This is a genomic window from uncultured Microbulbifer sp. (assembly GCF_913055755.1).
In the GTDB taxonomy this organism is placed as follows: Bacteria; Pseudomonadota; Gammaproteobacteria; order Pseudomonadales; family Cellvibrionaceae; genus Microbulbifer.
In genome coordinates this window covers 1-49,025 of the sequence record NZ_CAJXKH010000015.1, presented here as the reverse complement: position 1 = coordinate 49,025, position 49,025 = coordinate 1, and the positions used below count along the sequence as shown (strand labels likewise).

The 49,025-nt window shown below is 58.1% G+C and carries 39 protein-coding genes; 19 read left to right on the top strand and 20 right to left on the bottom strand.

The genetic code is table 11. The features are described from left to right. Positions 1 to 28: 28 nt before the first annotated feature. From rpmJ to QZ511_RS04765, 7 genes are all read left to right on the top strand, one after another. On the top strand, positions 29 to 145 hold the full coding sequence (gene rpmJ, locus QZ511_RS04795) for a 50S ribosomal protein L36 (RefSeq protein ID WP_010133825.1): 117 nt from the start codon (positions 29 to 31) through the stop codon (positions 143 to 145). Positions 146 to 566: 421 nt separating this feature from the next. Next, a complete protein-coding gene (gene rpsM / locus QZ511_RS04790) occupies positions 567 to 923 on the top strand; it encodes a 30S ribosomal protein S13 (protein ID WP_010133823.1) in 357 nt (118 codons plus the stop codon). A 49-nt stretch (positions 924 to 972) separates the two neighbouring features. Next, positions 973 to 1,362 carry a 30S ribosomal protein S11 gene (rpsK, locus tag QZ511_RS04785; RefSeq protein WP_043320820.1) on the top strand — a complete coding sequence of 130 codons (390 nt, stop codon included), beginning with the start codon at positions 973 to 975 and terminating at the stop codon, positions 1,360 to 1,362. Positions 1,363 to 1,377: 15 nt separating this feature from the next. Then, complete coding sequence (gene rpsD / locus QZ511_RS04780) at positions 1,378 to 1,998, top strand: 30S ribosomal protein S4 (RefSeq protein ID WP_295799731.1); 621 nt, start codon at positions 1,378 to 1,380, stop codon at positions 1,996 to 1,998. Between the two features lie 45 nt (positions 1,999 to 2,043). Then, positions 2,044 to 3,048 (top strand): DNA-directed RNA polymerase subunit alpha, encoded by a 1,005-nt coding sequence (gene rpoA, locus QZ511_RS04775; protein WP_226701962.1) that lies wholly within the window; start codon positions 2,044 to 2,046, stop codon positions 3,046 to 3,048. A 122-nt stretch (positions 3,049 to 3,170) separates the two neighbouring features. Further along, the gene (gene rplQ, locus QZ511_RS04770) at positions 3,171 to 3,563 is read left to right on the top strand and encodes a 50S ribosomal protein L17 (RefSeq protein ID WP_010133817.1); all 393 of its coding nucleotides are present in this window, start codon (positions 3,171 to 3,173) and stop codon (positions 3,561 to 3,563) included. Between the two features lie 108 nt (positions 3,564 to 3,671). Then, complete coding sequence (locus tag QZ511_RS04765; protein WP_295799713.1) at positions 3,672 to 3,929, top strand: DUF1315 family protein; 258 nt, start codon at positions 3,672 to 3,674, stop codon at positions 3,927 to 3,929. Between the two features lie 12 nt (positions 3,930 to 3,941). On the opposite strand, the gene QZ511_RS04760 is transcribed toward QZ511_RS04765, so the two are convergent. The 12 genes from QZ511_RS04760 to QZ511_RS04705 all read right to left on the bottom strand — a co-directional run bounded on the left by QZ511_RS04760 (position 3,942) and on the right by QZ511_RS04705 (position 17,531). Continuing rightward, positions 3,942 to 4,907 carry a biotin-dependent carboxyltransferase family protein gene (locus QZ511_RS04760; RefSeq protein WP_295799710.1) on the bottom strand — a complete coding sequence of 322 codons (966 nt, stop codon included), beginning with the start codon at positions 4,905 to 4,907 and terminating at the stop codon, positions 3,942 to 3,944. After that, on the bottom strand, positions 4,904 to 5,653 hold the full coding sequence (gene pxpB, locus QZ511_RS04755; RefSeq protein WP_295799706.1) for a 5-oxoprolinase subunit PxpB: 750 nt from the start codon (positions 5,651 to 5,653) through the stop codon (positions 4,904 to 4,906). The genes QZ511_RS04760 and pxpB overlap by 4 nt, the downstream gene beginning before the upstream one ends. Next, entirely contained in the window at positions 5,653 to 6,432 is a 780-nt protein-coding gene (pxpA, locus tag QZ511_RS04750) for a 5-oxoprolinase subunit PxpA (protein ID WP_295799703.1), read from the bottom strand. Before pxpA ends, pxpB begins: the two co-directional genes overlap by 1 nt. Before the next feature lie 193 nt (positions 6,433 to 6,625). After that, positions 6,626 to 7,474, bottom strand: coding sequence for a WecB/TagA/CpsF family glycosyltransferase (locus QZ511_RS04745; RefSeq protein ID WP_295799701.1), 849 nt, complete (start codon positions 7,472 to 7,474; stop codon positions 6,626 to 6,628). A gap of 85 nt (positions 7,475 to 7,559) precedes the next feature. Next, a complete protein-coding gene (locus QZ511_RS04740) occupies positions 7,560 to 8,585 on the bottom strand; it encodes a polysaccharide deacetylase family protein (protein ID WP_295799697.1) in 1,026 nt (341 codons plus the stop codon). A gap of 2 nt (positions 8,586 to 8,587) precedes the next feature. Next, positions 8,588 to 9,928, bottom strand: coding sequence for a UDP-N-acetyl-D-mannosamine dehydrogenase (gene wecC, locus QZ511_RS04735; RefSeq protein ID WP_295799695.1), 1,341 nt, complete (start codon positions 9,926 to 9,928; stop codon positions 8,588 to 8,590). Next, entirely contained in the window at positions 9,903 to 11,036 is a 1,134-nt protein-coding gene (gene wecB, locus QZ511_RS04730) for a non-hydrolyzing UDP-N-acetylglucosamine 2-epimerase (protein ID WP_295799692.1), read from the bottom strand. Before wecB ends, wecC begins: the two co-directional genes overlap by 26 nt. Before the next feature lie 330 nt (positions 11,037 to 11,366). Beyond that, on the bottom strand, positions 11,367 to 13,616 hold the full coding sequence (locus tag QZ511_RS04725; protein ID WP_295799689.1) for a polysaccharide biosynthesis tyrosine autokinase: 2,250 nt from the start codon (positions 13,614 to 13,616) through the stop codon (positions 11,367 to 11,369). A gap of 11 nt (positions 13,617 to 13,627) precedes the next feature. Then, the gene (locus QZ511_RS04720; protein ID WP_295799688.1) at positions 13,628 to 14,191 is read right to left on the bottom strand and encodes a polysaccharide biosynthesis/export family protein; all 564 of its coding nucleotides are present in this window, start codon (positions 14,189 to 14,191) and stop codon (positions 13,628 to 13,630) included. An 18-nt stretch (positions 14,192 to 14,209) separates the two neighbouring features. Then, positions 14,210 to 15,400 carry an outer membrane beta-barrel protein gene (locus QZ511_RS04715; RefSeq protein ID WP_295799685.1) on the bottom strand — a complete coding sequence of 397 codons (1,191 nt, stop codon included), beginning with the start codon at positions 15,398 to 15,400 and terminating at the stop codon, positions 14,210 to 14,212. A 154-nt stretch (positions 15,401 to 15,554) separates the two neighbouring features. Next, positions 15,555 to 16,961 carry an undecaprenyl-phosphate glucose phosphotransferase gene (locus QZ511_RS04710; RefSeq protein ID WP_295799756.1) on the bottom strand — a complete coding sequence of 469 codons (1,407 nt, stop codon included), beginning with the start codon at positions 16,959 to 16,961 and terminating at the stop codon, positions 15,555 to 15,557. Positions 16,962 to 17,102: 141 nt separating this feature from the next. Continuing rightward, positions 17,103 to 17,531 (bottom strand): hypothetical protein, encoded by a 429-nt coding sequence (locus tag QZ511_RS04705; RefSeq protein WP_295799683.1) that lies wholly within the window; start codon positions 17,529 to 17,531, stop codon positions 17,103 to 17,105. A 344-nt stretch (positions 17,532 to 17,875) separates the two neighbouring features. Here QZ511_RS04705 and QZ511_RS04700 point away from each other — a divergent pair, with 344 nt between their 5' ends. After that, on the top strand, positions 17,876 to 19,330 hold the full coding sequence (locus QZ511_RS04700) for a right-handed parallel beta-helix repeat-containing protein (RefSeq protein ID WP_295799682.1): 1,455 nt from the start codon (positions 17,876 to 17,878) through the stop codon (positions 19,328 to 19,330). Between the two features lie 74 nt (positions 19,331 to 19,404). Here QZ511_RS04700 and QZ511_RS04695 read toward each other — a convergent pair whose 3' ends face one another. Next, a complete protein-coding gene (locus QZ511_RS04695; RefSeq protein ID WP_295799679.1) occupies positions 19,405 to 20,904 on the bottom strand; it encodes a hypothetical protein in 1,500 nt (499 codons plus the stop codon). A gap of 99 nt (positions 20,905 to 21,003) precedes the next feature. Beyond that, the gene (locus QZ511_RS04690) at positions 21,004 to 22,491 is read right to left on the bottom strand and encodes an oligosaccharide flippase family protein (RefSeq protein WP_295799677.1); all 1,488 of its coding nucleotides are present in this window, start codon (positions 22,489 to 22,491) and stop codon (positions 21,004 to 21,006) included. Positions 22,492 to 22,760: 269 nt separating this feature from the next. Between QZ511_RS04690 and QZ511_RS04685 the strand changes: the two genes are divergently transcribed. From QZ511_RS04685 to QZ511_RS04665, 5 genes are all read left to right on the top strand, one after another. Then, entirely contained in the window at positions 22,761 to 24,074 is a 1,314-nt protein-coding gene (locus tag QZ511_RS04685; RefSeq protein WP_295799674.1) for a polysaccharide pyruvyl transferase family protein, read from the top strand. Between the two features lie 71 nt (positions 24,075 to 24,145). After that, on the top strand, positions 24,146 to 25,399 hold the full coding sequence (locus QZ511_RS04680; protein ID WP_295799671.1) for a Coenzyme F420 hydrogenase/dehydrogenase, beta subunit C-terminal domain: 1,254 nt from the start codon (positions 24,146 to 24,148) through the stop codon (positions 25,397 to 25,399). 60 nt (positions 25,400 to 25,459) lie between these two features. Next, positions 25,460 to 26,815: a hypothetical protein gene (locus tag QZ511_RS04675; protein ID WP_295799669.1), complete on the top strand. Its 1,356-nt coding sequence runs from the start codon at positions 25,460 to 25,462 to the stop codon at positions 26,813 to 26,815. Positions 26,816 to 26,846: 31 nt separating this feature from the next. After that, on the top strand, positions 26,847 to 27,785 hold the full coding sequence (locus QZ511_RS04670; RefSeq protein ID WP_295799666.1) for a glycosyltransferase family 2 protein: 939 nt from the start codon (positions 26,847 to 26,849) through the stop codon (positions 27,783 to 27,785). A 1-nt stretch (position 27,786) separates the two neighbouring features. Continuing rightward, the gene (locus QZ511_RS04665) at positions 27,787 to 28,632 is read left to right on the top strand and encodes a glycosyltransferase (RefSeq protein ID WP_295799664.1); all 846 of its coding nucleotides are present in this window, start codon (positions 27,787 to 27,789) and stop codon (positions 28,630 to 28,632) included. An 11-nt stretch (positions 28,633 to 28,643) separates the two neighbouring features. On the opposite strand, the gene QZ511_RS04660 is transcribed toward QZ511_RS04665, so the two are convergent. From QZ511_RS04660 to uvrA, 4 genes are all read right to left on the bottom strand, one after another. After that, positions 28,644 to 29,873, bottom strand: coding sequence for a GNAT family N-acetyltransferase (locus QZ511_RS04660; protein ID WP_295799662.1), 1,230 nt, complete (start codon positions 29,871 to 29,873; stop codon positions 28,644 to 28,646). A gap of 18 nt (positions 29,874 to 29,891) precedes the next feature. Continuing rightward, on the bottom strand, positions 29,892 to 35,804 hold the full coding sequence (locus QZ511_RS04655; RefSeq protein ID WP_295799659.1) for a non-ribosomal peptide synthetase: 5,913 nt from the start codon (positions 35,802 to 35,804) through the stop codon (positions 29,892 to 29,894). After that, positions 35,801 to 36,610, bottom strand: coding sequence for a CheR family methyltransferase (locus tag QZ511_RS04650; protein WP_295799657.1), 810 nt, complete (start codon positions 36,608 to 36,610; stop codon positions 35,801 to 35,803). Before QZ511_RS04650 ends, QZ511_RS04655 begins: the two co-directional genes overlap by 4 nt. 458 nt (positions 36,611 to 37,068) lie before the next feature. Next, entirely contained in the window at positions 37,069 to 39,903 is a 2,835-nt protein-coding gene (gene uvrA, locus QZ511_RS04645; RefSeq protein ID WP_295799655.1) for an excinuclease ABC subunit UvrA, read from the bottom strand. Between the two features lie 177 nt (positions 39,904 to 40,080). On the opposite strand from uvrA, the gene QZ511_RS04640 reads away from it, so the two are divergent. The 4 genes from QZ511_RS04640 to QZ511_RS04625 all read left to right on the top strand — a co-directional run bounded on the left by QZ511_RS04640 (position 40,081) and on the right by QZ511_RS04625 (position 44,381). Then, positions 40,081 to 41,484 carry a mannose-1-phosphate guanylyltransferase/mannose-6-phosphate isomerase gene (locus QZ511_RS04640; protein WP_295799653.1) on the top strand — a complete coding sequence of 468 codons (1,404 nt, stop codon included), beginning with the start codon at positions 40,081 to 40,083 and terminating at the stop codon, positions 41,482 to 41,484. 127 nt (positions 41,485 to 41,611) lie between these two features. Then, positions 41,612 to 42,784 (top strand): MFS transporter, encoded by a 1,173-nt coding sequence (locus QZ511_RS04635; RefSeq protein ID WP_295799651.1) that lies wholly within the window; start codon positions 41,612 to 41,614, stop codon positions 42,782 to 42,784. A 168-nt stretch (positions 42,785 to 42,952) separates the two neighbouring features. After that, positions 42,953 to 43,513: a single-stranded DNA-binding protein gene (gene ssb, locus QZ511_RS04630; RefSeq protein ID WP_295799648.1), complete on the top strand. Its 561-nt coding sequence runs from the start codon at positions 42,953 to 42,955 to the stop codon at positions 43,511 to 43,513. A 13-nt stretch (positions 43,514 to 43,526) separates the two neighbouring features. After that, positions 43,527 to 44,381, top strand: a complete 855-nt coding sequence (locus tag QZ511_RS04625; protein ID WP_295799645.1) for a sugar nucleotide-binding protein — start codon at positions 43,527 to 43,529, stop codon at positions 44,379 to 44,381. A 95-nt stretch (positions 44,382 to 44,476) separates the two neighbouring features. On the opposite strand, the gene fabB is transcribed toward QZ511_RS04625, so the two are convergent. Beyond that, positions 44,477 to 45,700 (bottom strand): beta-ketoacyl-ACP synthase I, encoded by a 1,224-nt coding sequence (gene fabB / locus QZ511_RS04620; protein ID WP_295799643.1) that lies wholly within the window; start codon positions 45,698 to 45,700, stop codon positions 44,477 to 44,479. Between the two features lie 71 nt (positions 45,701 to 45,771). Next, on the bottom strand, positions 45,772 to 46,296 hold the full coding sequence (gene fabA / locus QZ511_RS04615; RefSeq protein ID WP_295799640.1) for a 3-hydroxyacyl-[acyl-carrier-protein] dehydratase FabA: 525 nt from the start codon (positions 46,294 to 46,296) through the stop codon (positions 45,772 to 45,774). A gap of 260 nt (positions 46,297 to 46,556) precedes the next feature. Here fabA and galU point away from each other — a divergent pair, with 260 nt between their 5' ends. Continuing rightward, the gene (gene galU, locus QZ511_RS04610) at positions 46,557 to 47,393 is read left to right on the top strand and encodes a UTP--glucose-1-phosphate uridylyltransferase GalU (RefSeq protein WP_295799639.1); all 837 of its coding nucleotides are present in this window, start codon (positions 46,557 to 46,559) and stop codon (positions 47,391 to 47,393) included. Between the two features lies 1 nt (position 47,394). Beyond that, positions 47,395 to 48,744 carry a phosphomannomutase gene (locus QZ511_RS04605; protein ID WP_295799637.1) on the top strand — a complete coding sequence of 450 codons (1,350 nt, stop codon included), beginning with the start codon at positions 47,395 to 47,397 and terminating at the stop codon, positions 48,742 to 48,744. The last annotated feature ends 281 nt before the right edge of the window (positions 48,745 to 49,025 follow it).

Below are 49,025 nucleotides of genomic sequence, written 5' to 3'. Positions count from 1 at the left end.
AGCAGCAGGATTGAATTGAGGTAAGGTCATGAAAGTACGCGCTTCTGTTAAAAAGATCTGCCGTAACTGCAAAATCGTACGTCGTAAGGGTGTTCTGCGGGTTATCTGCAGCGCCGAACCGCGTCACAAGCAGCGGCAGGGTTAATCGGCGCGCTAGCACAGCTTAGCTGTGTGCGCCGATTAGCGACCGGTCAGGGATGGCCGGGCTGGCGTCCGCCCCGGGAAGGGCTTGTAGTGACGCCATTTGTTCGTGAAAGAATTTGCCTTTTGGCGCAGCCCCGTGCTAAAAGGCAGCACCGCAAAGCCCTTCGGGCTGGCGGGAGAGACCAGCGAGTCGCCTGATGGTCGATTTGCAGGTCTCAAAAGGGGGCGTTGACTGTCGTCCACATTCTCCTGGGTTCAGGCCCCGGAGACGGTGGGCTATTGCAATTTGGTGTCTGAAGAGCTATTCTTGCGCGCCTTTTTGGTGGCGTTGTTGGCTTTTTAGTCGCTGTCAGCGCCGAATTGAGAATTGAACCGAGCCCGTTACCAAGCTAGCCGGTTCACAATACGTGGAGTATGCCTCTATGGCACGTATTGCTGGTGTAAACGTACCAGACCACAAGCACGCCGTGATCTCCCTGACCCATATTTACGGGGTTGGTCGCACCACGGCTAAGTCTATTCTGGCAGCGGTAGGTATCGCTGAATCCACCAAACTTCGTGATCTGTCCGAAGACCAGATCGAAACCATCCGCGGTGAAGTTGCGAAACTGACCGTTGAAGGTGATCTGCGTCGTGAAGTATCCATGAACATCAAACGCCTGATGGACCTGGGTTGCTTCCGCGGTCTGCGTCACCGTCGCAGCCTGCCGCTTCGCGGTCAGCGCACCAAGACTAACGCCCGTACCCGTAAGGGTCCGCGCAAGCCGATCCGTAAGTAATCACTTACGTCGCGCAAGTCTTCACAAGTACAGGATTTAGGATACAGGTATGGCTAAGCCAAAAACTACTGTTCGCAAAAAGGTCAAAAAGACCGTTGTCGACGGTGTTGCCCACATCCACGCATCGTTCAACAACACGATCGTGACGATCACTGACCGTCAGGGCAACACTCTGAGCTGGGCTACCGCTGGTGGCTCCGGTTTCCGCGGCTCTCGTAAGAGCACGCCTTTCGCAGCCCAGGTTGCCGCCGAGCGCGCAGGTACTGCCGCTCAGGAATACGGCCTGAAAAACCTTGATGTCGAAGTTAAGGGCCCCGGCCCCGGTCGCGAATCTGCTGTTCGCGCCCTGAACAACTGCGGCTACAAGATCACCAACATCACCGACGTGACGCCGATCCCGCATAACGGTTGTCGTCCGCCCAAGAAACGTCGCGTGTAAGAGGGGGTTGACGAAATGGCACGATATATTGGACCAAAATGTAAGCTTTCCCGTCGGGAAGGTACCGATCTTCAGCTGAAAAGTGGCGTTCGCCCGCACGAGTCAAAGTGCCGCGCGGAAGCCAAGCCGGGTGTACACGGCGCCGGTCGCGGCCGCCTGTCCGACTACGGTGTTCAGCTGCGTGAAAAACAGAAAGTTCGTCGTATCTACGGCGTGCTGGAAAAGCAGTTCCGCAACTACTATAAGGAAGCGGCGCGCCTGAAGGGTGCAACTGGTGAAAACCTGCTGCAACTGCTGGAAAAGCGTCTCGACAACGTGGTTTACCGCATGGGCTTCGGCTCCACGCGTGCAGAAGCACGCCAGCTGGTTTCCCACAAGGCGATTCTGGTAAACGGCAGCGCCGTTAACATCCCTTCCTACCAGGTTAAGGAAGGCGACGTGATCGCTATCCGCGAGAAGTCCAAGAAGCAGATGCGTATCCAGAACTCCGTTGCCCTCGCTGCACAGCGTGGCGATGTTGAGTGGGTGGACGTGAACGCGAGCAAGCTGGAAGGTACCTTCAAGCGTGTTCCGGATCGCGTGGATCTGCCGGCAGAGATCAATGAAAACCTTATCGTGGAACTCTACTCCAAGTAAGGCTCTGTTCCATTTAAGGAATAAAACTGTAATACAGGTATGGCTATGCAGACTGCTGTCAACGAGTTTTTGACACCTCGTCGTATTGACGTCACCGAGTACAACCAGAACCACGCTAAAGTGGTTCTGGAACCGCTGGAGCGTGGTTTCGGCCACACTCTCGGCAATGCGCTGCGCCGCATCCTGCTGTCCTCCATGCCAGGCTGCGCCGTCACTGAAGTTGAGATCGACGGTGTTGAGCACGAGTACAGCGCAATTGAAGGTGTGCAGGAAGACGTTATCGAAATCCTGCTCAACCTGAAGGAAATTGCGGTGGTGATGCACGGCAAGGACCAGGCAGTGCTGAGCCTGAGCAAGAAGGGCCCGGGCGCGGTAACCGCCGGGGACATCCAGGTGGATCACGACATCGAAATCGTGAACCCGGAGCACGTTATCGCCAACATTACTGGCGATGTGGAACTCAACCTGCGCCTGACCGTTGCGCGTGGCCGTGGCTACCAGCCCGCAGACGCGCGTCGTGAAGACGAGGAAGAGACCCGTGCGATCGGCCGCCTGCAGCTGGACGCCTCTTTCGGCCCGGTTCGTCGCGTTTCCTACAGTGTGGAATCCGCACGTGTAGAACAGCGTACCGACCTGGACAAGCTGGTTCTGGACCTGGAGACCAACGGTACTCTGGATCCGGAAGAAGCTATCCGTCGCGCCGCCACTATCCTGCAGCAGCAGCTGGCAGTGTTCGTGGACCTGGAAGGCGAGAAGGATGCCCAGCCGGAAGCGAAGGAAGAGGAAGTCGATCCGGTGCTGTTGCGCCCGGTAGACGACCTGGAGCTGACCGTGCGTTCGGCCAACTGTCTGAAGGCAGAGAACATCTACTACATCGGCGACCTGATTCAGCGTACCGAAGTAGAGCTGCTGAAGACCCCGAACCTGGGCAAGAAGTCCCTGACCGAGATCAAGGACGTTCTGGCTTCCCGTGGTCTGTCCCTGGGCATGCGTCTCGAGAACTGGCCGCCGGCCAGCCTCAAGGGCGACAGCAAGCTGAGCTCCCTGTAAAGCGTTTGTGGCGCGGGCGTTTGCCCGCCCGCGTGAAGAAAACCGAGTGGTGTGCGCCACCTGCAAGCACCGCTCTCAGACGACTTGCTGAGAAAGCAATCGAAGTCGTGAGGAATTGAGTTATGCGTCATCGTTATAGTGGCCGTAAATTCAGTCGTACCAGCTCTCATCGTAAAGCCATGTTCAAGAACATGACTGCTTCTCTGGTAGAGCACGAACTGATCAAAACCACACTGCCGAAAGCCAAGGAGCTGCGTCGCGTCGCCGAGCCGCTGATCACCCTGGCCAAGAAGGACAGTGTTGCCAACCGCCGTCTGGCTTTCGCCCGTATCCGTGACAAGGATGCAGTGCGCAAGCTGTTCGACGAGCTGGGTCCCCGTTACGAAGCCCGTCCGGGCGGTTATATCCGCATTCTGAAATGCGGCTTCCGCGCAGGCGACAAGGCTCCGATGGCTTACGTAGAGCTGGTGGATCGTCCGGTAGCGGACGAGACTGCTGAAGCTGCAGAAGCCTGAGGCGTCCCGCTTTAGGGTTATCGGTACACAACGCTGTGCCGAGCAAGGGAAAGCCGGTCTTTGACCGGCTTTTCTTGTATCTGAACTGTGTAATTGGCGGAAACACCGATGTTCCAGACTCTGGATGAATTGTTACAGATCCTGAATCCGCAGATTGTGGGTAGTCTGAAGCGCGCGATCGAACTCGGTAAGTGGCCGAATGGTGTGGCGCTTACGGACAGTCAGAAATCTCTGTGCGGCGAAGCCATAGCCCACTGGGAGCAGCGCAATACGGCGCCCGAGTCGCGGATGGGCTATGTACCGCCGAAGGCGACTCCCTGTGGTGACAAGCACGAAGACGAGCTGGTGAGCTGGGTGAAGTCCTGACGTCCCACCACTTCAATTTGTGTCCCCGGGTGAAGGATGGGGATGCTGCAGTGCGTCCTCCAGTTCCGCTAACAGTCGTAGCTTGTGTTGCAGGATGCGATGGGCGGTGGCGGTGTCTATCCGTTCGAAGTTCAGGCGATCATTAGCTTGCAGCTGTCCCAGTCGATGCTGGTCCGCGGAAATTACGTGCGCGATGCGCGGGTAACCGCCAATGGTTTGCCCCTCGATGAAACTCACGATGGGCTGGCCGCCGGGGGGCACCTGAATGGTTCCGGGGCAGAGCGCTGAAGAAACGACCTGCGGTAGCCCTTCCGTCGCCAGCAGCGCTCCGCTCAGCCGAATTCCCATGCGGTTGCTCTGGGACGAGACGCTGAATTCGCCACGGTAAAAGGCGTTCAGCACTTCCGCAGGGAAGAGCTCCGCGTCCGCTCCGGAAACCACCCGGATCAGTGGCCGCGCGCGGTAGTCGAGACAATAACGCTGCGGTAGTGCGCGCACCTGTACCCGGCGACAAGCGCGCAGAGGAAGCGTATCCCCGGCCCGCAGTGCCCGCCCCTCCAATCCCCCAAACCCTGCCAGTAGATGCGTTGCGAGGCTTCCCTGTGACCTCGGCAGGTCTATTTCCGCCGCCAGCGCGAGATAGCCCCGTGCGCCAGACTTCAGCGCGCCGAATTCAAGCACGTCGCCACTGCGTACCTGGATCACCGTGTTATTGGCGACCGGCTTGTCATTGAGTCGCAAATCGAAATAGGCGCCGCACACCGCGATGGAAAGCGTTGCGGTGAACTCAATGGCGGGGCCGGTTAGTGTCACCTCTATACACGGATGGTCCGAGGGATTTCCCAGCAGCCGGTTTGCCATTGCCATGGCCAGGGTATCGGCTGCGCCACCACGACATAGCCCCCAGCGCATCATTCCCGGGCGGCCGCCATCCTGGATACTGGTCTGCAGACCGGGTCTGAGAAAGCGCAAACTCAAGGTACTTCCCCGATAAGTGTTCTTTCTATTTCGGCTCCCGGCACATAGCGCGCAAACACGTCGGCAGAGATGGGCACAAACTGAATGTAATCCAGTGGGCGGGCGACAAAGGCGAAGGTTTTCTCGGGGCGAAACAGGGCCAGGGGCGTCCGCCCGATAATTTGCCAGCCGCCCGGTGTCGCCTGGGGATAAATGCCGGTCTGTGCTCCGCCAATGCCTACCGAGCCCGCGGGTACCCGGAGTTCGGGGCGACTTTTGCGAGGGCAGTGCAGCCGTTCGTCCAGGCCGCCCAGATAGAGAAACCCGGGGGTGAAGCCGAGCATATGCACCAGGTAATGGCGATTTGTGTGCCGCTGGATGATTTCTTCGGTTGCCAGCCCAGTGTGTTGGCGCAGCGCGCTCATGTCCGGTGCAAAGTCCTTTTCGTAACACACCGGGATTCTGATCAGGAAGCGTTCCCCGGGCAGTGTCCGAGACGATGAGAGTGCTCTCTCGGTCAGTTGGGCTAATTGTCTGCGCAGATGCGCGGTGCCGTGCGATCCCACTGGGGCAAGTTGCAGTGGGTCAAAGCAGACGGTGAGGCACTGGTACGCGGGCACAAGTTCGCTAACCGCCGGGATAGACGCCGCTTCTATGGCCTGTGCCAGCAACATGATGGTTTCGCTGAGGGCTGCACTCGGCGGTGCGCTGAAGCAGATATCCAGCGCGGCATCGCCATTGGGCTTGAGGGTAAAGTCGGCTTTCATCAGCTACTCTTGCCCGCTGGTGGTTTGCCGGGCGCAACCACCAGTCCGCTCTGTTGCAATTGCCGGTGCAGTTCCCGGGCAATTTTCTCCGCTCCCGGTGTGTCCCCGTGCAGGCAAATACTGTCGACTGAAAATTTCAGAGGTTCGCCTCGCACGGAAACAAACGGTGTACCCCGGGCGAGGGCGAGTACCTGCTCCAGGCAATCACCGAATTGTTCGATCACAGACCCCTGCATGGTGCGCGGAGCCAGCCGGTAATGGCTGAGGTAGCGGCGGTCCATAAAGCCTTCCCGCAGGAAAGGTTGCCCGAACTTGATGGCTGCCCTCTCCATGGCGGCGTTGGCCAGACCGAGAATTTTCAGGTGGGGAAATTCTTCATGGATAAATCGGGTAATGATTTCCGCCAGCTCGTCACTGGCTTCGACATCGTTGTACAGCGCTCCGTGCAGTTTCAGGTGCTCGAGGCGGACCTCTTGCTCGGCTGCGATACTGTGCAGCTCGCTCACCTGCCGGTGCAGTGATGCGACCAATTCGTCGTGGCTGATCACCAGTGAAGTGCGGCCGAAATTACTCCGATCCGGATATCCGGGGTGGGCCCCGGCGATGATCTGGTGCGTGCGGGCGTTTTCCAGGGACAGCGCCATGGTCGTTGCATTGCCCGCATGACCACCGCACGCAATATTGCAGCGACTGATAAAGGGCATCAGGCGGGCATCCCGCAAGCAGTCCGCGCGGCTGCATCCTTCCCCCAGGTCGCAATTGATATCTATCCTGTTCACTCCCGGTAGCCCCTTGGTCGACGGCGGCAGCAACGGAAGCCGCGCGAGTGCCGTGCGAGTGTGCGTTATCTCGGTGCCAGTTTAACCGAATCTGCCGTCAGGAGTTAAACCTGTGCACAGCGCAACGGAAGCAGGTATTCAGGAGTGGGGCGAGAGCTGGCTATATACTTGCACTGCCAGGCCCGTTCTGCCTTTATGGGGACGATACCGAGTGTGCCGACTTTGATCGACGGGTGGCACCGGGACGACCGTGCTTTACATACGCAGGCTGAGCGTTTTTGTCCGTTGCCCGGGAGTCCCTGTGTATCAACCAGTGGGAACACTTTACTTTCAGCAATAGCCATGCAAATGCCGCGTTGGTGAACAGGTATCTCCGCCACATCCGTCCCGGCTCCTGAAACAGGCGAAACAGCCATTCCAGTCCGGCGCGCTGAATCCACGCCGGCGCGCGTTTGACTTTACCCGCTACCACATCAAAGGTCCCACCCACGCCCATGACGAAATCGACACCGAGAGAGTCGCGCCATTTGTGGATAAAATTTTCCTTGCGTGGAGAGGTGATGGCGACGAACAGTAAACGTGCACCGGAGCGGCGGATCTTATCCACCATTGCTTTCTCATCATCCCAGAAATAGCCGTGATGCCAGCCTGCAACAGGTAAGTCGGGGAATTGTCGCTGCAACTTGGCTACTGCCTCGTCGACCACTTCCCGCCGCGCTCCGAGAAAGTACACCGGAAATTTTTTCTCTGAACTCATGGCGAGCAGAGCATAGAAAAGATCGATCCCCGCGACTCGCTCGGGGACATCGTGCCCCAGTAGCCGCGCGCCCCATACGATACCCATACCATCAATGTTGATAAGGTCACAGGATTTCACCGATGCGGACAGCTCCGTATCCCGTTGCATGTGAATGAGTTTCGCAACGTTCACCACCACATGTTGGGTGAAACGGTGGTCGTCCACCCGTTTGGCGATTGCCGTAACGGATTCGGACATGGTCGCCACATCCAGTGGCACATTCATTAGCTCGATTCTGTGCATTCCTTTGCTTCCCCTGGCTAATTTTCTGGCAGAAATTCCAAGTAACCCGACTTGGCTGTGATACTTTTGGATGCGAGCGAGCGCTTCAGGCGTCTACAGGCTCGCTCTTCAATACTGGCTGCCTGGAGCGCTGGTAGCCTTCAAGCTGTCCGCCACTGGCGTAGATATCGCCAAGCCATGCGCGAAGGTTTTCCAGAGAGCATGGTGTTAGTGATTTGGGATGGCCCATGGCGACGAAGTGTGAGAGATGCTTTCGCTGTGCCTGCTGGTAGGCGTGTCGCAGCAACGTCGATTTATAGCCATCAACGGATACCGCCATGTGTGAATAGTGTGTAAGCAGGTGCAACAGGTGGCTGTGCCCATTTTCGATGGCCCGGCCATCCCCGAAGCTGCGGTGTCGGTGTTTTGCCCCGAACAGGCGGGAAAGGGCGAAGCGCCAGTAAAAAAATGGCGAAACTCTCAGGGAGCTAATCGCCAGCTCTGTAAAAGCGCCCTGGCGGTCGGGTTGACAGGGATCTGTATTGAATTGCCAGCTCGCATGCTGCGGCGCGGACCTGAAGTCGAACTGGTGTGTTGCGGAAGCTGCCTGGCCGCCATGGTAAACAGAACTGTCAGCGGTAATACCATTGCTGAGCAATGCCCGAGCAATAGGTGAGAATGGCTGTACACACCAACCACCGGCACGGAATACAAAGGCCTTATGCTTCAGGTGCGCGTTCAATTCCTGCGCGCAGCGTGATACGAGTTTTGTGATCTCCTGGCTGGACCACTGTGTCAGGCGATAGCGATCGGTGACCATGTTCCAGCTGTGGCCATCGTAACTGGAGTCGAACCAGTGCGGGTGTACATGCAGCTGGATCTGGTGGCCACAGGATTCGAGCCAGCGCACATGGTCTATGACATCCGCATAATCCCGCTCCAATCGTACCGACCGCCCGGAGTAATCCCGCAGTCGCACCAGATAGCTGGCGTCAACGAAAAAAACCGCTTTCGCAGCATACGCGTCCAGTACCTGCAGCAATCTGTCACAGGCGTGGATCATGCACGCTTGGGGAGTACCTGTCTGCCGCCCGAAAAACAGCTCGTAGTCAAAAGTTAGCAGTACCCGCATGACTACACAGAGTCTTCAACCGGTTGCTTGTCGTCGACATGCTGCGCAGTCACGAGCGGTGCTCTCAGTCTGGGCAACAGTCCCCTGGTATCGATGATCGACTTGCCCGATAGCGCATCCGGATCAATCTGCAGAAATTCTCTGTGATCGACCAGTACCACCACTACATTGGCCTCTTTCAGGGCCGCATCGAGAGGCACCAGTTCCACGTCTGCTGCCGCCAGTGGCGCTGGCAGGGCGCCGATATTGGGCTCTACTGCCAGCACCCGGCACTTGCTCTGCTGCGCCAGCCGGGTGGCGACTTGCAGGGCTGGGCTCTCGCGCAGGTCATCAATATCGGGCTTGAAAGCCAGCCCCAGGCATGCGATGACCGGATTTTCGCGGCTACCTGCGGCATGCAGAGCCTGTTCGACGACATAGCCGGGGCGAGCATCGTTTACCCTGCGAGCCTGGGTGATAAGGCGTGCCTGATCCGGTGCCCCATGTGCGATAAACCAGGGGTCAACCGCAATACAGTGACCGCCCACCCCGGGCCCTGGATTCAGAATGTTTACTCGCGGGTGCCGGTTAGCCAGGCGGATCAGCTCCCATACATCGATGCCGAGCTGGTCGCAGACCAGTGCCATCTCGTTCGCAAACGCGATATTGACATCGCGAAAGGCATTTTCGGTCAGCTTGGTAAGCTCGGCGGTACGAGCATCGGTGACGATACAGGCTCCGCTGACAAAGCGCTGATAGAGCGCCCCGGCGGCAGCACTGCATTCCGGGGTGCAGCCGCCAATGATACGGTCATTTCTCACCAGCTCCTTGAGCACGTGGCCGGGTAATACGCGCTCCGGGCAATAGGCAATGTGTATGTCGGGGCGGGCATCGTCTCCGCAACCCGGAAAGCTGAGGTCAGGGCGCGCGCTCTTGAGCCAGCGAGCCAGCTGCTCGGTAGTGCCGACGGGGGAGGTCGATTCGAGAATGATCAGATTGCCCGCTTTCAGTACCGGCGCTATGGCGTCAGCGGCAGCCTGAATGTAGCTGGCGTCTGGCTCCGGGATAAGGCCCGGTTCGGATTCGGTCAGCGGTGTCGGGACCGTAATAATGAACGCATCCGCAGGCTCCGGGGACAACACTGCACGCAGCCGGCCGCTATCTACTTCACTTTTGACCAGGGGTTCCAGCCCCGGCTCAACAATGTGGATGCGACCTGCATTGACCGCGTTGACCGCGCGCTCACTGATATCGACACCAACAACTTCCGCTCCGCTTGCCGCCAGTATCGCAGCGGTGGGCAGGCCGATGTAGCCAAGCCCAATCACGGATACCCGATTAAACGGCGATCTCCTGAGTAGCATGTAATATTCCCTTTACGATTTTTTCACAGGCGAATCCGTCGCCATAAGGATTGCGGGCACAGCTCATCGCCTCATAGGCAAACTTGTCGTCGAGCAGTTCATTGACCCCGGCGATAATCCTCTTCCTGTCCGTTCCTACGAGTTTGACGGTGCCAGCACGTACGCCCTCCGGACGCTCGGTGGTGTCGCGCATGACCAGCACTGGTTTGCCAAGAGACGGTGCTTCCTCCTGGATGCCGCCGGAATCCGTCAAAATCAAATGGCAGCGGTGCATCAGGTATACGAATGGCAGGTAGGTGAGGGGGTCTATCAGGTGTACGTTATTGAGCCCCGAGAGCATTGCGGTGACGGGCTCGCGTACTCTGGGGTTGAGGTGCACGGGGTATATGAACTGCACATCATTCCGGGCCGCCAGATCGCGAATGGCCAGGCAAATATTTTCCAGGCCTGTACCAAAGTTCTCGCGGCGATGGCCAGTGATTAGAATTATCTTCTTGTCTGGGTCGAGAAAGGGGAACTGATGTTCCAGGTTGGCGCTGAGTACGTCATCGGTTTCGATTTTTCGTACTACATCAATGAGCGCATCAATAATGGTGTTGCCCGTTACCGTGATCTGCTCTTCCGGCACGGACTCGTTGAGCAGGTTCTGCCTGGACAGGGAGGTTGGTGCAAAGTGCACTTCCGCGATGGATGAGGTAAGCCTGCGATTCATCTCCTCGGGCCAGGGGCTATAGATATCGCCGGTACGCAATCCGGCTTCCACATGGGCCACTGGAATCTTGCAGTAATGCGCCGACAGAGCAGCAGCCAATGTGGTTGTGGTGTCACCGTGTACGAAAACCTGGTCAGGCCGGTACTCATTCAAGACGTCACGCATTCCCATAATAATCCGAGCCGTAACCTGGAACAGGTCCTGGTTGGGTTCCATGATGTCGAGATCGTAATCAGGAACTATATCGAAAAGCGCCAGTACCTGATCGAGCATTTCACGATGCTGGCCGGTGACGCAGACCTTGACCTCAAATCTGGAATCCTTGCGCAAAACGCGCACCAGGGGGGCCATCTTGATCGCTTCGGGACGGGTCCCGAAAACAAGCAACACTCGCATAACTCGTCGCTTCCAATCCGTTGGGTTGACTTGTATATGTGCCGGGTAGAGATCCTGTTGTGAACTCTTCAGGATGCGTTCCAACTCTGACAAAAACGTAATAAGAACACTTAATTTATAGCTTATGGGAACTTTTTAGTGGAAATTTATGCGCAGCTTTTGTGGTAGATTCTGCCCATTTTTTGAGTTTAAAAAACTTGATCGGCACCTTATATCTACATGTATTTAGCTCAAAAAAATTCGGTCCACACTGGGGATTTGCACTGGGTGATAACTGGAGTAGGCGGCGGTCACCACCCATTTTTATTGGATGGTGACGCCGAACTGACGCTAGGAAATTTCCGGCTCTTTTCTTTGTTCCGGTGAGCCGGAGGGCTTGTCATCGCCACTATTGGAGGAGTAACTCGATTGGCGTACGCCCTTGTCGAAGTCGTAACCGTAATACTCATCCTCGTAGACAGCACCTTTTCTGGTGTCGACATGGGTTAGTACTACACCATCGATGGACGCATTTATCTGAGTAAAGCGGTTAATACCCTTCTTGACGATCCGTTTGTTGGTAGAGTCACACTTGACCACGTACAGCAGGGAGTCGGAAGAGCGCGAGATAAGCAGGGCGTCACTGACCGCCTGCACCGGTGGGGTGTCGATGATGATGCGGTCATAGGTCCGCAACAGCTGTGCAATGGTTTCTGAAAAACGGAAAGAGACAAGCACTTTTTGCGGGTCAGAGCAGTAATTACCCGACGGCATTATGTCCAGGCCGCTCACTTTGTCGTGAACTATGCAATCTTCGATCGGGTGCGCCTCGGTAATGGCATCGGTCAGCCCCGGGTGCTCGCGAGGGATTTTGAAGTCGATACCAACAGCGGGTTTGCGCAGGTCGGCATCAATCAGTAGTACCTTTCCCACCTGCGCAAGTGAAAATGCAAGATTTTCTGATGTTGTGGTTTTTCCTTCGGCTGGAACAGATGAGGTAACCATGATTACCCGTTGCGACTGGCCAAGGCTGGAAAGAACCACTCCGGTACGCAAGGTGCGAATAGCCTCGCCAAAGACATGTTGCTCCGGATCGAATATTGTACGCAAACCCAGCGTTGTTCCGGATATCTTGCTTACATCCGGTATCAAGCCGATCAGCCGTTGCCCGAGATAATCCTCTACATCCTCCGGGCCCCGCACTCCCGTGCGCAGGAGGTCGAGAACAAGAGCAATTCCAACTGAAATCGCAAGAGCCAGCGCAAGGGACATGGCGGCTAGCATTTTTTTGTTGGGCTTGACCGGTTTGTTGGGTATGACAGCTGCATCGACGAGTTTTGCCGGTGCAATATCGAATCCGGAAGTCTCACGGGTTTCATTGACGCGGGTAAAGAAGGTGTCGTAGAGCTTGCGGTTTACGTCAACTTCTCTGACCAGTTCCTGGTAGCGAAAATCTTTTTGCGAAACTTCCTGGTAGTTCTCCTTGGCTCGCTCTACTTCATTTTCCTGGTCTCGAACCCGGGAAAGTGCCGTGAGATACTGATTTTCCACCGCATCTGACAGATTGCGCATTTCATTGGCAAGCTGCTCGCGCACCAAACGGACCTCATTGGTAGCTGCGATCATCAGCGGGTGCTTTGCCCCATAGCGACGGGACAAGTCTGCTCTGCGCCTTTCCGCGACAGCTACGTTTCGCTTGATCTCCTGAATCAACGGGTTGCTGATGACCTCAGGCAGGTTGGCGAGTGCCATTTCGTCACCTTCTGCGGTCGTGAATTGGTCGTGTATGCTGGAAATCTGTTTCAGTTCACGGCGCATCTCCTGCAGTTGTGCAGTCATTTCATTGAGGTCACGTTCCGCCAGGCTGCGTACTCCACTCAGGTCGATCAGGTCCTCGCGCTCGCGGAAGTTCTGGAGTTGGTTTTCAGATGCTTCGAGTTTGCTGCGCAGGGTTTCCAGTCGTTCTGTGAGCCAGGATGTGGCGCGGCTGGTGAACTGCACCTTGGCTTCAGACTGCTCGGCGATGAATTCTTCTACCAGCGTGTTGGCAATCTGAGCTGCCAGTACGGGTGACTGCGCTTCAAATTTCACCCGCACTATGTTGGTGTTGCGAACAGGTTCAATGGTAAGGCGCTTGAGAAATGTCGTCGTTATCGCATCGATTTCTCCGGAATCTGTAGCACCTGGATCATCCGCTCCACTGCCGGAAAAGGAGAAGATCATTCCCATTGTGGTTCCGACTTGACCAGGGGAAAATTCGGGATTTTCAGACAGACTGAGCCGTTGGATGACTCTCTCTGCAAGCTGCCGAGATTGCAACATCTGTGTCTGGGTAAGGATGTATTCTCTGCGCTGGTTTCCGAGATCATAGATCTCCTCGACGGATACCAGGTTTGCCTGATCCAGTTCAAAAACCAGGGATGCGACTGCCTGGTAGCGGGATGGGATATTGGCAATTATTGCGATGGCTATTGCCGTGATGACCGCCGTCGTTGCGACGATCATCCAGCGGTGCGTGAACAGAGTTTTGAGGTAGCGACGCAGGTCTGGACCCTTCTCCTGAAGTAGTAGATCGTCGTCTCTGCTTTTATCGATTTCCATGTCAGTACCCTTTAGAATAGACTCTGTTCAACGGTGATGATGTCTCCCGGATATAGCTTTGTATCCATGGTGGCTTTAATCATCTTTTGGTCCTTTCCATGACCTCGCTTGATTATGATCTTGCCGGCTGATGCGCGGGGAGTAAGTCCGCTGGCCATGGCTATGGCCTTGTTGATGGTCAGCCCTGGCAAATACGCATAGCTTCCTGGCGTATTGACCTCACCATTCACAAAAAATGACCGGTATTGCATGATCGCTATTTCTACACTGGGGTTGACCAGGTAGCCGTCGCGTAGTCCTTCGGTAATTTTCTTTTCCAGGTTGGGTGCACTGAGTCCTGCCACTTCTATTTCGCCAAGAAATGGATAGTTGATGACCCCGCTGTCGCCGAGTCGCACTTCAATCGATAGTTCTTCTTCGCCAAATACGCGAATGGATATGACGTCACCTGCCCCGAGTTGATACTGTTCATCGATAACCGAGCTGGGGGTTTGTGCGTTAGCTGTCTGCTGAATGCTGGCCAAGAGCGTTAGTCCTGCCAGACAATATTTCCAATTATTCGGGGTATATTGCATGGTTGATTCCTGCCGTAATTAATATGCTGCGTCGAAGCCGAGGAAGACCTGATTGCGTTCGTAGGACAGGGTTTCCGCATTGGCTCCTTGTTCGAGCGATGAAATGCCAGTTCTTACGTCAATCCACGGGCGTAGTTGGTAGAAAAATGTGAGATTCAGGCGTCTTATGTTTTCTCGTAGATCTGTGCCAGCGAAGTCCGCGCGGGTATAGCGGAATGAGGTGTTGGTGCGAACTTTTTCGCTCCAGGAGTGCTGCCAGCCCAGGAACCCGGATTTGGCATCGACAAAATTGGAGAAGGTTCCAAAGGATTCGACGGGACGTCTTTCCAGAATGAGCGTCAATTCGCTAAGCTCAGTTGGGCGCCAGGCCAGGGTTCCTGTCCAGCGCGGACGCTGATACTGGCCAATTTCCGGGTTATCAAAATCCTTTCGTACCAGTCCGGCCAGGAGGTTGACCGTCAACTGCTCGGTATCATGTTCCGCACCCAGGAGGAGTGCGGCTTCCCGGTTGTCTCGATTCGGAATCGGGGTAGCGAATTCTTCGTAGCGAATATCCCGGGCTTCCAGCTGAGTGAGAAATGCCGTCTTTCCGGTGATTCCGAATGAAAACAGTGCGTCACCATAGGTCGTCCTCCTGTCGGGGGAAGTCAGCTCTTCAATATAGTTGCGGTCGTTTGTTCCGAGTGTTACCCCAAGGTGGCCGCGTGCGCCTTCCGCACCATAGTCATAGTTCACAAATACACCCGACTGACGGTAGCGATCGCGCTCGAATATCAGGCTATCCAGATCCTCCGCGACCTGGTCGTTGAACTCTTCATTGATATCTAGATATGCGGCCCCCAGGGCAAGGCTATGACGCTGGTTCAGTTCCCAGTCCACGCCTGCAGTGAGCTCCTGGTCGGTAAAGGAGTCGCGATCCGTATCCAGATAGTCGCCATGGGAGAGCGAGTACTGCAGTGAGTAGATTGCGGTTCCCCGGTCATATTCCAGTGCCAGGCGCGGGCTTATCAGCATGAGATAGCTTTCGACGCCATCTTCCGGTGCATTGTTGATATTGTCGTCATAGCGCAAGTCGACGCCAACGGCCGGGGAAAGAAGAAACCCGGAACCCAGCTTTATGGGATCTGCAACTACAGGCAGGCAGAGTGTTGAAAGAAAAATACAGATAGTTTTTCTTAAATGAATTTTCGGGTTGATCAGCATGATCATGCGTCCTGCATTATTGCTATTGGCGGGAAACTCCATTTTCCCGTGTGCTCTGGTCAAGTCGTTTTAGCTGCTGACTCAGTAAGAGAGTTTAGAAACGCTTCTCAGCATTGCATGGCAAAATATGAAAAAAAATTATTGTAGGCGCACAGATAATTCAGTAGGCATTTTTCCCAACAAAACCTCTTGTCAGAGTCATGCACAAAATATAAATATCGAGAAAAATCGACCAGTTCCGGATGTAATGCAGGTCGTGCTCTACACGTTTGTGCATTTTTTCAAGGGTATCGGTCTCTCCCCGCCAGCCATTAATTTGTGCCCAGCCGGTGATGCCAGGCTTGACCTTGTGCCTCAGCATGTAGCCGCTGACAATACTGCGGTACTGTTCATTGTGTGCAACCGCGTGCGGCCGAGGGCCGACGATGGACATGTCACCACTCAATACGTTGAATAGTTGAGGAAGTTCATCCAGGGAAGTACAGCGAAGAAAGCGGCCAAAGGGGGTAATGCGCGGGTCATTGCGGCAGGCTTGGCGTATGTGTGTTCCATTCTCCTCACAGGTCATGGAGCGGAATTTCCACACATCAATGGTATGGCCGTTCAAGCCGTAGCGTCGCTGTTTGAACAGCACCGGGCCCCGACTGGTAAGCTTGATGCCCAGCGCGATCAGCAGCATTAGAGGGCTCAGCAGTACCAGAGCCAGCGACGCAACGACCATATCCTCGAGGCGTTTCAGCCAACTGTTGATACCCTGGATCGGAGTATCGTAGATACTCAACACGGCACTATTTCCAATGTGTTGCCAGCGTGCCCGCAACAGGTTGCTACCGAAAATATCCGGCAGTAAATAAACGGTTGCGGTGGTATCAGCAAAGGCAGCCAGCAGCTTGCCGATATGGTGCGCCTCGCTGGCTGGCAAGGCGATATAGACAAGATCCAGTTCACCTGCGCGGGCGGCCTGCAACGCCTGTTCCAGTTCTCCGGTAATCAGTAGCTTTTCTCCAGCGGATGCACTTTGCATGTCGTCGTGGCCGGGAATGCTGTAGATGCCCTGCAGACGAATACCGAGCTGCGGATTCTGCTCCAGGTCGTGGGCGAGCCGTACGGCGGCGTCATTCAATCCGAGAATGGCTGCCGAGCGCGTATTGCGATCGTGGATGCGTAAAAAGAGCAGAATGCGGCGCAGGGTATAGCGCCAGAGTCCGAGTCCGAACAGGGTAAGTGCAAACCAGGAGCCGACAACCAACCTTGAGAAGTGCCCGCTCTGTCCCGAGAAGTATCCCAGCAACATCAATAGCAGGCATGCTACAGCCCAGGTGAAGGCCGTGGTTATCAACATGTTGCGGTAGCTGTCCGTGCGCCAGGATCGGTAGAGTTCGAGCGATTCTGCGACAAAAACAAATATCACTACCCCGGTAAGGCCCGCAATCAACCAGTCCTTGGTCAGCTGATGGCCCAAGCCGGTCGTGCAAATAGCCAACGCCGCCAATATCAGCATACCGTCGACAAGTCGATATACTGCCGCCAGATCACTTTCGTGTGCGCGAATCCATCCCCGATACACTTCCAAACCTCCGGGGTGTTACCCCTACTACCAAAATCGGCATTCGATACTCAGGGATCACTGGCTGATCGATCCGGGTATCATTTGACCATAAAGGTTGGCAATTGAACGGCACACTGCAAGTGTGTGCAGTAAATATTGTCACCAGTGTTTTCGGAGGCGGGAACTATGCGAGTTTTTGGACCAGCGGCGAAGATACTGCCGTACCCAGCGACCAAGAAACCAGCCGAAGGGGATACCCAGAATGCCGGCCAGGCAATCGGCCAATGAGGCGGCACGTCGTGCGAGGAAGACGCCTTGCATCACTTCCAGGGCGACCGCTGCACTGAACAGACCGACCATCACCAGCAATCTTCCGCGAGGAGGGAACGCGAATACGGCGATATAAGCAATCGTCAGGCTGGCACTGAAGTGGATCAAGAGGTCGAAATAGGGAAATAGCAGTGGCAGCGGTTCGGAACGAAGCCCGCCATATATACAGATAATGAGCGTACCGAAAAGCACTAGCCGCCACTTCCCCTGATGTCGTTCGACGAGAGGGGAATTGGTGCGCCGGATCAGATTTTCCACGGGGCTCCGCTACTTTTATGTTGGTGGTGTGCGCCGGTTAACAAATGGATTTTCCGATGAATTTGGTTAACCGCGGAGAATCCGAGTGTTGGTGCGACGCGGCAGGAATAGCGTTCAGATGTTCAGGTGTAAGTGTATCCGTCCCTGTGAACCTGGCGGCCCCACCTGGCGAATACATGTGGGAAATAGCGTATTCGGGTGGACTCAGCCGAATTGAAGGCCGGTAAAGCTCTAACCAGGCGCTATTCTGCTGGTGCCCGAATACGGAAAGGCGTGTCTGTAACGTGTGTTCGCGGTTTGGGATATAGCCAGCCGCTAGCAAGTTTACGCAACGAAGAATCCCCATGAATCCATTGAACAAATTCCTGAGCATACTGTTTGGCCTGCTACTAAGTTTGGCGTCACAGGCGGACTACCATGTTGATTCCGGTGTGGGAAGTGACCGCAACGATGGCTCGGAGAAGTCCCCCTGGGCGAGCCTGAACAAGGCCCGTCGAACCTTGAAAAACGGGGGCCTGGTCATAGTGCACGGTGGGGAATACCCCGTGTTTGAGGAACGCGAAGCCCCGGGAGTAAGTGACTTTATCGAGTTCCGGGCTGCTCCGGGTACACGGCCAAGGCTCGGAGGGATAGAACTGGAATACCCCGAGGCAACCGATGCCTATCTCTCCTTTGATGGGTTTGATATCTATACCGAGCATCGGCTGCGCCTGGTGCAGGCAATCAACGCCCGCCACGTCAGGGTCAAAAACAGTGAGTTGCACTCAGATAGGTGGTCGCGTGGGCCGCGGGACGGTGTCTACGCCATCAACCTGCGTAGGGTGGCGCAATTTTTGATCGAGAGAAACCGTTTCTATGAAGTATTTCGCGGCGTACTCGTTCGCAATTCCGATCATGTCACCGTGCGTGGAAACTTCATCACCGTCAAAGGTTCCTCTGGCGTCATTTACTCCAGTGGCAGTCGCTATGGGGTGATCGAGAACAATCACATAACGGGAGAAGAGTACACCCGATATCCGGAAGATCCGCTGGCTTTCGACCGACCTCATCAGAGTATTATTGCCATCAGTGCCAATGATCTGGTGGTGCGGGGAAACCTGCTGCATGGCATTGGAAACTCGTCGGGAATGATGCTCTATCAGGACGAAATTCCCGGGGATGTGAGCGCATACAAAAACATCCTGATTGAGAGCAATGCACTGTACGATACCTCAAACAACAGTGCCTTCAGGATCTATAACCTTGGAGAGAATGTTGTTTTGCGAAACAATTTCTTCTTCTCCAAGAAACGCGAAGGCAACTGTGACGGAGTCACCGGCGATGGGCACTATCGATATAATGTGGCGTTAAACGTACACTCGGTGGCGGAGGGATACGACGGGTCTGGACTGGAGTTGTATAACAATATCTTTCTCGGCGCCGCGATGATTCCAGCAAACGCCCGGGAGAGCAATAATCTGTTCTGGTCGCTGCGTGCGGGGAAAAGTTGGCTCATGCAACCGATCAGCGAGGCATCCCGGTTGATTGTCGGAAGGGATGTCGATTGTGGAAACCATCCCATGGTGATGGAAGATGGCAGCTATTTCCGGACAAAAAATGATCTCACTTTTCCCCGGAAGTCGGTTTTCGATCTGACTCGGATGCCCGGGAGAGAAATGGAGGAAATTCGGGTCAATGAATCACAATTGCCGAAGTTTTTCCTCGCACCCCTGAAGGAAAACGGCTTCCTGGATAATCCGGTGCCCCGCGGTCTGGTTTCGCGGCCAGTTCCCGGACCATTGCAACAGTCCGAGGAGTGATTGCCTGCGGGCGCAGGAGTAAACCGTTCAGTTTGGCTGGTCGAGCCGCTGCCTGATGCCCTACATTGTCGTTGTCAGCTTTGAAACCTTCCGTGCACCTCCGGCTTTCTCCGGCGTATGGTTTGCAGTATCCGCTTGACCTGGTCGCGCTGCTGAATCGGTAACATCCGCCTTATCTCTTGTGATAAAAAGCGCAATCTGGCCAGCCCGCTCGCGCGATTGACCGGAAATTGCAGCAGTTCCGGCCACAGGGACTTGACAAAAGCGGAGGCGAGCATGTTTTCCATTCTCAGCTTTTCCGGCAAGGATAATATCGCCTTGTAATAGCGCGCACCACTGAACGGGCTGATGGAAGGATAGGTGATGTCGTGGCCGTACATACTGGGCCCCGCCCAGCAGGCTACCCGGAGTTCGATATAGGCAATATCCAGTAAATTGCCGACGCTGATACCAGGTGGAAGGCCAGCCAGCCATTTCCTGCAAAGATCAGTCGTCACCTCGTTTACCGGAATTTCCACCCGGTGCATGAATTCACGTGGCGTCAGTTCCTGCAGTTGATCATCTCCTGGATACCAGAAGACCGCACGCATTGCCTCACCACAGGTGCCGGTAAGCTCATGGCAGTGCTGGTTGTATACCCTGGCAGTGGTGCAAAAGGCGGAAATGGAATCTTCAATACAATGACCGGTTCGAATTAGCCAGTCCTTCATCTCTTCGGTGTCAGGCGGAATAAATTCAAGCCGCTGATAGTCAAGGTCAAATTTTCGAGCAATGCGGTGTGCAATATGACAGTCGAGCCGATTGCGCGTGTCATTCTGCCTAATTGTCTGGAAACGCATGCGTGGATATAGGTCGCGTGACGCTGCCAGTATCATGCGGGAATCAAAACCACCTGTCAGGTGTGCCACATTGTGGCCGGCATTGACCAGTGCCTTGACGTTCTCGGATACCCACTGGGTGATGATATCGCAAACGTCTTGGATAGTTACATCAGGTTGCCCGCGCAATTCGACGTCACCGGGCAGCGGGAAGAAACGTTCGCATCGGCCGTCTGCGATGGTCAGCCGGTGATTGGGTAGAAGGCGCCTGACTCCGAGGTAGGGGGTGACACCAAAGGGGTACCATGTTTCTCGCTTTCCCTCGGCAAAGGCGTTGCATATTTTCTCATCCTGCTCCAGCCTGACCAGCCTCTGTAATACCGCAGGGGTTGAGGCGGCAGTGGAGTGCTCTGGGCTGTACACGAGGGGCATCAATCCGGCCGCATCGGTGACAACCGCCAGCTTTTTCCGATACTGGAAGAAATAGAGGAAGCGACCGGCAATTTCCTCGTATTCTACCGCCAGACCTTTTTTCCGGGATGCTGCACGAATCGTGTCGCCATCTTTAAGAAGCCTGCCGCGAAACAGGGGCCAGCCGATAATCAGGCCTATGGTCTTGTCGTTTGAGTCGAGAACCTTTATCAGTTGCACTTCCGGCGCAAGGGACAGCCACCAGCCAAGATACTGGACCTGTCGCCATAGGGGAGAAATTTTTAACGGCGTTTTCGCCAGTAAAAATTGTTTGGGAAAGTGCATATTAACTTTCTTTCTAAAGTTGATCGTGCCTCTCGCAATTGATCCGGTGGGAAGCACTATGTTTTGTATTATTCAGCCGGGCTTTCCCGCTTACCGCCTTTATACGTCTTCACCCGCGACGGAGCGGGCGGGCAGGGCAATACGGCGTAGCAGGTGCCATAGCCGCTTGCCTTCCGCGCGCAGGTCAGGGTCGGCAAGCGCAAGCAGACCTGCCAGGCAACCAGCGATAGCCACGCCATACAGTAGTTGCAAAATCTGACCAGCAATATCCGTAGCTTCCGGATAGTTGCTGCCATACAAGATCACAGCGGTCGCTGCAGCGGTTGCAGCAGTGGCGAGCAGTATCAGCCGGAATACGAAAGTGCGCTTGCCTTGGGCCAGCGGTGCCAGATAGACCGATACGGCCAGGGCGACGATTTCTCCCGCGATACCAGTCGCGGCGACCGCCTGTACAGAATGCCCGGTCATTGCCAGATAGAGCGCAGCGGGGAGGGCAAAGCTCCGGAAAATGTTCGAGATCATCGCGTTTTCAGTATGCCCCTGACTGTTGGCAATGATCGAAGGGGCGATGCGAATCACGCGCAACGCCTGCATGATCCCGAGGATAACGATGACACTGCTGGCCTGGATGTATTCGGCGCCAAAGCTCAGTTGTATGAGCGCGGGCCCGGCAGTGGCAAATCCGACAACCATGATCAGTCCAAAGCAGATGCATGCGCTGAGTGCCAGGTTACAACAGCGTGCGTAGAGTCGGGCATTGTCACGATTGCGCGCCAGTACCGGCATTAGCAGGTAGGCGCTCAGTTTTGCAAATAACATGGTGGGTAACATGCACAGCGAAAACGCCACGCTGTACCAGCCCAGGGTTTGCATGTCGAATTGGGAGCCTACGACGACGCGGTCGCCCTGGAATATGCCGAACATCAGGAAGCCGTTTATTAATAGCGGCCAGCCGAAACGTAACTTTTTCCGCGCCAGTCTTGCGTTGAAGGTCCAGCGATAGGGGCGCCGGGCCAGCAGGTGTGAAGCCCCCACATACAGGACCGCCTGCAGGATAATCACCACCAGCATCACGCGGTAGTCATCAAAAAGCAGGGTGGCGACACAGGCTGTGGCCAGCGTCAGCACCTCGGGTATTGTGTCGAACAGCGCTGTCGGCAAAAAATCCAGCTTCCGTTGACGCACAACCAGATCAAAATGCAGCAGCCCATGGAGCGCAGGTACCAGTGCGATCACCTGGAAGGCACCGATCAGGTGAGGCAGCCCAAACAGCTGCGCTACCGGCGCGGCTATCAGCACCAGTATGCCTGCCAGTATCAATCCCTTGATGAACTGGAGCAGGTGCGCGGAAGCAAGCATGGCATCGCTGTCACCTTCATCGTCCTGTACCAGGACCCGATCCAGTGCCAGGTTGCTGGTCATTTCTACCAGCGAGATGGTTAGTGCGAACGTGGTTGCGATACCAAAGTTCTCACTATCTATGTGACGAGCGATGATGATATTGCGCAACAGCGAGCTTGAGAGCACCACAGCCTGGCTTACGCTTAATACCGAGGCTCCTTTGACAATTCTCTGACGAACAGACAAAACCGATTCCTGTATTCGCTGCACTTTCCGCTGACTTGGGTTGTGCGCTTGCTGCGAAAATTATTTTAATCCGGTACCGGGGCGTGACGCCGTGCGGGGTGAATCAAGTGTAGTCATTTATGTATTTTACAGGTGCTGTTTCATGCCATCTAATTACGGAAATATAAGAAGCGTCTTTCCTTTGGCCTGTCGAGCGGATCTGCCACGGATGCACTACCCTGTGATGGGTCGATAATGTCATCGCGATTGTGTGAGGTGTATCACAATATGTGCTGGCAAAAACACATCAATTAATTCAGAGAAAAACAGGCCGTTTGATGACAGCTATTTCCCTGCTTGGCGCGGCACCAGACACCGGAAACCTGGGGGTAAGTGCTTTGTCGCGCGCAGTTGCAATATCAATCAAGGCGCGTATCCCGAATTTGGACCTGTGCATTTTCGATAATGGCAGGGGCTTGCGGCGGGGCAATTTGCAGGTGGGTTCCGAGCAGTGGCCAATTCGCATGTGTGGTCTAAGCAACAGTCGGCGGATTTATCGCAGGGAAAGTATCGCGAACATGCTGCTCAGCCAAATACTGCCCGGGATAAAAAATCCCGGGGTACACACGCTGGCACAGTCTCGGGCGGTACTTGATATCAGTGGTGGTGATAGCTTTACTGACCTGTATGGCCCAAGGCGATTCTCCCTGATCAGTGGCCCAAAACAGATTGCGTTGCGCGAGCAGAGACCGCTGATTCTTCTGCCGCAGACTTATGGTCCTTTTCGCAACAAAAAAAGTCGCGCACAGGCAGCAGATATAGTGCGCCGCTGCCACTCGGCGTGGGCGCGCGACAGGCACAGTTTTGAAATTCTCTCCGAGCTGCTTGGTCCGGAGTTCGACCCCCGCCGTCACCACTGCGGTGTGGATGTGGCCTTTTTGCTGCCGGCGATGGCCCCCGCAAATATGGATCGTCGGATCAGATCCTGGCTCGACGGCGAGCAGGGAGAGGTTGTCGGATTGAACGTGAGTGGCCTTATTTTCAATGGTGGGAATGATGCGGCGCGTCAGTACGGCATTGTCGCCAATTACCCCATGGTGCTGCAGCAGCTGGTAGAGCGTCTGTTGGCAGAGACTGACGTGAACATACTTCTGATTCCGCATGTTCAGGTATCTCCAGACGAGTGCGAGTCAGATCTGCGGGCCTGCCGTCACTTGCTTCAGCGGCTGGGTCCGAGAGTCGCTGGCAGGGTGAAGATTCTTGACGGTGAATATAACGAGATGGAAATCAAATGGGTCATTGCCAGGCTGGGATGGTTTTGTGGCACGCGCATGCACGCAACGATTGCCGCCCTGTCCTCTGGCGTTCCCACTGCCGCGATAGCATATAGTGACAAGACCCGTGGGGTATTCGCGACCTGCAACCAGCAGGAGCAGGTATTTGACCCCAGAACCCTGGACAGTGGCGATCTGCTGGACGCCGTCTACCAGGCGTTCCAGTGTCGCAATTCACTGCGTGTGCCCCTGAGTGAGCAGTTGCCGGAAGTCATGGCCCAGGCACACCAGCAGATGGATAAAATCGCCGGTGATTGCATCAGTGCTTGAGGCCGTCAGTTTGCGATTTCCACGGTGTGGCAGTATCGAACGAATTTATTGTGTAGCGGACACGGAAGTCCATGCAGATTATCCAGACTATTGAAGACGTCAGAAACTATCATTTGTGCACCGGCTGCGGTGTCTGCGCGACGCTGGAAAGTGAGCGCTACGAGATGGAGGACGTCACCAGCGAGGGGATGCGGCCGCGGGTAAAAGACAGCGCGCCGGAATCCAGCGGTGCTGCGTTCGGTGCCTGTCCCGGAGTACGCCTGCAGCACGACTTCAACCGCGAAGACGGCGGCTTGATTCGGGACCTGCGTGCGGCCTGGGGGCCGGTATATGAGGTGCTCGAGGGGCACGCCAGTGACGAAGAACTGCGCTTTTCCGCATCCAGCGGCGGCGCCGCCAGCGCACTGGCGCTCTACTGTCTGGAGCGGCGCAGTATGCGGGGAGTGCTGCATACCGCCTCCGACCCGGTGCATCCTTATCGCAACCGCACCGTTTTCAGCCGCGACCGCGCCGACCTGCTGGCCGCCACCGGTTCACGCTACGCACCTTCAAGCCCCTGCGCCGAACTCCGTCAGATTATCGACGCAGACGGCGAGTGTGTATTTATCGGCAAGCCCTGCGATGTGGCGGCGGTACATGCCGCACAGAAAAGTACCCCTGGGCTGCGCGATAACCTCGGCCTCAGCATCGCATTTTTCTGCGCCGGCGTTCCTTCCACCAGTGCCTCTCTCAAACTTGCCGCATTGCAAGGCGCGGATTCACCCGAATCCATCCGGGCTTTGCGCTATCGCGGTAATGGTTGGCCCGGTGTCTGGTCTCTGGACTATGAGACAAAGAGCAAGAGCGCGCAGCGACGCACAATGAGTTACCAGGAATCCTGGGACTTTCTTCAGCGGCATCGTCAGTGGCGCTGCTACATCTGTCCAGACCACACCGGGGAGTTTGCGGATATCGCGGTGGGCGACCCGTGGTACCGGGAAGTCGAACCGGGTGAATCCGGAAGCTCGTTGATTGTGGTGCGTACCCGCCGCGGGCAGGAGATCCTGGATGGCGCCATTGCTGCCGGATACCTGAAGGTAACCGGCAGCGATGTCAGCCTGTTACCCCGGTCCCAGCCAAACCTGCTGAGCGCACGCGGTAGCCTGTGGGCACGGCTGCACACACTGCGTTTGTTCGGTGCGGCCGCACCGAAATTTTCGGGCTTCGCACTTTTTCCTTTCTGGTGGCGGGAGCTCGGATTCATGGAAAAACTGCGCTCGGTATTCGGCACGGTGAAGCGCATTTATAGGAAAAGGCTGCGGCACCCGATCGAGGGGGCACCTTGATGCCGAAAACATTCAAGCAATCTTCAATCAATTTTGTGCCGTGCCCGGGTGAGGTGACCCATGACTGAACGTGTGATGCCGGAACATTTTGGTGGCGCGCTGTGGGCCGATCAGACGATGGCGCACCCAATCGGCTTGGCTGCCTTGTCGGTCGCGCTGATCGCATTACTGATATTGCCGCGGCGCTATCAGCTGTTTCCATTGATCATGATTGCGGTTGCGCTGCCCGGTGCCCAGCGTATCGCGATATTCTCTCTGGACTTCACGTTTGTGCGAATTCTTATACTTGCGACCCTCGCGGCAATTTTTTTGCGCGGGCAGTTGCGCGAGATTCGCTGGGGGCTGCCGGATAACCTGATACTTGCGGTCACGCTATGGAATCTGCTGGCCTCGGGAATGCTGAGTGGCGGGTTTGAAGGTGTGATTACCAGTGCCGGTGGCGCCATCGATACATTTGGCGCTTACCTGATAGGGCGCGCCTGCCTGCGTTCATTCGAAGATGTGCGCCGTCTGCTGCTGTGGTTTGCAGCATTGTCACTGCCAATGCTCGCCTTCTTCGCGCTGGAGCAGGTGAGTGGCCGCAACCTGTTCTCCATATTTGGCGGCGTTCCAGAGGAAACGCTGGCGCGCAATGGTCGCTTGCGGGCCCAGGGGCCATTCTTGCATCCAATCATGGCCGGATTGTGCTGGGCGACCATTCTGCCCTGCCTGATAGCGCTGTGGCAGAGCCGTACCGGTGCGCGCATGCTGATTGGCGCGGGCATCGTGAGTATGCCATTGATTGTGCTGGCTACGGCGTCAAGTACGCCGGTAGTTGCCTTGATGTGTGCATTGGCCGGGGTTGCGTTTTATTCCTGGCGCCACTACATGCGCTCTCTGGCGATAGCAATGGTGGGGGTACTTTTTGTACTGCATCTGGTGATGGAAATGCCCGTATGGCACCTGCTATCGCGCATCGACATTACCGGTGGATCCACCGGTTGGCACCGCTATAACCTGATTCAACAGTCGATCAATCATTTTGGGGAATGGTGGGCCTTTGGTACCAAAGCCACCGCACACTGGGGCTGGGGAATGCAGGATATAACCAATGAATATGTGCTTGCGGGCGTCGATGGGGGAGTCGTCCAGTTACTGCTGTTTGCCATGTTTCTTGCTGTGTTGTTCTTGCGCCTGGGGCGTGCGCAGCGCATGACAACTTCTGTGGCCGCAAGCCGGCTACTGTGGGGACTGGCGGTCATGCTATTCGTGCACTGCGTCAGCTTTCTCGCCGTATCTTATTTCGGGCAAATGGTATGTATTTTCTATCTGTCAGTCGGTGGCATTGCCGCAGTTAGCGAGGTACGTAGCCCGCTTAAGGGAAGGGTGCGATCGGGACGGGCAGTGCCATTGCCAGCAGCGAGCTCTGGATTGTGAACTCTTACTTCATCAGCAGCGGTGAATGACTATGCCGACCCCCCCTTTACTCAACATAGTGTTTGTCTGCTACAACTGCGGCGAGGAAATCTGCCGGGCACTGCAAGACATAGCGGACGGTGACCTCCCGATAGAAGACATAGAATTTGTCGTAGTAGACAATGCCTCCAGGGATGACTCTTGTGCGTTACTACGCGCGTTGTCATCGCCACAGATAAAGCTGATCGAGTCGGAAAAAAACCTCGGATTCGCCGCTGGCTGCAATCTGGGAGCCAATGCCATCTCCAACTCGGCGCCTATTCTGTTTCTGAATCCCGATGTGCGACTGCAACACGATAGCCTGGTTAATCTTCTGGAGTTCGCGGCGGAGAATCCCGGTTGTGGAATCTGGGGCGGTGTTACCTGTAACGTGAACGGGGCGCTCGACGGAAAATCTGCCTGGCGCGAGCCTGGCTTGCTATCGCTATTATGCTGGAGCCTCGGTGTGGACAAGCTTTTGAGTATAGGCTTGCGCCGTACCAGCGGTGGCTACTCCCAGCGTTCTATCCAAAGAAATGGCGATGTGGATGCGGTTTCCGGATGCTTTTTATTGATCGACCAGGAACTGTTTCGGCAGCTCAGCGGGTTCGATGAGGATTTTTTTCTGTATTCCGAGGAAATCGACCTGTGCCGCCGGGCCCGTATGCTGGGGGCGCGACCGCGGGTAACAGATCGCGCTGTGATTATGCACGCTGGCAGTCAGACGCTGACCGGGATCAACAAACTGAACTTCCTGTACCGGTCAAAGTTGCGGTATTTCGCCAAGCATGGATCAGAATTTCAGGCGGAAATTGCCGGCTGGTTGATCGCATTGGGTACCTGGTTGCGCCTGGTCGCCTTCTCGGTACTCGCGCGCGCTGACGACAAGTATAAAGTGCAGCGGGATCTCTGGCGCCAGTTCGCCAATAGCCAGCAGGAATGGGCGCCCTGATATGTCGTTCGAGCTAAAACCTTCGGTGATTATTCCCGCGCACAATGAAGCCGCTACCATCGGCAAGTTGCTGAAGGCGATATATCCCGGTGTGCAGAGTGGTAAGTACACGATCACGGTTGCCTGTAACGGCTGTAGTGACAGGACCGCCGGTGTAGTCCGGCATTTTTTTCCTCAGGCTCGCTGTCTTGACCTTGCCCGCGCCGGCAAGGCGCGCGCGATCAATGAAGCCGAAGCGCAGGGTCTGGGATTCCCCAGGATCTATGTGGACGCTGATGTTTATATCAATCAGGAAGCGCTACTGGCGTTGATTGATGCCTGCAGAAAATCTACCGATCCGGTAGTGGTCGCCCCGCAGGGTGTACTGCGTAACGGCGACAGTGACTTTTTCGTGAAATACTACTACCGCGCCTGGAAAAAGACGCGGTTTTTCACCGAATATGGCTACGGTGCCGGGGTATATGGCTTGAACCGGGCTGCGCGGCAGTCGTTTTCCAAGTTTCCTGACCTGATTTCCGACGACGGGTATATTCGCGCAATATTTGGCTATTCCAATATCGCCGTGTGCGAGCAGGCGCACAGTGAGGTGTGGGTTCCTGGCAATTTTCGGGATTTACTGCGGATAAAAACCCGCAGCAAGCTGGGAAAGTTGCAGCTTGCCAAGCGGCAGGAATGTACCGTTCCCGCGGGCACATCTACCTCGCGTTTCACCAGTCGGCCATCCCTGGTGGAGTGGGTCGTATACTATGCGGTCAATGCACTCGCCTATGTCAATGCATTGCGCTACCGTCGCCGGGGGGCTCGTTATCGCTGGCACCGCGATGAATCCAGCCGCGGCGCCACCTGAAGCAACATTGATCACTTTCGCGCAAGCCATTCCAGGCTGCGCCGCCACCAGCGCCGTGCGTACTCCAGCATTCCGGTGCGCTCGAGCAGATAACGTGCGGTGTGATTTGCCCGGTGTGTCATGCTGTCGATGACCCGGGCGATACGGGCTGGTGCGGAACCGGCAAACAGGTGCAGGGTCGCCTCGTTCCGGTGCTCGCTCCCGTACAGTTGCTTGTAGTCCGCATTGCCGAAACCAAAATCGAACCAGCGCACCCCTTCTTCCTGCATGTGTTCGAAGATACGCCGCAGCAAATACCCGCCGGGGCCGACCTTGCGAAATTCCGGCAGATATGACCCCGCCATGTAACAGCAAGTGCCCCGTCCTATTGCGCCGAGACCATATGCGATATTTATGCCGTCTGCTTCCAGCAGGTAGCCACGCAGATTACCGCTGGCGGCGAGGATATTGAGTATCCTGTGCCAATGCGGGTCGTTGCTTACCCCAACTCCCAGGCCGCCCTGGTAACTCCGCTTGCCGATACCGGCGGCGGCGTCTATAAATTGCGCGACCTCTCCCGGTTGGCGCAGTTCACGCACGTGCACCTGGCCGTTGAAGTGGGTCTCCAGTTTGCGATCCTTGCGACGGAAAGAACGGCGGGTCTTGGACGAATTGGTTATCACCGCTTTTCCGTCGTCGTCGGTAAGCTCCGTGAACCAGTGACCTGTAATTGCGGGCCTGCTGTCTCCCAGCGCGCACAAGCCAGCAAACAGCTGGCCATCGATTTCACTGTCGAAGGGCAGGTGGTGGATTGAAATACAGTCCACCTCACCGCGAGAAAGAATTTCACGGAGATACACCAACTGCAGGCTGGCGATTTGTGCGCTGCCTGCCTGCAGCCCGCCGTGGACGATTTCCAGGGTGCGCAACCTGGGGGTTGGAATCCGCACAGGCCCGATCGTGCGCTTGGGGCGGGCAACAGTGATCCGGCCGATCAGAACGCCCGCGGTGGTTGCACCGTCCTGCCACAGGGCGATGTGTGGTGCCCTGTAGCTGGTATTGGCTTCGAGAAATGGCAAGAAAAAATCCGTAGTTGCGTGTAGCGAGCGGGGCGAGTCGTTATTGCCGCTGTTTTCCCAGGCTTCCAGCAGGATACGTGCACCGGCTATATCCGTTGCGATTCTTGGGCTCGCCCGACCCTCTTGGCATTGGGCCGACAAGGGCGTCCCGCGCAGGCCTTCGGCCTCAACCTCCAATTCCATTTGTGACTCCTGGCTGTGTTAGCGTATCCGCTCACCTTCAAGTGGCTTGAGAAATTCACGCCTGCTGTGGTGCAGCTGGCTGGGTGACATATCCCACCACTTGAGCGCTTCCAGTTTGGCAATGGTGTCGTGGGAGAACCGGTAGCGCACCACCCGTGCCGGGTAGCCGGCGACCACTGCATAGGGCGGCACGTCCTCGATAACGATGGCGCCAGCTGCGATTACCGCGCCATCGCCAATTTTCCGCGTGGGATACAGGATTTTGGCTCCATCGCCGATCCACACGTCATTGCCCACTTCGATGGCAACCCGGTCGAGAGCGTAGCCGGTACTGAAGCCCATCCCGGGGTAGTAAAAGATTCCGTGGGTTGAGAGGGTATTGCGCGGGTGATCCGCGTTCTGGAAGCGTGCGGTACGGTAGATGGTGCAGTACTTTCCAATGCGCGTAGAGGACTTCAGTTTCACCGGATCAAAGGTAACGCTGCTGAAGTCATCCACCTCGATAGCGTAATATTTTCGGTAGAGCTCGCGTATGGTGATACTGAAAGTGGAGCCGCCCTCCAGTTTGAGAATCAGCTTCTGCAGCAGTGCCCGCACACTGTTGCGGGGGATGGCGAACAGTGGTGCGAGCAGACGCGCAGCAATCGGGGAGCGGCGCATCTTCATGCCGTGGGGAAAGTTTGGCAGGTCTGCCGTATCTTTGCGGCGTTGCACCGCCTCCAGAATCGCATTGACCTGCTGTTCGGTCTGCTCATCCACGCCGGCGGTGGCCAGTACTTCCTGCTCGCTCTGGCCTTCCCCCAGTTTCTGGATCGCCTCCGCCAGGGCCGCCACCGTCGGGAAGTCGAACAGCAGGGTGGGAGGCAACTCCTGGTCAAACAGGGAGTTGAGCCGGGTGATTGCGTGCAGTGCCAGCAGTGAGTGTCCGCCAAGGTCGAAGAAGCTGATTTCGTCCGATGGTACCGGGGTCTTCAATAGTGCCTTGAAGACCTCGCGGATTGCCGCGGTGATTTCCGCGGGGGCAGCGGCGGGCTTTTGTGACGGCGCCTCGGAAACTTCCGCGGCGCTCGATGCCGCCGCCGGGCTCGGGGCCGCCTCCATTAACCGTCCCTGAGATTCGGAAACGTCCGTGGCTGTTGGTGCGTCGGGCACCGCGGGCGCGGGCTGGCCAGTCGAAGCCGCGGTGATTTCCTGTGCAATTTCCGGAGCCACAAAGGCCTTGCGATCCACCTTTCCGTTCGGTGTCAGCGGAAACTCGCTGGTGGTGACAAAGGCCGCCGGCACCATATATTCCGGCAGGGATTGCCGCAGCCGGCGGCGCAGCGCCTCACTGTCGGGACTGGTTTCGCCTGCGGCGATCACGTAGGCCACCAGGTACTTGCTGCCACAGTCGTCATCGTGGGCAATGACCACACTCTGGCGCACCGCTGGGTCTTCCGTCAGCACCGTTTCTATTTCGCCCACTTCCACGCGGAAGCCGCGGATCTTCACCTGGTGATCCATGCGCCCCAGGTACTCGATACGCCCGTCGCGCCGGCGCACCACCAGGTCCCCGGTACGGTACAGGCGTTCGCCCCCTAGTGCCGCACAGGGGAAGAATTTTTCCTGTGTGAGTGGCTCGCGGTTGAGGTACCCAAGCGCCAGCCCCTCGCCACCAATACACAGTTCGCCGGGAACTCCCACCGGCATCAGTGCAGCGCTGGAATCCAGTACATACAGGGTGGTATTGGCGATCGGTTCGCCGATAAACGCCGCATCTTCCGGTTTGCGAATGGGGCAGGTGGAAGACCAGATGGTGGTTTCGGTGGGGCCGTACAGGTTCCATACCTCGAGGCCACGCTGGATCAGGCGATCGGCGAGGTCCCGGCCCATGGCTTCTCCACCGCACAGGACTCGCACCGAAGGCTGGCCCTGCCAGCCGTGGTCGAGCAGCATGCGCCAGGTGGAAGGGGTCGCCTGCATGACCGTGACATTGTGGTCCCGCAGGCAGTGCTGCAGGGCTACCGGGTTGCGAGATTGTTTTGCGTCCTGAATCACCAGGCGTCCACCGCTGAGCAGTGGCAGGAAGAGCTCCAGCATGGCGATGTCAAAACAGATGGTCGTCACCGCGAGCAGGGTATCGTCCGCGCTAAACCCGGGGCGCTGTTGCATGGAGCAGAGAAAGTTGACCAGGCTGCGCTGGGCAATCTGTACACCCTTGGGCTTGCCGGTGGAGCCGGACGTGTAGATGACGTAAGCGGGGCCGTCGCTGTCGGCAATGGCCGGCAAATCCGAGGTGGCCCCCTGTTCGAACGGTGCGCTGTCCCCGAGGAGCAGAGGTTCGTCGGGGATTTCCGGCAGCCGGGCGCAGCTCGCGGCATCGGTAACCACCAGCGCCGGGGCACTGTCTTCCAGTATGTGGGCGATACGATCGCCGGGGAATAGTGGGTCCAGTGGTACATAGGCGGCGCCGGCTTTCCATACCGCGAGCAGTACCACCACAAGATCCGGGGAGCGCTCCATGCACACAGCCACCAGTGATCCCGCACCCACGCCGCGCGTGCGCAGCAACTCCGCAACACCATTGGCGCGCTGGTTTAACTGCTGGTAACTCAGGCTAACGTGCTCACCGATGAGCGCGGTTTGCTCGGGGCGTTTTTCCACTTGCTGTTCGAACAGTTGCGCGGCAGTGAACTGCAGTGGCAGGTCCTCTGCGGTCTGGTTCCACTCGCTGCACAATTGCGCGCGTTCCGTAGGGGCCAGGAGGGGCAGGGTGGCAACCGGACGATCGGGCATTTCCACAATACTGGTCAGAAGTTGCACGTAGTTCTGGCACAGGCTGTCGGCGGTCTCCCGGTCGAACAGGGCACGGCGGAATTCGAGGCTGCCGGAGAGACCCCTGTCGCTTTCGAGTACCGACAGGGTGAGATCGAACTTGGCCCCGCCGGCGTGCGCGTTCAACGGGGTGACCTGCAGGCCCGGAATCTGCCACTGGCCCGCCTGTTGCTTGCGGTGGATGAACAGGTGGCGAAAGAAGGGAGATTCACCGCTTGCACGTTGCGGGTTCAGTGCTGTCACCAGGTCTTCAAATGACACCTGGTCGTTGGCGAAGGCGTCGATGGAAGTTGCACGCACACGTTGTAGCAGGGTGCGGAAGTCCGGTTGCCCGGAAAAATCGGTACGCAGTACCAGCGTATTGATGAACAGGCCGATCATCGATTCTGACTGGGTGTGCTGGCGGCGTCCGCTCGGTGTGCCGACGACAATATCCAGCTGCCCGGTATAGCGGTGAAGCAGCAGTTGCCAGGCTGCCAGCAGTAGCATAAAGCTGGTGGCGGATTCCCGTCGCGCGAGTGCGCCCAGTGCCGCCCACAGGGATGCGGGCAACTTGAATTTCACCAGCCCGCCGCGAAAGTCCGCGGATTGCGGCCGCGGCCGGTCCGCCGGCAAGTCGAGTGGCGCCGGGGCGTCGGCGAGCTGCTGTTTCCAGTAGTCCAATTGGGCCTGGTAGGGGGCACCGGTACTGCGCTGCTGTTCCCAGTAGGCGTAATCCGCGAACTGGAATGCCAGTGGCGGCAGTGATGCGGGCCGTTGTTGTGTGAAGTCGGCGTACAGCTGGCGCAATTCGCGGAAGAATATCCCGCTGGACCAGATGTTGTCGTAGATGATGTGGTGGAAGGTCAGTGCGAGAATCGCCGCCTTGTCTTCGATGCGAATCAAGCGTGCGCAAAACAGTGGCCCCCTATCCAGAGACTGGGGTTCCTTCAACAGCTTTTGGCAATAACTGGTGGCGCGGCTGGTGCGGCCGGCTCTGGGCTGCTCGCGCAAGTCGGTTATCGGCAGCCGGAATGTTTCGGTGGGTACAACCTGCTGGTAGGGGCCCTGGGCATCCTCGGGAAAAAGGGTGCGCAGGATATCGTGGCGCGCGACAATTGCACCCAGTGCCTGCTCCAGCGCGGGGACATTCAGTTTGCCCCGCAGCAGCACGATATTGGAAATCTTGTAGGCGTTACCGTTGCCCCACAGTTTTTCCGAAAGCCACATGCGTTGCTGTGCGGCACTGAGTGGAATGCGCGCGCTGGCAGGCGCGTGGGTAAGGCTCTCTGCCGCGGCCTTCTCTTCCGTTTTGGGGGCGGTGGCATCGATACGCTCACCCAGTGCGCGCAGGCTGGTGCTCTCGAAAATACTGCGAATATCCAGGCTTACGGAGAAGTGCTCGTTGATCCGCGCCAGTAGCTGTGTCGCGCTGAGGGAATGGCCGCCCTGTGCAAAGAAGCTTTCGCCGACGTTGACGACGTCCCGCGCTAGAAGCTCTTGGCAGGATTCCACCAGGAACTCTTCGGTGCCGCCGCTTGCGGTAATCAGCTCGGCACCGCGCAGCTGATTGTCGGCGGTCGGTGCCGGCAGTGCATTGCGGTCCACCTTTTTGTTCGGTGTTTTCGGCAGTTGTGCCAGGCGTACATAGACTGTGGGAATCATGTAATAGGTGAGCTGTTCCGCCAGATAATCGCGCAGCTCCTGAACGTTCGGAGCTGCGTCGCCGGCGGGCACCAGGTAGGCCACCAGCTGTGCCTCTCCGCGAATATCCCGCGACACCACAACCGCTTCGGAAATCTGCGGATGCGCCAGCAGGCGCGCTTCCACTTCTGCCACTTCGATACGAAAGCCGCGAATTTTTACCTGGAAGTCCTTGCGCCCGCGGTGGTGCAGCAGGCCATCCGGGTCCATTTGCCCCAGGTCACCGGTGCGGTAAATGATGATCGATGGATTGTCATTGTCGCGACTGAAAGCCTTGTCGCTGGATTGCGTATCTTTCCAGTAGCCCAGCGCCAGGTAGGGGCTGCGCACGGTGATCTCGCCAATTTCGCCGTTGGCGACTTCGCGCCCATCTTCACCGAGAAGTACAACCTCAACGCCTTCCACCGGGTAGCCAATCGGTACCACATCGCCATCGAGGACAGTATCCCGTCCAATATGGAAATAGCGTATGGTGCCCGTTTCCGTGGAACCGAGCCCGGTATAGAACTCTATATCCTGGCCGAAAACCTTACGTGCAAGTTCGACATCGCTGGTAAGTACGCGCTCGCCACCGAAGGTCACCAGTCGGATACTGAATTCGTCGGTCGCCCCGCGATACTGGGTGGCAAACTCGCGGAAAAGGGATGCCACCGAATGGTAGATGGAAATACGGCGGGAGATCAGCCACTCTCCCAGCTTGTCGACGCCATCGCGGTGGAAATCGTAGGGAAAGAGTGCTGCACCATTTAGCAGTGCGCCGAAAATACAGTAAACCGAGGCGATGACACTGCAGGAGTAAACCTGGGTCATGCGGTCCTGGGGCGACACCTTCTGCAGATTGGTGCGACGCATGCAGCCGTGCAACAGGTTGCGATTATTCTGCACTACGCCTTTGGGGTTGCCGGTGGAGCCGGAGGTGTAAATGATGTACGCGAGGGCATCCGGAGAAATCGCGATGTCCAGGTTGTCACTGGGAATGCTTTCCGGAATGTCGTCCAGATCGAGGATTCGGGTCGCGTTGCCGGCAAGTTCTGCTGCGGCCTGGTGATTGGAGCCTTTGCTCAGGATCAGCGCTGCCTGGGACTCGCGATAAATGTGGCGGTTGCGCTTCGCCGGGAACGCCGGGTCGATCGGAACATAGGCGTGGCCACATTTCAGTACCGCAAGAATCGCGGCAATCTGCGTGATACCTTTCTCTAGAAAGGTTGCAACGCGTACCGGTTTTTCCGCGGGGGCAAGGGCGAGGATTTTCCTTGCCATGCGGTTCACCAGATGATTCAGGGCACTGTAGCTGAGAGAGGCATTGCCGTCGGTAATTGCGAGGCGCTCGCCGTGACGCGCCACCTGCTTTTCAAAGCGCTGGGCAATTGACTGCTCGGTTTCCTCGATGGTGAATTGGGTAAAATCACACTCAAGTGGTTCGACAGTATTCATACGCTGGCCTTACGGTAGATGGTGCAGTGCTCGCGGATCCATTCACGGGAGCGGCGGCTGAATGGCTTCCTTCCCCAGTAGGCGCCAGCCCAGCCATCCCCGCGGTCTTGCCGGGCGTCGTTATGGATCTCTTCGATAAGGTAGTCTTCCGGCTGCAGCTCGAACTTCTTGGTCAGTTGCACGCGCATATCGATGTCCATGCCGTTTACGAACAGCGCGGAGTCGGAGTGCATGAGTTGCTGCAGGTTGGCAAAGGCCCGGCGTGCATTTTTGGCCGGCAGGTGGAACAGCACATTCTGGGCAAAAACCAGATCCGCCTGGCCCAGGGAAGCGATAAACCCCGGATCCAGCATGTCGCCCACGCGGAAGGAAATCGGTCGCAGGATTTCGGGTTTTACCCGGTAGCGGCCGTCCACCAGGTCGAAGGTTTCGCCGACAAATTCCTCGGTGACAAAGGGCCCCTGGTGCACCTCTTCTTGGCTGTAATTCGGATTCTGTGCCCGCTCGATCACATCTGGCACTATGTCGTAGGCTTCGATTTGATACTCCAGCTGCGGAAAGTTGCGGCGCAGTACCGCGGAGAGCGATATGGGTTCGGCACCGCTGCAGCAGCCGAACACCAGAATGCGCAGGGGGCGAGAGTGGGCCTCGATCATCTGCGGGAGTATTCGCTCTGCCAGCACGCGGTACTGGTGGGGGAATCGGTAGAACTGGGTGTAAATACGGTTTTTGCGTGGTGCGGTTTTTACTACCAGCCAGTGCTTGATATGCCGCAGAATATTTCTGAGACGGGACGAACTATCCATGTCGACGGGGCTTCCTAACTTTTTGATACTGTTACGAACTTTTTATAAAAAGCGGATTGACGGGTGAAAACGCCGGTAATAATGCGCGTCGCTGTGGTCCTGTAATGGATCCCTGTGGATGATTCGGCGCTTTATACTGCTTATGACGGCGCAATCGACGTTACATCTGGTTCAGGTCCGGCGTGCCCCAGAAATTATAGGTTTTCGCGACGATTTGGCCGGGTATTGGGATGAATGTAAGGCCAATTATTGTTGGATGTCCGCGGCGCTAGTGGGGAGGGCCGGTGGATGAATTTTTCTACGACATTTGCGACTGAAAAATTGCCGCGGGCGGGAAATACTGGGAGAGAGGTCAAGTGTGAAAAAATGCGAGGGAGAAAATCTTAGATAAATAGCCGGGTTGCAGGAGGGGCCGGCGGTTAAACCGCCCCTTCCTGTGGGGGAGGGGCGGAGCAGAGTCAGCCGCGCTTGGCCGCAAGCATCGGCTTCAGAAACCGCCCGGTATGCGAGCCCTTGATTTTCGCCACCTGTTCCGGCGTGCCGGTTGCGATAATTTCACCGCCGCCGGAACCGCCCTCGGGGCCCAGGTCGACGATCCAGTCCGCGGTCTTGATCACGTCCAGGTTGTGTTCGATCACCACAATGGTATTGCCGTGATCGCGCAGCCGGTGCAGTACATCCAGTAACAACTGGATATCCGCAAAGTGCAGGCCGGTGGTTGGCTCGTCGAGAATGTACAGGGTCTTGCCGGTGTCGCGCTTGGACAGCTCCCGCGAGAGCTTCACCCGCTGGGCCTCACCACCGGAGAGGGTGGTCGCGGCCTGGCCGAGTTTGATATAGGAAAGACCCACGTCCATCAATGTCTGCAGTTTTTTGGCGATGGCCGGTACCGGGTCGAAAAATTCCCGCGCATCCTCCACGGTCATCTCAAGGGTCTCGTGGATGTTCTTGCCCTTGTAATGTACCTCCAGCGTCTCCCGGTTGTAGCGTTTGCCCTTACAGGTATCGCAGGGCACATAGATATCCGGCAGGAAATGCATTTCCACCTTGATCACGCCGTCGCCCTGACAGGCCTCGCAACGCCCGCCCTTCACGTTGAAGCTGAAGCGGCCCGGCTTGTAGCCCCGCGAGCGCGCCTCCTGGGTGCCGGCAAACAGTTCGCGAATGGGGGTGAAAATGCCTGTGTAGGTGGCCGGGTTGGAGCGCGGTGTGCGGCCGATGGGGCTCTGGTCGATATCCACGCACTTGTCGAAATGATCCAGCCCGTCGATTTTCTGGTGCGGGGAAGCCTTGAGGGTGGTGGCCTTGTTCAGGGCGGTTGCCGCCAGCGGATACAGGGTGGTGTTGATCAGGGTGGATTTGCCGGAGCCTGAGACACCGGTGACACAGGTGAACAGGCCCACGGGAATTTCCAGGCTCACATTCTTCAGGTTGTTGCCGGTGGCGCCCTGGATACGCAGCATCTTGTCGCTGGCGGGATTGCGCGCTTCCGGCACCACAATCTGCTTGGCGCCGGACAGGTACTGGCCGGTAAGTGAGCGCTCGCAGGCGGCAATCTCGTCGTGGCTGCCGGCGGCCACCACTTCGCCGCCGTGCACGCCGGCACCGGGGCCGATATCGACGATAAAGTCCGCCGCGCGGATGGCGTCTTCGTCGTGCTCCACCACGATTACGGTATTGCCGATGTCCCGCAGGTGGGTGAGGGTGGCGAGCAGGCGCTCGTTGTCCCGCTGGTGCAGGCCGATGGAGGGCTCGTCGAGAATGTACATGACGCCGACGAGGCCGGCGCCGATCTGGCTCGCCAGGCGGATGCGCTGGGCCTCACCGCCGGACAGGGTCTCGGCGCTGCGGTTCAGGGTCAGGTAGTTCAGGCCCACATCCACCAGGAAGCGGAAGCGGTCGCGCAGTTCCTTGAGGATCTTGTCGGCGATCTCTTTCTGCGCGCCCTGAAATTTGAGTTGGTTGGTGAAATAGTCGAAAGCATCGCCCACCGGCAATTCGGTGATCTGTGCCAGGGTGCGGTCGTCCACGAATACATTGCGCGCTTCCCGGCGCAGGCGGGTGCCGCTGCAGTCCGGGCATTTCTGCGTGCTGAGGTATTTCGCCAGTTCCTCTCGCACCGACTGGGATTCGGTGTCCCGGTAGCGGCGCTGGAAATTGGGGATGATGCCCTCGAAGGTGTGGCGGCGCACGGTGATGTCGCCGCGGTCGTTCACATAGCTGAAGTCGATATCGGTGTCACCGCTGCCCTGCAGTATGACCTCGCGATCGCGCTTGCGCAGCTTGTTCCAAGGCTTGTCGAGGTCGAAGCCGTAGTGTTCCGCCAGCGAATCCAGCATGTGGTAATAGTAAATGTTGCGCCGGTCCCAGCCGCGAATCGCACCCTCGGAGATGCTGCTGGCCGGGTCGAGAATCACTTTTTCCTCGTCGAAGAACTGTTTTACCCCGAGGCCGTCACAGGCGGGGCAGGCACCGGCGGGGTTGTTGAACGAGAACAGTCTCGGTTCCAGTTCGTCCAGTGAGTAATCACATACTGGGCAGGCGTGGCGGGCGGAGAACAGGCGGTCTTCCTGGTCGCCGTCCATAAAGCTGATGGCGGCGATGCCGTCGGTGAGGTTCAGCGCGGTTTCGAAGGATTCCGCCAGCCGCAGCTGCAGATCCTCGCGTACCTTGAAGCGGTCCACCACCACCTCGACGGTGTGCTTCTTGCGCTTGTCCAGCTTGGGGGTGTCGTCCAGGTCGCACACGGTGCCGTCGATGCGCGCGCGCACGAAGCCGTCCCGGCGCAGCTGTTCGAACACGTGCAGGTGCTCGCCCTTGCGGTCGCGGATCACCGGTGCCAGCAGCATGATTTTGCTGCCTTCCGGCAGCGCCAGCACCTGGTCCACCATCTGGCTGATGGTCTGGGCCTGCAGCGGCTCGTGGTGCTCCGGGCAGCGGGGCTCGCCGACGCGGGCAAACAGCAGGCGCAGGTAGTCGTAGATCTCGGTGATGGTACCCACGGTGGAGCGCGGGTTGTGGGAGGTGGACTTCTGCTCGATGGAGATCGCCGGCGACAGCCCCTCCACGGTGTCCACATCCGGCTTTTCCATCATCGACAGGAACTGGCGCGCGTAGGTGGAGAGCGACTCCACATAGCGCCGCTGGCCCTCGGCGTAGAGGGTGTCGAAGGCGAGTGAGGACTTACCAGAGCCGGACAGGCCGGTAATTACGATGAGTTTATCGCGGGGAATATCCAGGTCGATATTCTTGAGGTTGTGGGTGCGCGCACCCCGTACATAAATCGTATCCACACGCTGTCCTGTATTGTGACGGGCCTGCTGCCAGGTTTGCTGCCAGGTTTGCTGTCAGGCTTGATGTCAGATTTGGTGCCGCGGCGAACCGGGCGGACGAAAACGGTCAAGTATAATCCGGCTGGGGAGTGTGCCAAAATCTGCACAACTGAATATTCCGCTAAGGATATGGAAAACATGATTCCTGTCATTCTCTGCGGCGGTAGCGGCTCACGCCTGTGGCCGCTGTCCCGCGAGGCCTACCCCAAGCAGTTCCTGTCCCTGGCGGGCAGCGACACCATGCTGCAGGCCACTGCCCGGCGCCTCGACGGCCTGGACGGTGTGCAGGCGCCGATCCTGGTGTGCAACGAGAACCACCGCTTTGCCGCCGCCGAGCAGCTGCTGGAGATAGATCGCGCCGCGCAGTCGATCCTGCTGGAGCCTTGCGCGCGCAATACTGCACCGGCCATCGCGCTGGCGGCGCTGGCTGCCACCGAGTCTGGCGAGGACCCGCTGTTGCTGGTGCTGCCGGCGGATCACGTGGTGGCGGATGCCGCGGCCTTCCGGCAGTCGGTGCAGGCTGCGCGGGCGCTGGCGGAAGACGGTCACCTGGTGACCTTCGGCATAGTGCCCACCAGTGCGGAAACCGGCTACGGCTATATCCGCAGTGGCGAGCCGGTGGCGGGAGGCTGGCAAGTGGCGGAGTTCGTGGAGAAGCCGGATCTCGCCACCGCCGAGGGCTATCTCGCCAGCGGCGAGTACAACTGGAACAGCGGCATGTTCCTGTTCCGCGCCACCCGCTACCTGGAGGAACTGGGGCAGCAGCGGCCAGAGATACTGGAAGCCTGCCGCGCCGCCATGGCCGGCGCCGCGCGGGACCTGGATTTCACCCGCATCGACGCCGCGGCCTTCGCCAACTGCCCGTCGGATTCGGTGGACTACGCGGTGATGGAGCGCACCGAGTCCGCTGCCGTGGTGCCCATGCAGGCGGGGTGGAGTGATGTGGGCTCCTGGTCGGCACTGTGGGAGCTGGCAGAGCGGGATGGCAACGACAATCTGCTGCGGGGCGACGTACTCGCAGAGGATGCCTCCGGCTGCCTGGTGCACGGGAGCGATCGCCTTGTGGGCATTCTCGGTGTGCAGGACCTGGTGGTGGTGGACACCGACGATGCGCTGATGGTGGCGCACAAGAACCGCGTGCAGGAAGTCAAAACCCTGGTGCAGCGACTGAAACAGGACCGGCGCAGCGAGGCGGAGAATCACCGCAAGGTATTCCGCCCCTGGGGTTACTACGACTCCATCGACGGCGGGCCCCGCTTTCAGGTCAAGCGCATCGTGGTCAAGCCCGGCTGCCAGCTGTCGCTGCAGATGCATCACCACCGCGCCGAGCACTGGATCGTGGTGCGGGGCACCGCCATGGTGACCCGGGGTGACGACAAGCTGTTACTGACCGAAAACGAGTCCACCTACATTCCCCTGGGGGTGGTGCACCGGCTGGAAAACCCCGGCACCATCCCGCTGGAGCTGATCGAGGTGCAGTCCGGCAGTTACTTGGGCGAGGACGATATCGTCCGTTTCGAGGACCAATACGGGCGAGAGTGACGGGCGCAATTGACCGCGGTGGCCATATAGCGACAGGCTATCTGGCCATTGGGCGGCGGGGGATCAATCTCCGCGGCCATGGCTGCTACAATGCGCGCCTGTTTTTCCCTGTGTCCGGAATTTCTGCATGAACCCCACAGAACGCCGCGCTCTCGCCGGCCTCGCCTCCCTTTACGTCTTCCGCATGCTGGGCCTGTTTATGGTGTTGCCGGTGCTGTCGCTATACGGCGCCGATTACCGGGGCAGTACCCCGGCCCTGCTGGGGTTGGCGCTGGGTGCCTACGGCCTGAGCCAGGCGATACTGCAGATCCCCCTCGGCACCCTGAGTGACCGCTGGGGACGCAAGCCGGTGATTTTCCTGGGGCTGGCGGTATTTGCCTGCGGCAGCCTGGTGGCGGCGCTGACCGACTCGGTCTACGGCCTGATCGCGGGGCGTATTCTGCAGGGCGCGGGCGCCATTGCCGCGGCCACCATGGCGCTGGTGGCGGACCTGACCCGGGACGAGAACCGGGGCAAGGCCATGGCCATTATCGGCGCATCCATCGGCGTGGCCTTTGTGCTGGCGGTGGTACTGGGGCCGCTGGTGGCGGCGGCCGGCGGCCTGTCGGCGATCTTCTGGCTGACCGCACTGCTAGCACTGGTGGGAATGTTGCTGGTGTGGCGACTGGTGCCCAATCCCGAGGCGGCCAGGCGCCATGCGCCGCGGCCGGGGGATTTCCGCAAACTGCTGGGGCAGGGCCCGGTCTGGCGCCTCGTCGGCGGGGTCTTTTTCCTGCACCTGCTGCTCACCATGCTGTTTGTACCGCTGCCGCGGCTGTTGGTGGACGAGCTGAATCTCGCCAGCGAGCAGCACTGGAAGCTGTACGCACCGCTGATGCTGGGGGCGTTTATCGTGATGTTGCCGCTGATGCGGATGGCGGAAAAGCGCCAGCAGGTTCCCGCGGCCATGCGCCTGGCGCTACTGGGGCTGGTATTTGGCGGCGTAGCGCTGATGCCCCAGGTACACGGGACCTGGGTGGTGGTTTGCCTGGGGGTGTTTTTCCTCGCGTTCAACCTGCTGGAAGCCCTGTTGCCGGCACAGCTCACCCGGGTAGCGCCCGCGGAGTGCCGCGGCGCCGCCACCGGGCTCTACGCGACCCTGCAGTTTCTCGGCGCTTTTGCCGGGGGCAGCCTCGGTGGCCTGGTGTTCGGCCTTGGCGGTGCCGGGGGTGTCGCTACCCTGGGACTTTTTGTCCTTCTGCTGTGGTCCCTGCTGTGGTGGCGCATGCGCAACAGCTACATGCCGGTCACCGGCGTATGACTGCTGCGTAAGCGGTGACGGCTGTCGGTTGAATGCGGTATGCTGCTGGATATAAATACACCGTTGGCAGTGGGCAGCTTTCCCGGGCTGGCCCGCTGTGTCGTTGTCTGAAACTGTTTTGAATTTGCACATTGTTGCCCGCTGCGGGCAGATCGAGAGGAGAGGCGTATGGCCAGGGGCGTGAACAAAGTAATTCTGATTGGCAACCTGGGGGGTGACCCCGAAACCCGCTACATGCCCAGTGGCGGCGCGGTTACCAATGTCACCCTGGCGACTTCGGAGACCTGGAAGGACAAGCAGACCGGCCAGCAGCAGGAGCGCACCGAGTGGCACCGGGTAGTGTTCTTCAACCGCCTGGCGGAGATTGCCGGCGAATACCTGCGCAAGGGCAGCAAGGTGTACCTGGAAGGCTCCCTGCGCACCCGCAAGTGGCAGGACAAGAATTCCGGCCAGGATCGCTACACCACCGAGATTGTTGCCAGCGAAATGCAGATGCTGGATAGCCGCGGTGAGGGTGGTTTCCAGCAGAACCAGGGTGGTGGCTACGGCCAGCAGCAGGGCGGTGGCCAGGGCGGCTACAACCAGGGCTACCAGGACGAGTTTTCCCAGGGGCGCTCGGCGCCGTCACCGATGGCACCTTCGCAGCAGCAACAGCCGCAGGGTCAGCCTTCCAAACAGCCGCCGGCAGGTGGTTTTGACAACAGCTTCGACGACGACATTCCGTTCTGATTGAAGCGCGCCAATGCCCATGCATCACACCGGCTACCAGCCGGACTCCGTCGCGCTGATCGGTGCCGGTAACGCCATCGACAGCGCGCTGCAGAAAGGCCTGCAGAAGGTCGGATTCCGCGTGCAGCTGCTCGCGGATGACCAGCTCGACCAGCTGCGCGAGGGCACTCTGCTGATCAACGCTGCCGCCTGTGGTGGCAGCGCCAACATGCCGCGGGCGCGGGCCATCTGCGAGGCGCTGCCGGCGCTACCCTACGGCGCGCTGCTACACCTCTCTTCCTACCGGGTATTTGCCGGCGGTGGGCGCAAGAAAATCGATGAAGAGGAGACTCCTGCGCCCGATTCCCGCGCTGGCAAGGATTGGCAGGCCTGTGAGGCGCTGCTGTCCGGAGCGGAAAATGTGAGCACCCTGCGCCTCGGCTGGCTGGTCGATCGCAACGAGCACGCACTGCTGGGGCGGGTGGTTGCCGCTCTGCTGGCCAACAGGCCGGTGTCACTGGACAACCTCAGCCGCGGCAACCCCACCACGGTTGCCGACCTGGTGCGCGTGGCCACCGCCGTTGCCCAGCAACTGGCCAGCGGCGCACCCCGAAACGGGCTGTACCACTACGGATCGGCAGACACCTGTACCGCGCTGGAATTTGGCAGCGAAGTTCTGGATCGGGTGAAGTCCCTGTACGGGGAGGATTTTGCCGCAGATATACAGCCACTGGCGGAGGCCGGCGAGGCGTCGCAGTCCACCGACCGCTCCGCAGTTCTCAGTTGCACCAAACTGCGGGACGTCTTCGGTATTCAGCAGCGCAGCTGGCGCCAGGGCCTGACCCGGCAGGTGGAGCTGTGGCTGGAACGGCTGCAGAAGGCGGATTAGTCCGGCGCAGGCCGGCAGCGAATACTCAGCAAAAAAAGGGCGAACCGTTGGCCGGTTCGCCCTTTTTTTGTTCAGTCCTGCCGTCTGGCGGGGCTTCAGATCTTGTCGAAGATCAGGCTGGCATTGGTGCCGCCGAAGCCGAAGCTGTTGGACAGCGCCCGGCGCACTTCGGTCTCCCGCAGCTCGGTTACCAGGTCCAGGCCCTCGGCAGCCTCGTCCACGGTTTCCACATTGGCAGAGGCGGCGATAAAGCCGTTCTGCATCATCAGCAGGGAGTAGATGGCTTCCTGTACGCCGGCGGCGCCCAGGGAGTGGCCGGTGAGGGACTTGGTGGAGGCGAATGCCGGCACCTTGTCGCCGAATACTTCCTTCATCGCGCGCAGTTCTGCAACATCACCAACCGGTGTGGAGGTGCCGTGGGTGTTGATGTAGTCGACACCGCCTTCCAGGCCCTTGCCGTCCATACCAGCCAGCGCCTGCTGCATGCAGCGCGCCGCGCCCTCACCACTGGGGGCAACCATGTCGTAGCCGTCGGAGGTGGCGCCGTAGCCCACCAGTTCGGCAATGATATTGGCACCGCGGGCCTTGGCGTGTTCGTACTCTTCCAGCACCACACAGCCACCGCCGCCGGCGATCACAAAGCCGTCGCGGTTGGCGTCGTAGGGGCGGGAGGCCTTGGTGGGGGTGTCGTTGTACTTGGAGGACAGCGCGCCCATGGCGTCAAACAGGTGGGTCAGGCTCCACGCCAGCTCCTCGCCGCCGCCGGCAAATACCACGTCCTGCTTGCCCATCTGGATCAGTTCGGCACCGTTGCCAATGCAGTGAGCCGAAGTGGCGCAGGCGGAGGAGATGGAATAGTTCACACCCTTGATCTTGAACGGCGTGGCCAGGCATGCGGATACAGTGCTGCTCATGGTCTGCGGGACCCGGTAGGCGCCTACCCGGCGCACACCCTTGGTTTTCAGGATTTCGGCGGCTTCGATAACCGCAGTGGTGGACGTGCCACCGGAGCCCATCACCAGCCCGGTGCGCGGGTTGGAAATGTCGCTCTCTTCCAGCCCTGCCATCTCGATGGCCTCGGCCATGGAGATATACGCGTAGGCGGCAGAGTCACCCATAAAGCGCAGGTGCTTGCGGTCGATGTGCTCTTTGAAATCGATATCGACCAGCCCGGCAACCTGGCTGCGCAGGCCCAGCTCGGCGTACTCATCCATATAACGGATGCCGCTGCGGCCCGTTTGCAAGGAAGACAGTACTTCCTTGGTGTTGTTACCGATACAGGAAGTGATACCCATTCCGGTGATGACTACCCGGCGCATAGTAAACTCCAGTAATTCTTTCGAGTGGATTGTTATTGTTCTGTGTGGGTCGGTTTTGACCCGCCACCGGCTTAAAAGTTGTCGGTGCGGGTGAACAGGCCTACGCGCAGGTCTTTGGCGGTGTAGATCTCGCGGCCGTCCACGGCTACGGAACCGTTGCCGATGCCCATAACCAGCTTGCGCTCGACCAGGCGGCTCATTTGGATATGGTAAGTGACTTTCTTCGCGGTCGGTAATATCTGGCCGGTGAACTTCACCTCGCCACAACCCAGGGCGCGGCCGCGGCCGGGGTTGCCTTTCCAGGCCAGGAAGTAGCCCAGCAGCTGCCACATGGCGTCGAGGCCGAGACAGCCCGGCATCACCGGATCGCCGGGGAAGTGGCACTCGAAGAACCACAGGTCGGGGGTGATATCCAGTTCTGCGATCAGCTCCCCTTTGCCGAATTCTCCGCCGTCCTTGGAAATATGGGTGATGCGGTCGAGCATCAGCATATTGGGGGCGGGCAGCTGGGCATTACCCGGGCCGAACATTTCTCCACGGCTGCAGGCCAGGAGTTCTTCACGGGTGTAGCTGCTTTTTTGAACGAAATTACTCATTGGGTCCCCGATTCTGGGCAATCTTTACACGAGCCGGCATTCTAAGGGCTAAGCATAGCTTGTCCAGTCAGTCATAAACCTTTTTGTGACTGCGTTTGTCTCAAATAACCCTTGACCAGTTTTTCGGAAGTGGTCATCAGGGCGCGGGACCAGGTATACCGCGGTCTCCGGGCTGGACTGATTCTTGCCACAGAATTGTGATAAGTTGCTGACAAAGGCGCGGGAAAGCGCCCGACAGATATTTTTAGTGAGGGGGATTAATGCTCAAAAAATGTCTTTTCCCGGTTGCCGGCTACGGCACCCGGTTCCTGCCGGCAACCAAGGCCATGCCCAAGGAGATGTTGCCGCTGGTGAACAAACCGCTGGTCCAGTACGGGGTGGAAGAGGCCATCGAGGCAGGGTTGACCGAGATCGGTTTTGTCACCGGGCGCGGCAAGCGCGCCATCGAGGATCACTTCGATACCAACTTCGAGCTGGAGCACCAGATCGCCGGTACCGGCAAGGAGCGCTATCTCGACAGCGTCCGCTCCGTTATTAATGAAGCCAGTTTTTCCTATACCCGCCAGGGCGAAATGCGCGGTCTGGGGGACGCCATTTTGCAGGGACAGCGCCTGATCGGTGATGAACCATTTGGCGTGGTGCTTGCAGATGATCTTTGCCTCAATGATGAACTGGGGGTGCTGGGGCAGATGGTGCAGCTGTACAAGCAGTTCCGCTGCAGCATCGTGGCGGTAGAAGAGGTGCCGCAAGACCAGATTCACAAGTTTGGGGTGATCGACGGAAACGAAATCAAGCCGGGCCTGTACCAGGTGACCAATATGGTGGAGAAGCCGGCAGCGGCAGACGCGCCGAGCAATATGGCCATCATCGGCCGCTACATCCTGACGCCGGATATCTTCGACCTCATTCGGGAAACGCCGCCGGGCAAGAATGGCGAGGTACAGATTACCGATGCGCTGCTGGCCCAGGCCCAGCGCGGATGTGTGCTCGCCTACAACTTCAAGGGGCGCCGCTTCGACTGCGGTTCCGTCGACGGCTTTGTCGAAGCCACCAATTACGTTTATGAAAATATCTATCTGCCGGGGGAGAAAGGCTGAGATGACCGAATTAACCTGTTTTAAGGCCTATGACCTGCGCGGCCGCGTGCCGGACGAGCTGAACACCGATGTGGCCTACCGCGTGGGCCGCGCCTTCGCCCAGTTCCTGGACGCCCGCCGCGTGGTGGTGGGGCATGACATTCGCCTTACCAGTGGCGAGCTGACCGATGCGCTGGCCAACGGCCTGCGCGATGCCGGCGCCGACGTTTATCACATTGGCGAGTGCGGCACCGAAGAGATCTATTTCGCCACCTTCCACGGCGATTTCGACGGCGGTATCTGTGTGACCGCGAGCCACAACCCCATGGACTACAACGGCATGAAGTTCGTGCGTTCCGGCTCCCGCCCGATCAGTGGCGATACCGGCCTGCTGGACATCAAGCGCCTGGCGGAAGAAAACGATTTTGCCGCAGTGGCAAAGCGCGGCGAGCTGCATACCTTTGCCCATCGCGATGACTTTGTGCAGCACCTGCTGGGCTACGTCGATGTTTCCGCGCTGAAACCGCTGAAGCTGGTGGTCAACGCCGGTAACGGTGGCGCCGGTACGGTAGTGGATGCGCTGGCGCCGAGCCTGCCGTTTGAGTTTGTGCGCGTGCACCACCAGCCGGACGGCAGTTTCCCCAACGGTATCCCCAACCCGATCCTGCCGGAAAACCGCGAGTCCACGGCGGCCGCGGTGCGTGAGAGCGGCGCGGACTTCGGTATCGCCTGGGACGGCGATTTCGACCGCTGCTTCTTTTTCGATGAAAGCGGTGACTTTATCGAGGGTTACTATGTGGTCGGCCTGCTGGCGGAAGCTTTCCTGCTCAAGCAGCCGGGTGCCAAGGTGGTACACGACCCGCGCCTGACCTGGAACACCGAGGACATTGTGCGCGCAGCGGGCGGTGAGCCGGTGCAGAGCAAGACCGGCCATGCGTTCATCAAGGAGCGCATGCGCAAGGAAGACGCCATCTACGGTGGCGAGATGAGTGCACACCACTATTTCCGCGATTTTGCCTACTGTGACAGCGGCATGATTCCGTGGCTGCTGGTGGCGGAGCTGGTGAGCCGTTCCGGCAAATCCCTGTCGCAGCTGGTGGGCGAGCGTATGGCGGCCTTCCCGTGCAGTGGCGAGATCAACTCCAAGGTGGAAGATCCTGCAGCTCTGCTGAAAGCCGCGGAAGAAAAATACGCGGCCGGTGCCAACAGCGTCGAACATGTGGACGGCCTGAGCGTTGCTTTTGACGAGTGGCGATTCAACCTGCGCATGTCCAACACCGAGCCGGTGGTGCGCCTCAACGTGGAATCCCGTGGGGATGAGGCGTTGATGAAGGCCAAGACCGAGGAATTGTTGGGGCTGATTCGAGGCTAGATTTTTATTTCGTAGTGGGCTCTGCCACGCTTCGTGGCGGAGCTCAGTGGCGGCCCTGCTATCGGGTACTGCCTTGCGAGACACGCCGTGAACCCATCCATGGGGGCTCTTCTAAAACATCCCTGTTTTAGAAGGTCTCGCAAGGCTGTACCCGATATCAGGGCCTTCGCATTGAATTTTTACACTTCGTATTTGCTTTTGGGTGCAAAGTGAAATTATTTGATGTTAAGGCGGGGCGCCAGTTACAGAGCCCCAAAACCAAAAAGCCCCGGCACTGCCGG

Excerpts from the sequence above, each read along its gene's own strand:
- rpmJ (WP_010133825.1), top strand. The coding sequence starts at position 29 with ATGAAAGTACGCGCTTCTGTTAAAAAGATCTGCCGTAACTGCAAAATC.
- rpsM (WP_010133823.1), top strand. The coding sequence starts at position 567 with ATGGCACGTATTGCTGGTGTAAACGTACCAGACCACAAGCACGCCGTG.
- rpsK (WP_043320820.1), top strand. The coding sequence starts at position 973 with ATGGCTAAGCCAAAAACTACTGTTCGCAAAAAGGTCAAAAAGACCGTT.
- rpsD (WP_295799731.1), top strand. The coding sequence starts at position 1,378 with ATGGCACGATATATTGGACCAAAATGTAAGCTTTCCCGTCGGGAAGGT.
- rpoA (WP_226701962.1), top strand. The coding sequence starts at position 2,044 with ATGCAGACTGCTGTCAACGAGTTTTTGACACCTCGTCGTATTGACGTC.
- rplQ (WP_010133817.1), top strand. The coding sequence starts at position 3,171 with ATGCGTCATCGTTATAGTGGCCGTAAATTCAGTCGTACCAGCTCTCAT.
- QZ511_RS04765 (WP_295799713.1), top strand. The coding sequence starts at position 3,672 with ATGTTCCAGACTCTGGATGAATTGTTACAGATCCTGAATCCGCAGATT.
- pxpB (WP_295799706.1), bottom strand. The coding sequence starts at position 5,653 with ATGAAAGCCGACTTTACCCTCAAGCCCAATGGCGATGCCGCGCTGGAT.
- QZ511_RS04745 (WP_295799701.1), bottom strand. The coding sequence starts at position 7,474 with ATGCACAGAATCGAGCTAATGAATGTGCCACTGGATGTGGCGACCATG.
- QZ511_RS04740 (WP_295799697.1), bottom strand. The coding sequence starts at position 8,585 with ATGCGGGTACTGCTAACTTTTGACTACGAGCTGTTTTTCGGGCGGCAG.
- wecC (WP_295799695.1), bottom strand. The coding sequence starts at position 9,928 with ATGCTACTCAGGAGATCGCCGTTTAATCGGGTATCCGTGATTGGGCTT.
- wecB (WP_295799692.1), bottom strand. The coding sequence starts at position 11,036 with ATGCGAGTGTTGCTTGTTTTCGGGACCCGTCCCGAAGCGATCAAGATG.
- QZ511_RS04725 (WP_295799689.1), bottom strand. The coding sequence starts at position 13,616 with ATGGAAATCGATAAAAGCAGAGACGACGATCTACTACTTCAGGAGAAG.
- QZ511_RS04720 (WP_295799688.1), bottom strand. The coding sequence starts at position 14,191 with ATGCAATATACCCCGAATAATTGGAAATATTGTCTGGCAGGACTAACG.
- QZ511_RS04715 (WP_295799685.1), bottom strand. The coding sequence starts at position 15,400 with ATGATCATGCTGATCAACCCGAAAATTCATTTAAGAAAAACTATCTGT.
- QZ511_RS04700 (WP_295799682.1), top strand. The coding sequence starts at position 17,876 with ATGAATCCATTGAACAAATTCCTGAGCATACTGTTTGGCCTGCTACTA.
- QZ511_RS04695 (WP_295799679.1), bottom strand. The coding sequence starts at position 20,904 with ATGCACTTTCCCAAACAATTTTTACTGGCGAAAACGCCGTTAAAAATT.
- QZ511_RS04680 (WP_295799671.1), top strand. The coding sequence starts at position 24,146 with ATGCAGATTATCCAGACTATTGAAGACGTCAGAAACTATCATTTGTGC.
- QZ511_RS04675 (WP_295799669.1), top strand. The coding sequence starts at position 25,460 with ATGACTGAACGTGTGATGCCGGAACATTTTGGTGGCGCGCTGTGGGCC.
- QZ511_RS04670 (WP_295799666.1), top strand. The coding sequence starts at position 26,847 with ATGCCGACCCCCCCTTTACTCAACATAGTGTTTGTCTGCTACAACTGC.
- QZ511_RS04665 (WP_295799664.1), top strand. The coding sequence starts at position 27,787 with ATGTCGTTCGAGCTAAAACCTTCGGTGATTATTCCCGCGCACAATGAA.
- QZ511_RS04660 (WP_295799662.1), bottom strand. The coding sequence starts at position 29,873 with ATGGAATTGGAGGTTGAGGCCGAAGGCCTGCGCGGGACGCCCTTGTCG.
- QZ511_RS04655 (WP_295799659.1), bottom strand. The coding sequence starts at position 35,804 with ATGAATACTGTCGAACCACTTGAGTGTGATTTTACCCAATTCACCATC.
- QZ511_RS04650 (WP_295799657.1), bottom strand. The coding sequence starts at position 36,610 with ATGGATAGTTCGTCCCGTCTCAGAAATATTCTGCGGCATATCAAGCAC.
- QZ511_RS04640 (WP_295799653.1), top strand. The coding sequence starts at position 40,081 with ATGATTCCTGTCATTCTCTGCGGCGGTAGCGGCTCACGCCTGTGGCCG.
- QZ511_RS04635 (WP_295799651.1), top strand. The coding sequence starts at position 41,612 with ATGAACCCCACAGAACGCCGCGCTCTCGCCGGCCTCGCCTCCCTTTAC.
- ssb (WP_295799648.1), top strand. The coding sequence starts at position 42,953 with ATGGCCAGGGGCGTGAACAAAGTAATTCTGATTGGCAACCTGGGGGGT.
- QZ511_RS04625 (WP_295799645.1), top strand. The coding sequence starts at position 43,527 with ATGCCCATGCATCACACCGGCTACCAGCCGGACTCCGTCGCGCTGATC.
- fabB (WP_295799643.1), bottom strand. The coding sequence starts at position 45,700 with ATGCGCCGGGTAGTCATCACCGGAATGGGTATCACTTCCTGTATCGGT.
- fabA (WP_295799640.1), bottom strand. The coding sequence starts at position 46,296 with ATGAGTAATTTCGTTCAAAAAAGCAGCTACACCCGTGAAGAACTCCTG.
- galU (WP_295799639.1), top strand. The coding sequence starts at position 46,557 with ATGCTCAAAAAATGTCTTTTCCCGGTTGCCGGCTACGGCACCCGGTTC.
- QZ511_RS04605 (WP_295799637.1), top strand. The coding sequence starts at position 47,395 with ATGACCGAATTAACCTGTTTTAAGGCCTATGACCTGCGCGGCCGCGTG.